Below are 57,671 nucleotides of genomic sequence, written 5' to 3' on the forward strand. Positions count from 1 at the left end.
TTCTGTTTCTATTGTAACGCTAAAAGCAGTGAAATGGAACCGATGTCAATTGATACCGTTTACAGGGGCTTAAACGGGGTTTATAATACTCCATAATTTGTATACAAGTATGCAAAATTATTTGCAAGATAGGAGTATTCTATGAAATATCCAACAACCTGGTTACAGGGCGCATCGCTTGGAGAGAGGATTGCTTGTGAACTCCGACTTCAGATTATACGCGGTATGCAGACACCCGGCACTGTTCTATCTGAGAATCAGATTGCTACCGATTTTGGTACCAGTCGTTCTCCTGTGCGTGAAGCCATGAAAGTGCTCTCAGGCGAAGGACTTATCCGTTTGGAGCGCATGGGGGCGGTTGTGATCGGCATGACACCCAGTGATATGGAGGAGCTATTCGACGTACGAATGCTGATTGAGCATTTTGTTGTTCAAAGGTATGTACATAAGGATAATAGCATATTGGTAACCACTTTAAATCAGATGATCGACAAAATGGAAGTCGCTCTCAAGCACAGGGATATCGCTGAGTTTTCTCTTCAGGATTTTAATTTTCATGAAGCTCTGGTTCTGGAAGCAGGCCATACCCGTATTCTCCATACCTGGAATGGTATGAGACAGTTGATCCTGACAGTTATGCTGGCTGCGACAGAACAACGATTTGCGTCTAACATCGAAGAATCTCAAGTCACAATTCGCAAGCACCGCACCTTTGCAAATGCTTTAAAACAAGCGAATGCTCAGGAGTTGTCACGACTTATCGAGGAACATTATCGAGACACCCGCAACGCGGTTAACGATAGCGTTTTGTCCTCCTATAGAAAGACATTATCCTAGTTGCAACATGCTTGGCAAAGAGCAAATGTACCGCGTCTTTATGCGTGCTCCAGCTGACGCGGCTCTTTTTTTAGACTCAATTGTCGACAAGTATACATTTATCTATACATATTGTTGCCTTCATTCTTTTGAATGTTATGGAACCATCCTCTCCCTGGTCGCTTTCGGTTTGATTATGCTGCTGAATGTGTTAATTTAACGATAATGAGCTAATAAGGTAAGTGAAGGGGAGAATGAATATGACTGAAACCCGATATATGATCGGCGTCGATATTGGCACAACCAGTACCAAGGCAGTGCTTTTCAAAGAAAACGGCAATATTGCCGCGCAGCATCATGTGGGCTATCCACTCCATACACCTGAGCCAGATGCGGCAGAACAGGACCCTGAAGATATTTTCAAAGCTGTCGTAACGACGGTGCAAGAGGTCATGACACAAAGCGGAGTACCCGCCGAACACGTGCTGTTCGTCTCCTTTAGTTCGGCTATGCACAGCGTACTGGCGGTAGACAAGAACGGTAAACCACTGACCGCCTCCATCACTTGGGCAGATAACCGTAGTGCCAAATGGGCTGAAGCGCTCAAACATAAATACAATGGACACGATATTTACTTACGCACTGGAACGCCCATTCACCCCATGTCACCGCTGACAAAATTGATGTGGATTACACGAGATTTACCGGATGTTGCGGCCCAGACGTACAAATTCATTTCAATAAAGGAATATGTCTTTGCCCGGTTATTCCACCAATATGTCGTGGATCACTCGATCGCCTCCGCTACCGGACTCATGAATTTGAAGCAGCTAGATTGGGACGAGGAAGCGCTCACTATTGCAGGTGTGACGGAGGAGCAGCTGTCCGAACTGGTGCCGACAACTCATGTGCTAAAAGGGCTTGACGCAGCCTATGCACATGACATGGGCCTGCTGGAGACGACTCCTTTTGTGATCGGAGCCAGTGACGGTGTCTTATCCAACCTCGGTGTGAATGCAATCAAACCCGGAGTTGTCGCTGTTACCATCGGCACCAGCGGAGCCATCCGTACTGTAGTTGATAAGCCTCTCACCGATGCCAAAGGGCGCTTTTTCTGTTACGCCTTGACCGAAAAGCTGTGGGTCATCGGCGGCCCGGTGAACAACGGCGGTATCGTTTTCCGCTGGATACGGGATGAATTTGCAGCCTCTGAGGTGGAAACTGCCAAACGCTTGGGAATTGATCCGTATCATGTACTGACCCAAATCGCGGAACAGGTGCGGCCCGGCTCGGACGGTCTGCTTTTCCTTCCGTATCTATCCGGCGAACGCGCTCCTCTGTGGGACCCAAATGCGCGCGGATCCTTCTTCGGCCTGTCCCTGCGGCACAAAAAAGAGCACATGATTCGCGCCGCACTGGAGGGCGTACTGTTCAATCTGTATACAGTCATGCTCGCTATGGAAGAAGTCATCGACAGACCGTCAGTCATTCATGCCACGGGTGGATTTGCACGCTCGGAGCTATGGAGACAGCTCATGGCGGATATTTTCGACCAGGAAGTCATTATTCCCGAAAGTCTGGAAAGCTCATGTCTAGGTGCAGCCATTCTAGGCTTGTACGCGTTAGGGCGAATTGATTCGCTAGATGCAGTATCCGGTATGATCGGCACCACTCATCAGCATAAACCTGCGGCAGAGCATGTAGATATCTATCGCGATTTACTGCCGATCTATATTCGCATTTCCCGTAAATTTGAAGAAGAGTTCAAGGATATCGCAGAATTTCAGGCCAAGTCCCTACAATTTTAAATTAGTGGAACCTGTTCTAACACTGTTGCGTATTATCGTTTTATAAGACCTGTCTATGTCAGTTGGATAGGATAAGAAGGAGGATTAGACGATGCTCAAAAACTTACTGCACCGCCTGCTACATTCCACCTCTCATTCCCATAAGCGGCGATACAGCAGCTCAGATCGTTATTACGACCGTAAACGCCATTCTTCATCAGACGGATACAAGAACAGCCATAACGGTCACCGATATTACAAGGATAAACGCCGTCATTACTCCAGTTCCTAGCCAAACCACACGAAGCAGGGGCGGAGTACAACTTAACACAGAAGCAAACCACAGGCTTCTTAAACTTATAAAGCGAAGCCCCTTATCATCAAGGGCCTTCGCTTTATTGTTGTGCGCCCTTCGTTTTGCAGAGCAACATCAGTGCACTTTACAGGAAATCGTCTATCACCGAAATTACATAAATTACAGAAACAGAGTTTTAGAGATAATCACCAGCAAAATAAACAGTACCAGAATCGCCCCTACAGAGGTCCAGGCACCTACACCGCAACCCATACCGCCTACTCCGCACATATGACTCATTTACAACACTCCCTTCGCTCATTTACAGGATCATTGTATGTAGACCTAGCCTAATGCGTAAGGGGGGCATTCCCCCATTTTTGCGGCGAATGCCTGTTTATTTTCAGCTACCGTTCTGGATTAACCTCTAGCAGCAACAATGCTTCCTCCAGCTCCTGCATAAACTGTCGACTGTTTTCATAACGTGGGCGAATTTGAAAAAGCCGCTCCAATATATGACGCACTGGTTGACTTAATACTAATTCTTCCTGCCAGCTTCCAGGCGGTTGATCCGGCTGAGGCTCATAACTGCTATACAGCATAAAGAGCATGAAATGCCCGATATCGTACAAATCGCTGTAAAAAGCGACATCTTGTCGCTCAGGTGCGCGCTTTTCCAGCATGGCTTCGGTGAATACATCCTCCTGTCGTTCTCCCACGGCCAGAGCAAGCCCAAAGTCGATTAGGCACGGCTTCCCTTCGCGGTGAATTACGTTAGGGATGCGGATATCACGATGGATATATCCCCGTTCATGCACATGCAAAACTCGCTCCATTAACTCTAAAATGTAGACGATACATTCTTGTTCCGTAAAGGAACGCTCCTGCTCAAAGATAAGCTCCTCCAAGGTCATACCGGAGACGTATTCCATGACCATATACATTTCGTCCGAATGTATGTCATTCTCAAGCAGCTTCGGAATATAAGGATGCTCCATCTGTCGCATAATGTGAGCCTCGCGCTGCAATAGCTGAACTGCCTGCGCTCGTTTGCTCGGTCTGGGCAGTTTGACCGCCACCTCCTGCCCGCTGTGCCGATCCAGACAGAGGTAGGTTAAACCATAGCTACCCATGCCTAAAAGCGAACGAACACAATAACGTCCGCTGAGCAAATCACCAGGCTGTTTGGGATAATCCATCCATGATTCATAAATATTCCGCAACCAAGCAAACATACTTAGATCCTTTCTTATACATGCCGCACCACGTTTCCTATGCGACTTGTCCTCGTATTCTTGTATTCCGTTATTATATCATCCACGCCAAAAGACCATCAGAACCGATTAGGTCTGATGGTCTTATTAGGCAAGATAATGTTCGTTATGCCTCTCTACGGCTACGCGGTGTCAGACCGAGCCAGGACAACAGCGAACTGCGCGTTTTGCGTTGCCGGCCCTGGTAGGTACGTAAATTAGTGATTAACTGCCGATCCCGTTCTTCCTCGACCCTTTCTTTCATCCAACGTTTATGATCCTCCAGTTGGTTAGATAAGCTAACATTCTTCTCCACCAAACGGCTATGCTCTGCTTCCAGTTCCTCCAAACGGCTCCGCATTTCCGACAAAGCGGTTTGCACCATATCCTGCATCTGCGCCAGCTCTTGCGGCTCTACAGACTCCTGTGTTTGTACGGATACAGGTGCTTGCTCCAATCTATATTCAATGGCTGATGTCAAAGTCTGAAGTTGCTCCTGCGGTTGCATGGGTTCCTTCGACAATTCCTGAACGCTCATTTCATCCTCTAACTCTGTCAGCTCAACCGTAGCAGCAGCTTGCTCCTGCACGACTGTCTCTTCTCTGTTCTCAGCCGCCGCCATTATTTCTTGCCAGGTTGCGGTCAGTGACTCAGCATCCGAGATAGGTGGCAAGCGGAATTCTTCATCCTCCAGTTGGAAGGGAGCGGTTATTCGCTCAAGTACCACCTGAACGGATTGCTCCATCGTCATATGCTGCTCACGCAACGCCCTCCGCATCACCTTCAAACAATCAACATCCCCAGCACTGAACATTCTCGACTGATTAGCGGAACGCTGAAACACGTATCCCTGTTCTTCCAGCGCCGCTGCATATTTACGAAGGGTACTCGCCCCAATTCCCAGTTGCTTTGCTGCTTCCGTCGTCGACTTGCTTTCTTCCATTTAATCATTACCTCCCCGGATGGTATGGAAAGAAATAAGCTTGTATATGTAGAATTCGCGGAAACCATTGGAAATCCTTTGGCAAAAATGTTCTAATAATGCAGACTACTAAGAACCTTTGTCATAAACGAATACATTATAAAAATACAAGAAGCGACATCGCTGAGAATGCCCCTTCACTATATACTCTTAAGGTTCTTTATGAAGCGTCACATAAATATCACACTTCCAATAATGTTATGGCAACATTTCTTCCATGAATATGGTCCATGTTATGATTTATACGAAAACCATTTATAAATAAATGGATATATTCTATCCTGCCCTCCCCTAAAAGAATATTGATAATCCTCGCTTATTCTTTAATTATTCCTAAATAGCTCTCCCTACTCACCTTTCGTTTTTAATTTATCGGAATGAGGGCAAAAAAATGGATATTTTCAAAAGATCAGCAATATGTTATGTTATGTAACGTAAAATGGATTTCAGGCATAATTTGTAGCATATTAACGTTCGCTGGAACGAGGAGGAAACATAAATGAAGGGGAAGGCAAGGAAAGTAGCGATTGTCGGCGCGGGAATGGTCGGTTCGAGCTGTGCCTACTCAATGGTCAATCAGTCCATTTGTGATGAAATCATGATGATTGACCGCACGTATGACCGAGCTTTAGCCCATGCACTGGATCTGTCCCATTGTATGGATTTTACGTCTACACGCACCAAGGTCCGTGCAGGCACATATGCAGACTGCACGGATATGGATGTTGTGATTATAACAGCTGGATCCAATCCTAAACCCGGCCAAGACCGCTTGTCTGTATTGGACGATGCCGTGCATATCACTAGAGAGATTGTGACAGCTATTATGGAGGGCGGTTTCGACGGTATTTTCGTTATTGCCGCTAATCCTGTCGACATTGTCACTTATCTGGTGCAGAGTATATCCGGTCTGCCGCGCAATAAGGTGATCGGCACAGGCACCTCTATTGACTCATCCCGACTCAAGACGTTGCTTTCTGAGGTATTTTCCATAGATCCACGCAGTGTGCAGGGGTATGCCTTGGGCGAGCATGGCGAATCCCAATTCGTGGCCTGGTCGCACGTCACGATTGGCGGCAAGCCGCTCTTGCACATTTTGCGTCAGCATAAGGAACGATTCAGACACGTTGATCTGGATGACATCGCCCGTAAAACAAGGGATGCCGGTTGGGAGATTTTCACCCGCAAAGGTGCCACTTATTTTGGTATTGCCAATGCGCTGGCTTACATTACCCGTTCCATCTTAAATGACGACGGTAAAATTATAGCGATCTCTGCCGTATTGGACGGCGAGTATGGACACACTGATGTCTGCACGGGCGTTCCAGCAATCATTGGCAGTAAAGGAATTCAGGAGATCATTGAACTTGAGCTGAGCCCAGAAGAGCAAGCCAAGTTCGACGCCTCTTGCCACCTGATCAGCGACAATATTCGTGCCATTTCAGGCTTAGTGTAAGCCCATAGAGTAAGTACCTTATTCAGAACACGAACCTGCCGCACAGCAAAAAAAGCTCCTTACCCTCATTTAGGGTAAGGAGCTTTTACAGTTCCCACATTTCGTCTTATATCTCTTTATAACGAAATATCGTCAGACCGGCAAACGCAAACAGGACAAAGCTACCCAGTACCACCATCAAGAGTGTATCCGTTGGCACCATGAACGCCCCGAAGTCGTCTCCCCCACTCGGCATCATCGCCAATAAAGGTTGTACCCACGGATAATACGGAGCATAGGTCTGAGAGTTGGCGATCAGCATATTGGGCACGGTGAAGACGAAATTCAAAGCAAGCGGTGCAGCAAAGCTGGACCACAGAAAGGACACCATCAATTGCAGGGCGGCCAGCGGCAGACAAGCAACCCAGCCCGCAAGCAGGCTTTGGGCAATCACGGCCCAAGGGATCGGCCCGTTCATCCCCTGCACAGCTCCAACACCCAGCAACGATCCTCCAAACAGCAGCTGAGTCAGTCCGACCATAGCCATAATGATGGTCAGCTTGGCTGCGTACAGACCCGTGCGGGACAACGGTAGTGACATCAGCTGCTTCCAGCCGCCGCCCCCATGCTCAAAACGGCAGACTAGAGACCCAAACACGGCCGTCAGCATCGGCAGGAACAGCATTGCATGTATTGTAAGCATGGCAGCCAACAGCAACAGCCAGTTTCCTCCCGGATTCGCCAGTAAACCAACTAGGACGGCAATCGCCGGGCTGACGAGCGCAAGCAGCCAGACGGGCGATTTCGCCATTTTCAGGCGTTCGACAGAAAGTAACCGTACGTATCCTCCGAACATTTACGCCACATCCTTTCGGCTAAAATGAGCTGCGGTCAGCAGGCTGAGAATTATACCTGTTGCGCATCCGATAGACGCGAATATCCACGCTTGTGGCGCAACCCAGGCGAATTGCGGCCAAGCCAGCGGAAACCATTCGGACAGTTGGGAAGCGAATAAGCTGCCAATGCCTAACGTAATGCCCAATGTTACAGGCAGAGCTTGATTATGGAACGTGACCGTTAGCCACAACAACAATACGAGTATAGGCAGCGTGCCGCCTAAGGGCCAAAACCCGAGCCGCAGTAGCTCCCCTATCGGTGCTGGCTCTCCCCCAAAGCCAAGAAGCATCCCCAAGGTCCAAGTCCCTACCGTCAAGAGTAGGCAGGACACGCACAGCATTCCAATGGCCAGTGTTAGCTTTGCCATATAAACACTAAATTTGGAAATAGGCAAAGCCAACAGCTGCTTCCAGGAGTTAGAGGTATGCTCCACATTCGCCAACATGGAAGCGACCATCGTGGCTCCTAACACAAGTGCAAGGGGAACAAACAGTGCGATGTTATCCATCAAGCTTTCCCATAAACGGCCCTTATATCGCGGAATCAGATAGTCATAGCGGAGCCCAAAGTTCAGTCCCTGCATGGCCACCAGCCCAAGAGGGCCGAGGAATACCAGAAACCAGATTCCCTTTCTGCGTGCTTTGAGCAGATCCGCTGTCAGCGCTCGCAGCATCATAGGGAGCCCCCTCCTTTGCCCACCACCTGCATGAACATATCCTCCAACGATTTGCGGCGTTCCTCCACACGATATACGGCATGTGTGTTTTCAACTAATCTTCTAACTAGCAGCGCAACAGCCGCATCATTCATGTTGTCAAAATCCAGCGCTGACCCGTCCTTCACTGAATGGTAGCCCTGTTCCCGTGCAATCAATTGGGCTGCTTCCGGCTCCGATACTACGATCCGAATCCCCCCTGCGGACTCCTGACGGAGATTGTGAATTGTATTTTGGAAGACCAGTTGTCCTTCACGGATAATGCCGACGGTATTAGCCATATGCTCTACCTCACTCAGCAAATGGCTGGATACCAGTACAGTGATCCCCCGCTGCTTGGGCATCGCCTGTATCAATTCGCGCATTTCCTGAATGCCCTCGGGGTCCAACCCATTCGTTGGCTCGTCCAGAATAAGCACTTCGGGATTGCCGAGCAGGGCTGCTGCGATACCAAGTCTCTGCTTCATGCCCAGCGAGTAACCTTTAACCGGACGTTTAGCGTGCTTGGTCAGCCGAACGACCTCCAATACTTCAGTAATGTTCTCTTTCGGCACATTCAAAATACGACGAATAGCCTCCAGATTTTCGACGGCGTTCAAATGACCATAATACGAAGGATACTCTACCAACGAACCGACTTTACGCAAAATATCCAGTCTATGTCTGCGAATATCTTTGCCGAATATACGGATCGTTCCTCGAGTAGGGCGAATAAGCCCAAGTAGCATGCGGATCGTTGTCGTTTTCCCTGCTCCATTGGGTCCGAGAAATCCGTAAATATCTCCCCGCGCTATTTTCAGGTCCAGCTGATTAACCGCGGCGCGGCCTTTGTATATTTTGCTGAGACTGTTCGTTTCAATGATTGATTCGTTCAAGTTCCTCACCTCGACACCTATCGTAACGCGCCAAGTTTAAAGCCAAGGGAACACTGAGTTTAAGTTTTGTTTAAAAAACAGATTTGTGTCCCGGCTGATGAACTGCAAATCTCCCTCTCCAAATTCATTTCGCGCGCCAATAGTTCTGTGATCGCCAGGCCAATTCCAGCTCCTTTTTCACTGGATTGTCGTTCCATTCCCGGGCCTTTATCTGCAATGACCAATGCCTCTCTCCCGTTATCCTTCTGAACTTGAATACCAATATACCGGCCTGAGGCAGCATGACGAACTACATTTTGAAAAAGATTATCCAGCAGACGGCGGAAGCCCTGCTCGTCGACATTCCACACCATACTATGCTCGGGCAGGTCGATATCCACTTCAAAGCCTTCCTTTTCCCACACCGGATACCAGCTGGCCGCACACTCGCGCACCAGCCGCAAAATATCACGCGGTTCGTTATTCATGGTGTATTTTCCACTAGATAGGAGATTATAGGTCAGCAAGTTGTCGATCAGACTTCCAAGGTCCTTTAACTTATTTTCCATTAGTGTAATCGACTGCTTCCCTCTGCTGCTAAGATTTTCCGTATCCAGTGTATACAGATGACTGCGCACAACCGTAAGCGGCGTTCGAATATCGTGTGACAGATCGGCGACCAGCCTCTTCCGTAGCTCCTCCTCCTGACGCTCACGTCCTCGGCTCTCTGCCAACTGTTCGACCATCCGATTAAAAGCTTCCTCCAGTTTGCCGATTTCATCCGGGCGACCGGTGGCAACGAGGATGGGTAACCCATCCTCTCCTCGCTGCGACATGGCGGCCTGAAGCTGCAACAACCTCCGCCGAATGCCTCCAAAAAACAGAAGAGATACGAATATAAAAGCTCCCAGAACCAATAGAATAAAAAGGAGATAGTACATCAACATGCCATTATCAGTAGACGACTGTTCAAAAAACGAACGGGGCACCTTTAATACCATATAGCCCTGATTCACATCATCCTTGCCCCCGCCGATAAAGGCCACGACTGTAAACGGACCCTCAGAGCTGGCTTGCTTCATAAAAGCTATAGCCTGTGCCGCGCTCCATTGTTTTGGAATGTTAGGTTGGGTTGGCAGCTCTAATCTGGTTAACCCTGCGGTATCGACCCAAAATATTTGTGAATCCGGGAACATATCCTGCTGTATTTTGCGCAGATGGGCTGAGATTTGCTCTGGATTAGCCCCCTTCAAAGCTATAGCTTCTCGATGCCAGCTATTTTCAGTATGGGTCGTAGAGGGATAGTAAGGATTCGTAGGCTTGATATCCGTCTGCAAATTCAACAGTATGCTATATATTAAGGTTGTAACAGGCAATACAATGGGCAACAGCACCATAGCAAACACAATAATGACCAGATAGCGGAACAACAATGAATTACGAAACCGCCCTCCCTGACCTGGACGGAAGTTGCGATGTAATCCTGTCCACCTTTTACGCATACCGTTCATTATGCCTTCACCCGATAACCTACACCACGGATCGTCTCAATGATACGGGGTGTGGCAGGATCAATCTCCAGCTTTTCCCGCAAGTGCCGGATGTGGACCATCAAGGTTTTGTCTCCGTCGATATACGGATCTCCCCACACCGCCTCATACATTTGTTCCTTCGTCATAATCTGGCCCAAATGCCGCAGCAAATAAGCAAAAATATGATATTGCTTGCCTGTCAGCGTAATTTCCTCCCCGGTATCACAATTTACAATACGATTATCTGGAGGAAACACAGACAGATGCCCCAGTTGTAGAGATTCTTCGGATACGCTTCCTGATCGCCGCAGCAAAATTTCCATACGTGCTATGAGTTCATCGGGGTGAAAGGGCTTTGTCACATAATCATCAGCAAAATCCAATCCTTGCAGCTTATCGTCAATGGATGTACGGGCAGACAACATGAGAATGGGAAGCTCCGGGTACTCTTTCTTGAGCCGCTTCCCAATGGTGAACCCATCCAGACCAGGTAACATCACATCCAGAATCACGAGCTGGCACGTACGAGCTGCTTCCACAGCCCCATCTCCGCTGCGAAGCCAGGTTATAGCGTAATTTCGCTCTTCCAAATACTGATGCGTCCAAGCACCAATATCTTGGTCATCTTCGATGTATAGCACATTTGTTTTCATAATAGACACCTACTTATCGTTTTTCTTTTATGTAATGGGCATTATAGCATTTATGGTACATAACCCACTTAAAAAGGTTAATAACTACCTTATACGACATACGCTTCACAATTTCAAATTTGAATGCAGGTGAACAAGGAGGCCTATCAGATGCTGCTGGAAGCGATATACCACCACCCGAAACGTAATTGGGCTTTTGGTTATGATGATGAAACGATAATTTTACGGCTTCGTGCAAAGAAAAATGACCTGACTTCTGTTCATGTTCTTACCGTAGATAAGTACGACTGGGATCGTACTCGGCAGCTTATTCCGATGTCCAAATTTGCCACCGATGGCAGGTTCGATTACTACGAATGTACTGTAAAGCCTACTCACCGTCGGCTGAAATATGGATTTTTGCTGGAAGATGGCGAGGAACGAATTTGGATGGACGAGGACGATTTCACCACCGAGGAACCTCAAAATGCAGACAGTCTGTTCCAATATCCGTTTTTAAATCCGATTGATATTTTGAAGCCACCCGCATGGGTGAAGGATGCTGTATTTTATCAGATTTTCCCAGAACGCTTTGCCAATGGTGACCCCTCCATTAGCCCGGAAGATGCTGAGGACTGGGGTGGCACACCGCAAAGAGACAATTTTTTCGGTGGCGATTTACAAGGGATTCTCGATCATCTGGATCATCTGAGCGAGTTGGGGATCAACGCCATATATATGACTCCTGTCTTCAAGGCGACGACCAATCATAAATATGATACTGAGGATTATATGGAGGTAGACCCGCACTTCGGGGACAAAAAGATATTAAAAAAGCTGGTGGAGGCCTGCCACGATCGGGGAATCCGGGTACTACTCGATGCGGTGTTCAACCATTCAGGACGTACCTTTAAACCGTTCGTGGATGTACTGGAAAAAGGCGAAGCCTCACCTTACAAGGACTGGTTCCATGTTCATAGCTTTCCGCTGGAAGTGGTCGATGGCACCCCGACCTACGATACATTCGGGCTTGAACCGATGATGCCCAAGCTGAACACGGAACATCCTGAGGTGAAAAGGTACCTGCTGAATGTGGCAAAGCATTGGATTGAAGAGGTCGGTATCGACGGCTGGCGACTGGATGTGGCAGATGAGGTAGACCACGCCTTTTGGCGTGAATTCCGCACTACAGTCAAACAGGCTAATCCGGATGCATATATTTTGGGTGAGATGTGGAATGAATCGTCTGAATGGCTTCAGGGCGATCAATTCGATGCGACGATGAATTATCCATTCACCTATGCGGTGAATGATTTTTTCGTCAAAAAAGTGACCGATGCCCAGAGCTTCGCCTTCGCCATTGGACGCCAGCTTGCCCGCTATCCGCAGCAGGCATCCGAGGTTGCCTTTAATCTGCTGGATAGCCATGATACACCACGCCTACTGACGCTGTGCGGGGGCGACAAACGACTGATGCGGCTGGCTGCTTTGTTCCAGTTCACGTATATGGGCGCACCCTGCATTTTTTACGGCGATGAGATCGGCCTGGATGGAGATGCCGATCCAGGCTGCCGCCAGTGCATGGAGTGGGATACCGACAAGCAGGACCACGAGCTGTTCAACTTTTATCGTGAGCTGATCGCTCTTCGCAAGGCGCACCCTGTCCTTCGTGATCAAGGAAGCATCACTTTCCTGGAGGCACAACCGGAGGGCGCCTCACTCGCCTACGAGCGGCGCAGCGACGAAGAAGTGTTGCTTGTGCTGCTCAACCGTTCCGATGAGGATCACACTTTTGAATTGTCCATTCCAGAGCAGGAATGGCAGTTAGTCTTTGGCGAAGGCCGGTGGTCCGTGGGAGCAAAGGGGCTGCATGCCGAGCTTTTGCCTTACGGATATGCTGTGCTGAAGGCAACGCCTGTGCGATCAGTCAACTCTGCAAAAGAAGTTGACGACAAGATGCAAAGCAAGGCATAGGCTATGTAGACGCGGATGCTGATGAAAATACCTGCCGACTGTAAAAAAAGCAAGATCGCCGGGAACAAGTTATCCAACTTATTCCCGGCGATTTTTTTACGTTGAGGATATAGCTTTTTGTACAAGCTGATTATTTATTTTGGACATCTGTTCTTACTACCCCAACGTCCGACGCATTGATAGAAATGGGGTTACCGCCTTGTCCTGTTTGAGCTGAAGAAGATTGTCTAACGTCCACCCTAATTCTTTTGCCCTTAAAGCCAGTTCGTCTCCTTTTTCCCAATGCCATGGCCTTCTTAAGTCTTCGTGGCTTCATAAACCTCTCAATATGACCTAACTGTGAAGAGATATGCTATATGCATATGCCACTGAAGAAAACAGGTCTCGGCGAATATCAGATCATAGAGAAAAGAGGCTGTTAGTACCCGATCTGGCAAGCTCATCCAAAAAATTACAACAAACATACTAACAGCAAAAGAGCGGAACCTGCTTTTACAGGCTCAATGTGGCTTTAAAACCATCATTGAGCCTGTAGTGATTAATGATAGAGAATCATTGCTTATGTCAGTTTTCAACAAGCCAGTAGCCTTTCATGACTATCGTTGAGCGCTTGCAGATTCGCTTGTAGATGATTGAACATTTTAATCAGTAAAATTTAAAGCGTTTACAAGTTAAGCGGCAGGTTGCCGGTCAGCGACGATTGCTTGACCGGATCACTTTACAAATTGGCTTAAGCCAATACACCAAGAGCGTATCCAATAATTCCTATTGCGAATAAAGCAAAAATCAGAGCTATAGCATTCACTTTCTTTTTGAGCAGTCTCATGCATAAAAAAGTCAGCAAAAGAGGTAACAGTCCAGGTATCAATTGATCCAGAATCATCTGTATCGTCGTAACAACCTCTACTCCATCCGAACGGGTATATCGGGATACTTCGAGTGGTATATTCAGAGTAGTCCATTTAGATACGAGTGCGCCCATAACAAATAGTCCCAGGATGGAGGCCGATTCCGTAAGCTTTTGCAGCCGGTTTCCGGACATGTCGGACACAATCTCCGTCCCTTTTTGGTAGCCGTATTTCAGTCCGTACCACTTGGTAGCCAGGCGAATAACATTAAAGAGCAAGAAAAATAGGACAGGCCCGATAACGCTTCCGGACAACGCAATGGAAGCTCCTAATGCAGCCAGAACGGGGCGTAATGTTCCCCAGAAAATAGGGTCCCCTACTCCAGCCAAAGGTCCCATTAAGCCAACTTTCACGCCACTTATGGTAGCATTATCAATCGGCTGTCCATTGGCTTTCTGCTCCTCCATAGCGGCCGTTACCCCCATAATCGGTGCAGAGATAAACGGTTGAGTATTAAAAAACTCCAAATGCCGCTTTAGTGCTTCTTTTTGGTCTTCCTTCTTGCTGTATAGCCGCTTGATTGCCGGAATCAAGGTGACACAAAAACCAATCGACTGCATACGCTCAAAATTAAACGAGCCCAGCAGGAACCATGAACGGAAAAACATTTTGTTTAAATCGTTTTTGGTCAACTTTTTTTCTTCCATAGTACCCCACTCTTTCATTAAGAATTTCTTTAGAGCTCTTCAATTTCACCCACTTGATCTTTGCGCTGGCTATATTTGGGATTGAGCTGGATATACAGCAGAGCCAGAACCGCTCCCATGATTCCAAAGCCAACCAGATTGATGCTTGTAAATGCCGCGATGACAAAGCCCAAGAAAAAGAAAGGCATCAGATATTTGGCTGCCATCATGTTAATAACCATGGCATATCCTACAACGACGATGAATCCTCCTGCAATTTGCAGCCCTTTTGTAATGACCTCCGGGATGGCATCCAGCAAAGTCGTAACTAGACCGGTTTCGGCTGCAATAGCCACCAATACGGCAGGCAAAGCGACACGTAATCCCTGAAGAAGGAGGGCTATGAAGTGACATAATTCAATTCCTTTGAAATTTGAAGATTCGGCATATTTATCTGCCAGATGCTGAAAGAACACGGTAATCGTTCTAACAAAGATAGTTAACACTTGTCCGCCAGCCGCAATCGGAATCGCAACGGCAATTCCCGCACCGATCGATTGGTGCCCGACAATAACCAATATGGTTGAGACTACACTGGCCAAAGCCGCATCCGGAGCCATGGACGCTCCGACATTCATCCAGCCCAAAGCCAACAATTCCAGCGTACCGCCTAGAATAATACCGGTTTTGAGATCTCCCAGGACCAGACCGATCAGTGTACACGCAACTATAGGACGATGAGTCTGTCCTTCATCCAAAACACTGCCCATTCCGCAAATGGCTGCAACCAGCGTGACCATTACGATTTCAAAAACACTCATGTTTGACCCCCTCTCTTATGCGTACGTGTTGTTAAAACTGGACATTTTGGAGCTTGTTAATCAAATTAATTTTAGGATCACTGGCCACTTTTCTAATCTCCAGTTCTATCCCCTTTTCGTGCAATTTATAAAATGCCTCTACATCCTGCTTGTCTACGGACACTGCTCCGGTAATTTGTGTTTTGCCTTCTTTGAAGCACATTCCACCTACATTTACCGATGTAAACGGTACCCCACCTTCTACAACCCGCAGTACATCCGTGGGATTGGTAAACAGGAACAAGGTCTTGAAATCGTTATATTTAGGATTGTTATAAGCTTCAATCGCTTTCGCAATCGTGACAACATAAGCTTTAATCCCCGGCGGCGCCACTTGTAACAATAAGGTTTTGCGCAGCGTATCCGCAGCGACCTCATTGCTGACGGCGATAATTTTGTTACACTTCGTTTCCTTCACCCACACAGTAGCCACCTGACCATGAATTAGACGGTCATCAATACGAACAAATGATATTTCCATACCTATAATTCCTCCTCTGTTTGTATGTCCCGGATGACACGAAAAGACTTCATTGAATCCTGACCCGCACGGATGGCCAGATCACTCAGATTCTCCACGTTCTCCAGCCCTCTATTGGTCAGCAGGTCTACGATCATTGGCAGGTTTACCCCTGTTACAATGTCCATTTTTTCATACCTGGCCACAATCCTACTGGCCGCATTATAGGGACTGCCACCAAACAAATCGACGAGAAAAATCAATCCGTCCGTCCAATCAATTGTTTCCAAGGCCGCTTTGTACTTCTCAACAAGTCCGTTAACACTTTCACCTGGTTCAAACGTTACACCCACCACATTTTCCAGATGGCCGAAAATCATTTCCGTGGATCTTAGGATCTCTTCGGAAAATTTTCCATGAGTGCCAACAATAACACCTATCATTTGTTTCACCCCCTCCTTGCATCCTTCGCCTATACTTATATGCAAGTCTCATGCCAAGATTCTGTATGATGCGATTAACTATCAAAAAAAAGACCAAACCCTCGGCTGCTCCGGGAATTTGGCCTTTTCTCACCAACTACTTATTATCCTTATCCGCATGATTAATACACATCCAGCATCGTTTTATACACTTGCGCCACTACTTGGGGATACAGTTATATACTTCGCTTAGGATTTCGCAAATATAATATTTTTCATCATTAGTCAGCTTAATGTTAATACTGGAGGCAAATATATTGCAGGAACGGTTCACCACATCGATTAATCGTTGGTCAAGTAAGGATACATCCTCCTGATACACTAGCCCTTCTCCAATGACCATTCGTTCCAGCGCATGAGCCGTATGAACAGCAAGCTGAACCTTCTTTGCATAATGGAAATCAGCCTCCAGTTCCTGTTCCAGCTGCTCGATAAATTTCATCAAAATCCCCAAAATTTTGTGAGGATTCAAATAAGTCATAAACTCCTTTAGCGTATCCTCACATAGATCTCTTACAACCACGCTTCCGTGTTCATGCATAACAGGCAACTGATTGTTGAGCAACAATTCTCTTAATGCCTGTTCACCGCTTGCCTCGATCAGTTTTTCCAAAGGGATAAACGGTACATTGAGCTCGCTTGGCCGCTTAACCCCAATCACCGCAAGAAGCGTATGCTTGGCCCGTAAATCCTTCACCACTTTATCCAATTCCCTGACCTTTGCCGGTACAACAACTATTTTCTCTTCGGTTAAGTCATAAACAACCTTCTCTACAAACTCCTTTAGCTTGGCGGCGGCACCTTTGCCGGAGGAACAGACCGTCACGATTACCTTATTACTGGTCTTTTCCGCTTTCACTCCAGCATTTCCAGTGTTATATCCACGAAAATCCTTCAAAGATTGATAAATTTCCTCTATATTCATATCAAAAATACTGGCCTTTCGCACAGCCTCCAACACAAGCGGGGTTGAAACCATATCGATAGTCTTCACCTTAATCCCGACACGTTCCATAATGGTTGCTTCAAGATTGAGCAAGGAGCCCATATCAACCAGCAGCAATACGCCTCTGCCATTGTCAATGTCCTTCACTTTATCCACAATAACTTCCAGGATTTCTCTAGGACTAACATCCAAAGGCATGTCTACTGCGCAAATATTTGAGCTTCCCAGCAGGCTGTCGACAACGCTAACGACACTGCTTGCCGTACTGTTGCCATGTGCAGCTACAATGATTCCCACATTTCCCTGGTGCTCCTCTTCTACCGATTTCAGAAGAATCGCCACATAGGTAGTCTCGGCATTGGGTACGTTGACTTCAAACTTGGACTCGATCAAATCCTTGATAATAAGTGCCAGTCTGTATTCTTCATCCTGATCATTCATCGGATCATAGATTTGTTTACTGACATATTTTTTCTCCCGGATTCGCTTTAAGAAGGCACTTAAATGAAGACTGAAGGCATAAACAAACCTGTCGCTGTAATTTCTATTCAATTCTTTTTGAGCCATCTCTTGCACCTGTTCAGCGAACTCCAGAATATTTCTGCCTACGATCTTAAGAATCCGTTCCCGTCCCCCTTTGATGTTATAAAATCGGTTATAGAAACTTTTGATGTGAATATTGACATCTGTAGTTATAAACTTATTGATAAAACTGTCATCGAGTCCTTCTTCTTTGAGCATCCCTATCTTGTCTTCAATCAATTTGTACAGGTTGAACGGCAGTTCAGAAGCGTCTGCTTCATCCATTCCTTTGCTGCCTTCAGGAGTAATATACAGCGAGGAGTTGACCATCTCCATTTCGGCAATCTCCTTGCGGTTCTTCCCCATATTAAATAGACCTTCCTTGATATTTCCGGGCAAAATTTTAAAATCAAGTTCAATCTCTTCCTTATTTTCATGTATGCTGTTCAAAAATCCTTTGGCACACACAAGCTGAATGTTCGATTTCAACTGACCGATATTGCCATAGGTTACGCTGCCAATCAGTGCTTTTACAGTTTCCAATTCAACTCTAATGGGCTTGTTCACACGATGGGCTTCGTTTGCAAAGAGATGCTTCAGGATCAAAAACCGCTCCTCAACGGTCCGCTCTTGCAAGGAAGGAATGTTGATCGTAATCGGTATCCGTCTGATAAAGGTTTTCAACATAGAAGAACCGGGATCTTCGGTCGTAGCGCCGATGAGTAGCACATTCGCTTCCCGCTTGCGCTCCGACTCGCCCAATTTGTTGTAACTGTTCGTGTCCATGAAATAAAATATCATTTCTTGGCCTTCTGGGGGCAGCCGATGAATCTCATCCAAAAACAGGATACCCCCATCCGCTTTCTCAACCAGCCCCTCTTTCTCCCTATCAGCCCCGGTAAATGCTCCTTTTACATGACCAAAAATGTGGGAGAGTAGCAGTTGAGGGTTATTGTAATAATCGGCGCAGTTAAATACGATAAACGGTGCTTGCTCTGAAAAGCGCTTCATATATTTACCATAATTATACATCAACCTAGCGAACATTGTTTTCCCAACGCCAGTCTGCCCCACAATCAGCGTATGTAAGCCCTTCGGCGGGTATAATATTGCCGCTTTTCCCTGCTCAACCTGGTTTCTCATACTCCCCATGAAACCGATTAAGGCGTGAAACGGATCCACTTGCTCTCCAGGCAGCAATATTTCATGAATGCTGTTGACTTGGATTTGTTTCTCTTTAAGCTGAACCCGAAAGGTCTCCTCGATCACCTGCTTGTGCAAAAACTTGACGGGTCTCCCCTTGATTTTAATAATCAAGTCGGCGCGAAGTAGACTATTAAGCTCCTTGCTTACATTATTTCTTAACATATTCTGTTGATCGGCTATTTCCGCAGCCGTAATTCCACCGCCGTCCTGCAAGGCCTCTACCGACAGTTTCTTTGTACCATTGGCAATATACTCTAAGATCTCATCAATTCGTTTCACGGTATTCCCCCATGCTGACTAGTTCTTATTTAATTAGTATATAAAAAAAGAAATAATCCTCTACAAGAAAATAAACTGACAAGTTAATCATTAATCTGATACCCTTTTTATTGAATCTATCCAAAACTCAAATTCAGCCCATTCCATTCACTTCTTTTCCAAGATCAAAGGTTGGCAGTATAATTGCATAAGCTTCACGAATAAGCTGCATAAAAAGTTATTTTTGTTTCCCAGTAAGGAGCTGAGATAAAATAATGCGCTACGGATTACAGCAAGAGCAAACTTTCAGGCTGGCTATGACTCCAGAATTACGACAAGCCATCACGATTCTTCAATATTCTTCGGTCGATCTGATGTCATATCTTCATGAGCAAGCAAATGAAAATCCGATCATTGATTTGGCAGAGATCGACATGTCCATCGAAAGAATCAATACAGAAGAAGAAGAAGAAGAAGATTCGCCACGAAAAAATGATAATCCGGTAGACCTTCTGGATTTTGTCTCTAATCCCGCAGATAATTTATATAGACATCTTAAAGCGCAGCTTGGGATGGTCAGCGGGCTATCCAGGCTACAACAGATGATTGGCATGTTTCTGATTGGGAATTTAAATGAAAAAGGCTACCTTGAGCTGGATGTAAATACAGTTGCCGGAATACTTGACGTCCCCACCGATGAGGTTGAAAATATACTTGCCCTGATTCAAGGCTTTGAACCGGCAGGAATCGCTGCCCGCAGTCTGGAGGAATGCCTTCTTTTGCAGCTGCGATATGCCGGGAATGATGATGTTTATCTGGAAGAAATCGTGCGACACCACATGGTCAATCTTTCATGTAACCGCATACAAAAAATCGCGGATGCTCTGGGGATCGACATTCACATGGTACAACAAATTACCGATCAGATACGCAAGCTGAATCCTTGTCCGGGAGCAGCATTTGCTCCATATGACCGCCAGCATCATATAGCAGATATCTCAGTGGAGAAATTTAAAAACGACTACATTGTGACAGTTAATGATATCACAGTCCCACGCGTCGGGATTAATCCTTTTTACCAAAGTATGCTTCGAAAGCCGGCTATGGAGGAAGAAAAACGATTTCTTCGTGAGAAGATGAATACGGCATTATGGCTTATTCATAGCCTTGAGCAGCGCCGCCTGACCCTGATGCGTGTGGCCCAGGCTATTGTTGATAGGCAGCGGGATTTTTTTGAGCATGGCGTTTATCATCTGAAATCGATGACCCAAAAGGAGATTGCTGAAATAACCGGCCTGCATGAATCCACGATCAGCCGGGCGGTCAGTAATAAATACATGCAGACGCCTCGTGGATTGTTTGAACTCAAATATTTCTTCACCTCCGCCCTAGGATCGAAAGACGGAGATGCTACTTCATCAGAGAGCGCAAAAATGCGGATAAAGCAGATCATCGACGGTGAAGAGAAGCAAAAACCATTTTCAGATCAGGCAATCACAGAACTGATGGCAAAGGAAGGACTAGAGCTGTCACGCAGAACGGTAGCCAAATACCGAGAAGAATTGGGGTATTTATCCTCCGCCAGGAGAAAAGTGTATTAAAACTTCAGCAAGCGATTGTGAAAACCAAGAAGCAGCGCTATCACATTCTACCGGCTGCCTCCCTCGTAGAATCTCCAATAGAGAATAGGCCAACCAGTAACCTCTGGTTGGCCTATTCATATGACCTGAGCGAGTACAGCAGTCTACGCAGGTAGCGTCTGTGTTTTCAATTGCACGTACAACTGGTGTGTAACCTGATGTGGCTCAATACCCAACTCATCTTCCAATAAGCTGACGAAGCTTTCATAATGCTTTTGAGCAGCTGTATACTCGCCCAACTGGGCATAGGCTGTCAGCAGCAGACCACAGATATCATCTGAGTAAGGCTCCCTCTGTTGTAGGCTGAGCAAGCGCTGGATAGACTGCCGGGCACGACCTGAACGAAGCTCTTCCTTAGCCAGTTCTGAAGCACATGCCAGATACATATTGCGTAGTTTTTCTCTTTTTGCATACGCCCATGGGTAATCGTGCTCCTCCAGATAATTGCCACGGTACAGAGCCAACAGGCTCTCGATGCGCGGTGCACCGCCGTTGCCAGATGCCGCCCATTCGGAAATGCCCCGCTCGAATAGCTCCACATCTGTAACCCAGCCATTACGGTTCAAACGATAGCGATCCAGATTGTATTCCAGCTTCGTATCTTGCATCCGTTCTTTCAACGCCTTGCGGATTTGGTAAATGGACGTGTGTAGATGAACAACGGCCTTGTCCAAATGATATTCGGGCCACAGCGCATCCAGCAATTGCTCCTTGCTAACCCATTCTCCTTCATGATGTAGTAAAAAGGAGAATAGCTCCTGCGACTTTAGTGTACGCCATTTGAATGGCTTTGCTCCCACGGCTCCTTGTCCATCCTCCGGAATTTCAAGCTTTTGAAAACAACGCACTTTGGGTAATTGCTCTGCTGCGACGACCGAGCTGGAAGGACGGGAATCTGCCAGCGTGGCTACAATCCGATCTAACGTTTTATTAAGCCGCCGGGCATGAACAGGTTTTAACAAGTAATCCAGTGCCTGCAGTTCGAATGCTTCAATAGCGTATTCCGAATACGCAGTCACAAAGACGATATGAATATGCGAGTCCAGCTGTTGAATCCACTCGGCGGCCTCCAGTCCGTTCATCTCCGGCATTCCGATATCTATAAAAACAATATCCACGCGTTCTGCCGCCAGATGATCCAACCCAGCTTGTGCAGACGTATATTTGCCCATGACCGTTAATCGTCCGTCCGCCTCCAGCAACCGTTCTAGGTAGGTTAATGCCGACCTCTCATCATCAATCAATATCGCCTTCATCTGTGTCCGCGCCCCCTTCTTGCTGCAACCATCCATCACAATGCTCTATGACCAGGCTATCTGCTTTATCATCCGATTTTTAATTTCTTATATTTTATATATCGTATAAACTCAGGCGCGATATTAGCTTTTTCCGGCAGATGCACTGTAATTTTTTATTCATTCAGTAGGGGGAGATAAGATCGTTTCCGGCACACGGAAGCTTACCGTCGTCCCTTGCATAGGATTGCTTTCAATCCGCAATCCTTCTCCATACATATGGATCAGACGGCGATGGATATTACGTAGACCCACACTGGACGATACATGCTCCTCCGACAGTAGCTGTTGCAGTCGCTCTGGTGGAATCCCAACGCCATCATCGGTCACGCTGACCACAAAATCGGCTCCATCCTCTTGTACAACCACTCGCACCGTTCCACCTGTGGCCCGCTGCATCACACCGTGTCGTATCGCATTTTCCACGATGGGCTGAATGCTTAATGGCGGGATCAGCGACCGGATGTTCCTCCCTACCTCTATAGTTACCTGCAACCGTTCTTCAAAACGGGCTTTTTCCAATGCCACATACGATTCTACCAATTCCAGCTCCTTGCATAGCGGAACTGTATTCTCCCTGTTTTGAAAATCAAAGCTTCCCCGCAAGTACTGACTCAGCTCCATGAGCAGCTCCGCTGCTTTGTCCGGGTCTACTGCTACGGTCGAAACAATGACATTTAATGCATTGTACAGAAAGTGCGGCTTGATTTGCGCCTGTAAAAAGGCCATTTCCGAACGCACCGCTTCCTCTGCCGAATTACGCATGTTCAACAGGGTGCGTACACGCGCCTTTAATTCCTCCGCATCAACAGGCTTACGCAGAAAGTCATTTGCTCCGGCCATAAAGCCTGCATGGATATCGCCGGGCAGATCGCGCGCTGTCAGCAGCAACACAGGTAGCTCGGAGAGAGAATACCGTTCGCGAATCCGTCGGCACAGCTCAATACCGGACATTTCTGGCATCATCCAGTCCGTAATAACTAGATCAAATCGGGCACGGCCATTCAGCAGATGAAGCGCCTCCTCAGCATGGTCCACAGCCACTACGCTACAACCTGTGGCGTATAACAGCTCTTCCAATACCCGAAGGTTAACCCCATCATCATCTACAGCCAGCACTCTGTAAGGAACATTCCTCACTTGCTCTAATCCATCCTCTTCAAGCGGATTCACACCCTGATTCGAGGTCACACCAGACTGCAATATAATCTCAGACAAGACATCTTTTTGAACTTCATGTTTCGACGTACCAGTCTCTGCTAAGGGCAGTGTAAAATAAAAGGTCGAACCCTTACCCAATCTGGATTCTACTCGGATATAACCTCCATGCAGCTCCACCAGACGACGGGTTATGCCTAACCCAAGTCCAGTTCCACTATATCCTTCATCCTCAGCATTCGCTCCTCGATTAAAAGGTTCAAATATGTGCGAAAGATGATCTGGGGCAATACCTGGTCCGGTATCCTTCACACTGATCTCCACTTCACGGTTCCTCACCTTGGCAGAGATTACGATTTCGCCTTCCTCCGTAAATTTCATCGCATTACCCAATAAATTATATAAGATCTGATTCAACCGGTCCTCATCTGCATCCACCTTGGGCAACGAATTGGGCCATTCTTTGACGAATTGGAGCTTTTTCTTACCTACGTTATGACCCAATACCTCTAGCACAGAATTCACGGCAGTCTGTACATTTACAGGCCGGCGGTTTAAGGCTAATCTTCCATTTTTCAAATTAGAAAAATCCAAAATATCGTTAATCAAATAAGACAGTCTGCGCCCTACATTCACAATCAAGGCCAAGTTGTGCTTTTGCGGCTCATTGAATTGTGCCCCGTAGCGGTCTAGCATGGATTGAGCGATATTAATAATTCCATGTAGAGGAGTACGCAGCTCATGTGACGTGTTCGCCAGAAATTCGTCCTTTAACCCATCCAGTGTTAGCAACCGTCGTGATAGGTTCTCAACCTCCATGAACGAATGCACAAAACGTTTGGCCAGCAACAGTGTTTGAGCCAATACGAATATGAGCATTTCATAGGCTGTCACCCCACGTACATCTCCCCAGCCCAGAACATACACAAAACTAGTCACCACAATCATAAGAATGCTCATAATACTAATGACTAGCAGCGCAGCGTCATCCGTCCGTTGAAGAAGTCCACGAATCAGAATCAGTAATACATACCCCACACTGACTACACCAAAAAGAAGAATAAAAGTCTCAAAGGATGAAAGGACCAGTGTAGGCAACAATAGCCCCATACCCAGCATCAGTGCGGTTACAATATTATATAGAAGCAGCACGATTCGATTCATAACAATCTGTGTCGTCAGATGAACATACCGAATCAGAAAATAGTAGAACAGCGTCGAAGAGAACGATTGAATTTTCAATATCCATTCATAAGGCAAATCCGGCATCCCCCAGACTAGCAGCTTCTCTCCATGTGTCAGAATGTAAAATAGTGCCGCGATGCAAAAGCATGCTAAGTAAAGCAGGGCCTTCTCTTTTCTACGTAAAAAGTACAGCATGATAAAAAATACGGTAGGGATAAAAAATCCTGCAACTAGTACGGTGTCCTCTGCCATCGCTACTTCACGGCTATGCGTAATACTGGCATAATCCCCAAATAGCAGCGGATAAATGATCCCCCCAGAGGAATAGCTATAATTAGCCACATGCACGGTAATATCAGCCGAATGTCCATCTACTGCAGCAAACCCAACAAAGGGGGCGTTGCCCTGCTTGCCCTTGTCGGCCGAAACAGAGGGAATACCACTTGCCCCCACCTCTGCTCCGTTAATCCATACTCGGCTGGAGTTGCGAATATTTTGCATATGGATGCCGTACAGATTTTCCACTTTTTCAGGTAACAGTACACGAACATGATAGGTTCCATATCCAGTTGCCTGTCCCCCAGGCATCCACTGATTCCATCTACCAGGCACATTCACAATTTTGGCAGAAGATCTGGTGCCTAATCCCAATTTGGAGGAGTTTTGACGATTTGCCCAATCCTGATATCGCGTTTCCTGAAAAGATGAAGGCTGCAAAAGCTGATTAGGATAAAACTCCCACTCTCCTCCCAACTGTACAGCACCTTCCTTGTCGGGGTCCCAATTACGCAAATCAATAACACCGTTGTGAGCTTTCCAATGACTGTTTCCGGATAATACACCCGACACTAACGGATATACCGGCAACGCAACCGCAAGCAGAAGTATAATAAAAAATAAAACACCCTGTTTTTTCATAAATCCCCCGCTCTTTTCAATAACGTCTATCTTTTTGTATCGGTTATTCTATCCAGCTACATTAGAAGCGTTGTCCATACAAAAAAGGACGTCCGCCGCAGATAAAATCTGTGCGGAATCGTCCCCTTCTATACATCCTTGTAGTTTCTAATTTTTCTTATTAAGGAATCATACTGTCATCATTACCGCCGCCAGGAATTGATCCTGAATCGTCACCACTGCTTTCGCCAGTTCCTGTTCCGTCGCTATCGCTTGGCGGTGTTGCTCCACCACTGCTGTCGCTACTTCCTGTTCCGCTGCTATCGCTTGGCGGTGTTGCTCCACCACTGCTGTCGCCAGTTCCTGTTCCGTCGCTATCACTTGGCGATGTTGCTCCACCACTGCTGTCGCCGCTTCCTGTTCCGTCGCTATCGCTTAGCGGTGTTGTTCCACCACTGCTGTCGCCGCTGCCTGTTCCGTTGCTTTGTTGCTGGCTGTCTATAAAATCTTTATACTCCTGAATCGCATCCTCCAGATTCATGTAATTTCTCTTAACTTCCGGCATAGGATAATACGGGTCCAGACGATTGAATGCATCCACTACTCTGTGAAAGTAGACCGTCGTAGGATCTGTACCATTTACTGTAAGCAGATTGTTCGCAATGTTCTTAAGCTCATTGATATCAAGATCAGTTACGATCCATTTGAATTGGTAGTTCGCAAACGCTGTAATCAGATCCGTATTAGCTTGGTCTACCTGTACCTGTGTGCTATCCGGATTATTAAGCACAAGGTTTGCCAGGTTAATTTGCCCTTGAAGTTCTTCGTTATCTTGTTCGGTATAATGACGGCCGAACGTCTGAACTTCATTATTAGCTATACTTATGTTGAAATTTAACAACATGGTATCCACTGCTATTGGTGCAGCATACTGGCTCTGTACTTGTTGCAGCTCCTCATATACAGGAACAACGTCTTGTAATTCAAAGCTGGACAAGCCTAAGAAAGTAGAGGCATGCTCTGAAGCAGAAGACAAGGCTTGCTGAGCCTCAGCGCTTAATGCGCCTGAATTTTGCAGCAAAATTCCATTGATCGAAGTCTGCATTTCAATGACTTTGTCTCTCAATTGTAGTCTTTTCTCGTTATATTTTTCAAGATAGGTCCCTTTAGCCTGACTTAATTGATTATAAGAGATGACCAATTGCTCCTCAGGAGTAAATGGCATAATGAGTGCAAAGTTGGCTTGTCCTGTTTGTTGCTCTAAAGACAGCATTTCCGTATTCAAGTAATTACGAGCCACAGGGTTAGACAGCAGTTTTAGTTGAATATCTTGAACCAGCTGCTGCAGTTTTTCCCGAGTTGTAGCAGGCAATGGCACAGTGAACTCCGTAAGCCTTTGACTCAGCTCCATGTTCAAGTTCAATACGTCCTGCTGGGTCATAGCAGTGTGCATCTTCTCTGTATATTCCTGAATCAGGTTGTCTAGTTCAGCATTTTGAGAACCATTCTGATCGTAGATAACCTGCGCTTCTTGTAAAGTATTTTTAAGCACCGAAAAGTCGGCTGCTTGCAGTGCCAAGAATGATTCTGTGGCACCTTCTATTTTTTGTGTCCATTCGTCCAACTGCTCCGTTGTAGATAATGGATTCAGATATACTTTTGATCCTTCCCTCACAATGGACTTGTAACGCGCTTTGTCAGTTTTCAAATTCTCCACACGATCCGTTACATCGAGAAAATGCAGATATGCATCTCTGAGTTTTACTGATGCTTTGTATACCTTTATTACTCGACCCAAGCTTTCTACTTCCCGATCCACAATATTCTGAGGCGCATTCCCTTCCAACACATTGTTGCCAAATCGAATAGCTTGACTTAGTGAGTCATCCCAAAGAGACGGAAATTCGTCACCAATCATTCGGTTTTGTTCAAGGGTAGTCGAAGCTAACTGAATCAGTCTAGTTAATTCCTGTGTTCCAATCACCGGTTCTGTGGCTGAGGCCGTGTACACAGAAACATCCTGTTTCAATGTGCTGAGCGCTTGATCTACTTCTGTCTGTGTAGCTGCCGTATTGTTCAGTACCAGCATAGCTTGATTGATTGCTATAGACAGGCTTTCCTTCGCTGCGGCTGGGTAAAGCGCCTGATCCGTTCCACCCTCATCTGCACGCTCCAGCAGTTCTTTGGCTGCATGGACTTCCGTCTCCAACTGACTGCGGTCTACGCTGATAATGTCACTGTCGTGTTTTTTCTTATCTTTGCTGTCTGTATCCGTGATAACCGATCCAGCAGAGGATGAGTTCTTTGTACCATTCACGAGACCAATAGCTTCTTTCACCGCATCATAGTTAATGATAACATCCCGCGGCTGTTTTTGTTCCGGCAGGTTAAGCTGGCTGATTGCCGCTCCCTTAGCCAACGTAATAAAAGGAACGCCCACATATTGAGATGCATCCAGCAAACCAATACTACCGTTAACCAACAGCTTGCCGAGTCCCTGTTGTAATGAAACACGGCTAATCGCAGCATTCCCTTCGCTCACGATCGATGCATCATTTTTCAGCGTCAAGTTGTCAATCTTTGTCGTTCCGGTTGCTGTCAGCTTGGCATCCTTAGAGCCCAACTCCACACCAGACCATGTCGTATTTTCCAAAATGGCCGATACAGACTGATTTCCTGAACCTTTGATTTCCAATACGCCTGTGGAGGACATGTTTTTCAAGGTTACCGAACCATTGACGATCAGGCGTCCATCAAAAGACACACCCTTACCGTCAAATACGCCACCGTCTGCGTTAATTTCCAGCTGTTTTACACCTGTGAGTGTACGCAAATTACGGTTAAGATCGATTTTTGCCCCTTTTAATACAGCTTTGTTATTTTCACCGAACAAGCCTTGCAAAGATCCTTCCAGCTGGTAGGGGATATTTCCGATTCGAACAGTATTGCCCTCTGATTTCACTTCTCCTACTGGATGATCCAACAGGCTAACGAATACTTCCGCACTACTCTCCCGGTTCAATGGATTTTTCAAATCCGTTGCAGAAGCATCCTCTGATAACAAACCATAATTGCGAGCTACCTGAACTGCATTTTGCTGTGCGTCCGTAGTACCTGCATCCTGCAAGTCCATTGCGCGTACTAGCGATACGATCAGTTCTTCCTTGGTAATGGCATCTCCCGGACGGAACAGTTCTCCGTTGCCTGTCATATACCCGGCTGCACGTACAGCCTCAATATAGGGAGCACCCCATGCATCCGAGGATACATCCATAAAAGATGTTTGCGGCTGATTGTTAACTTCCAACTGGAACAGACTGCACAAAATTTTAGCCGCTTCTGCGCGGGTCAAATTCTTTTGTGCCATAAAATCGCCCTGATTACCACCTGTCATCAAACCCAAAGTGCGAGCTTGTGTTACAAATCCAGTTTCACTTTGCGTATCTGCTGTCGCTGCATAAGCAGTCTGGGCACCGCCCATCCAAGGCAGAGATACGATGGAGCCTGAAGCAATCCCCAGTACCATTGCAGATGCAATCCATTTATTTCGATTTACAAGTTTCAACATTTTCACTCCTAGACGCTATTTATTGGCAGATATCCTGTTATATCAAAGGCTTTAGTCATGTTTAGTTCTAAGATTTATGCAACCAAGGAACTACACTAAGAGAAGTATACGAAACCCTACTGAACCGATTCTGAACAATTAGACCTATACGAATCATTCCGCAGCAAAAGTGCTTGGCTTGGAGTTAACTCCATATGGCATAATATCCGATGTAAGCAGGTGGAATAGACTAGATTTGAAGAAAACCATATCTAGGAAGCGAGGTATAATCAAATGGACTATGTTAAGCTTGGAAATACCGGCTTGGATGTATCCCGGCTTTGTCTTGGCTGTATGGGCTTCGGGGTCGCTGAACGATGGATTCATCCATGGATACTAGATGAAGAGCGCAGTCGTCCAGTTATAAAAAAAGCTCTGGAGCTAGGCATTAATTTTTTTGATACCGCAAATGTATATTCAGATGGAACTAGCGAGGAAATTGTCGGACGGGCTTTAAAGGATTATGCGAATCGAGATGAAATTGTCCTAGCAACAAAGGTTCATTTCCGTATGCATCAAGGCCCCAATGGTGCTGGACTTTCCCGAAAGGCCATCATGAGCGAAATTGATAAGAGCCTTAAGCGACTGGGGACAGATTATGTGGATCTATACCAAATCCATCGCTGGGATTACAATACCCCTATTGAAGAGACGATGGAAGCATTACATGATGTTGTGAAGGCCGGAAAGGCAAGATATATTGGTGCTTCTGCCATGTATGCATGGCAGTTTCTGAAGGCATTGCATGTCGCTGAGAATAATGGATGGACACGGTTTGTATCAATGCAAAATCATTTAAACCTCTTATACCGTGAAGAAGAGAGAGAAATGCTGCCGCTTTGTAAGGAGGAAAAGATCGGTGTAATTCCATACAGCCCGCTTGCAGGAGGTAGATTGACGCGGGATACGCAGGAAACAACACATCGGTCTGAAACCGATCAAGTGGCAAAATCTAAATACGATGCGACTGCAGATTCCGATCGATTGATTGTGGAGCAGGTTGCGACAATCGCAGAAAAACGTGGAGTTCCCCGCGTTCAAATTGCTCTTGCCTGGTTGCTGCAGAAAGCACCGGTGACAGCTCCTATTATCGGTGCTACAAAGACATCTCATCTCGAAGATGCGGTAGCTGCCCTATCAATTACGTTAACACCTGAGGAAATTGCGTCGCTGGAAGAACTGTATGTTCCTCATCCAGTAATTGGCGCTCTATAATAGTAATGTAATAGTAGTATTCATATAAGAAACAGCAAAAACGCCCTATCCAGTTACATAGGGCGTTTCTTGATCAGTAATAACGCTAAAACCTAACATACCAACTATATATTTTTATATCCGTTTTGTTCATTAACCCCTGCGTGCTTTGCGGGAGAGCAGATTGCCCAAGGACTGAACACCTTGTACAAACACGACTAGAATGATAACAGTGATCAGCATTACCAGCGTATCAAAACGTTGATAGCCATACGCTATCGCCAGGTCGCCAATCCCACCGCCACCGACCGCACCAGCCATAGCCGTTGCACCAATCAATCCAATGGCGGCTGTAGTTAACGATAAAATCAAAGAACTGAATGCCTCGGGTAGCAAAAAATATCGAATGACCTGAAACGGAGTCGCTCCCATCGCATCTGCTGCCTCCAATATCCCCGGGTTGACCTCCAACAGCGAATTTTCCACCAACCTGCCGATATAGGGTGCTATATATATAATCAAGGGGACAATGGCCGCACTGGTCCCAATAGATGTATGCACAATCAGACGAGTTAACGGAATGATCGCTATCAGCAAAATAATAAACGGTAAGGAACGGACAATGTTAATAATCGGATTTAAAATACCGTACAGCCATTTGTTCTCCAAAATTCCGCCTGAACGGGTAACAACAAGTAAAATACCGATAGGAATCCCAATCAGAGCGCCAATTAATAATGATATGCTGACCATGAGCACGGATTCATACAAAGCTTCCCACAGTTGATCCCAAGTTATCGTGGTTCCTGTAATCATCATAGACTCTCCACCTCCTGAATATGGACTCCTTTGCTCTTGATAAAATCAACAGCCTGCTGAACGGCCTGCTGCTCACCGCGCAGTTGAAGTGTCATATAGCCAATCGTCGTTTCTTGTATCTCCGTCATGTTGGCAAACAAAATGTTCACATGGATATCATGCTTCCGAATCAATTCATGAACCACTGGGTCGGAAGCTGCCTGTCCGATAAATTCCAGCTTGTATATGCGTTGCGACTCTTGTTGCTCGAACGTTTGCAGTACACTATCCGGTACTTCATCGTGAATAACTGTGCGTACAAAGCTTTGCGTCGTTGGATGCTTCGGCTGCCCGAATACCTCCAGTACATCGCCCTGCTCAATGATTTCCCCCTTCTCCATTACAGCTACCTTGTTGCAAATCCGTTGAATGACCGACATCTCATGGGTGATGATCAATATGGTGATCTTGTATTCCTTGTTAATTTTGCGAAGCAAATCAAGAATAGACTGCGTGGTCTGCGGATCGAGTGCCGAGGTTGCCTCATCACAGAGCAAAATGGACGGGTTGCTCGCAAGCGCCCGCGCAATCCCGACACGCTGCTTTTGTCCGCCGGAAAGCTCGCTGGGATAACTATTTGCCTTATCCGATAATCCTGTGAATGCCAGCAACTCTGTTACACGCCTCTCAATTTCCCGCTTGTTGCGCTTGAGCAGCACCAACGGAATGGCAATGTTTTCGAATACTGTTTTCGATTCCAGCAGATTAAAATGCTGAAAAATCATGCCGATCTTCTTCCTTACTTTTCGCAGCCCCGAGGTCGAGTAGGCATTTAAGCTCTCCCCTTCGACAAGAACCTCACCGGTCGTTACTTTCTCCAGACGATTGACCAAACGGATAAGCGTACTTTTTCCCGCACCACTGAATCCGATAAAACCAAAGATATCTCCTTTATCCACTGTGATATTTATATTTTTTAACGCTTGAATGCTTAAGCCTTTTCTTACATAGGTTTTGGATACATTCCTAAGTTCAATCATAGCTCCTAACTCCTCCCGCTCCATCAAGTATGTAAAATCTCTCTGAGTTGATTTCTTTCCTATGGCACGAACATCGAATCAAATTTAAATCCGAGTATTTTAGTAAGTTTTATAGAGTATACTACTTCGATTTTATTGATGTCAATATGTGTTTTAAGTTTGGTGCAAGCATTTCTTTCTTTGCATAAATGAACATGATATTGCAGATGGTATGGAATAAGCCGAAGTATACACATCTTACCCGAATCAGGGCGGAAGCGGAGGAAGATAGATGAAGCAAATATTTACCTTGTGGCTATGCATTGCATTGATGGGGATGTCCACAGTTATGGGAGAATCAGCATCAGCTACCCAAGCTGTGGACGGACAGCCGTATCATTTTGGATTTAAAAAAAGTAAGGGAGGCGAGCTGCCTTCCATCGCACAAGAAGGATTTATGCACCTGATTGAAAGACAAGGCGGCATCTTTTTGGGGGATACGACTAAGAAAGAATTGTTTCTTACTTTCGACAACGGTTACGAAAATGGATATACTCCCAAGGTGCTGGATGTATTGAAAGCCAAAAAGGTTCCAGCCGCCTTCTTTGTAACCGGGCATTTTGTAAAAGACCAACCGGATTTGATGCGCCGCATGGCCAGCGAAGGCCATATTATCGGAAACCATTCATGGAGCCATCCTGATATGAGCACCATTTCTTCGGCAGAGATTCGGTCTGAGCTGGATCGGGTACGAACTGCGTCTGCAGAGCTGACTGGGCAAAAGGAAATGAAATATGTCCGGCCACCGCGCGGCATTTTTAATGAAAAAGCATTGGTATCCTGTCGAGAAGCTGGATACACGAGTGTGTTCTGGTCGGTGGCCTACAAGGACTGGGACACGAATATTCAGCGAGGAACAGACTATGCCTATCGCCAAGTTATGCAGCAGCTCCACCCTGGAGCGGTCATTTTGCTCCATTCTGTATCCAAGGATAATGCCGAGGCACTTGGCTCGATCATTGACGAGGCTCGCAAGCAAGGATATGAGTTCAAAAGCCTGGATGACCTTAAAGTTAAGCACTATCATTAAAAATAGCATCTAGCTTAATGACTCAATACCGTCATCAGCCCGATCCACATCTGCCCTAGCAGACTGTGTGAATCGGGCTGATTAGTTTACGAATAAGGAAGGTCATGGATATCCGTCATGATTCATCACCATGCTGAACTGGCTGCCTACGCGACTGAATCTATCCCCAATGAGGGGGAAAATCAAGAAGAGCGGATTATCGCCAAAATACGTGAATTGGCTGAAACAGTAACTATTTAGTCCAATGCTAAGGAAGGGGAGGTCCCTCTATGGGCCTTTCCTTCCTTTTACCATCCAAAGGATAACAACGCCTATTTCAAGGTCAGCTTATACACTCTGGCTTCATAAGGCCGCAACTTCAAGGCGTGTAAATTTTCTCCTTTTACTGGTTCGTAGTTGGAGAGAAGCAGCTCCGCCTTGGCGGCAGGAAACTCCTCACCGTCGGGCCAGTGGAACACGGGATCACGGTCAAAGAAATTCAAAATGACTAGCAAACACTCTTGTCCCAACATGCGTGAAAATACATATAGCTCTGTATCAAGTGGCAACAACAGCTTGTATTCGCCATAGACTATGACCTCATGTTGTTTGCGCAGAGCAATCAACTTACGATAATAGTGGAAAATTGAGTTCGGGTCATTTCTTTCTGCTTCTGCATTAATGTGCGTGTAGTTATCATTAATTTTCATCCACGGCTCTCCATCGGTAAATCCGGCTGCAGGTCCGGCATTCCACTGCATGGGAGTACGCGCATTATCCCGACTTTTTCGCCAGATCGCGGCCATAATCTGCTCCTCCGGCTCACCGAGCTTCCGTTGCTGCTCATAGTAGTTTAACGTTTCCACATCCCGATAATCATCAATCGACGGGAAGGCAATATTCGTCATCCCAATTTCCTCACCCTGATAAATATAAGGTGTACCCTCAAGCATATGTGTGAAGGTTGCCAGCATTTTGGCGGATTCCACACGATATTGTCCATCATTCGCAAAACGGGAGAGAGCTCGTGGTTGATCGTGATTGTTGAGATAATTGGCATTCCATCCTTCCTGATGAAGCACCGTCTGCCAACTACTCATTATTTTTTTCAGTTCCACCAGCGTCCACGACTTGTACTTCCATTTTTCCGTTCCTAACCCTTGTGCATCAATAAACATGTGCTCAAACTGGAACACCATATTCAGCTCATGCCGCTGATCTCCCACATAATCCAGTGCCTGTTCCGGTCCTAAACCGGACGTTTCGCCAACCGTCATTAAGGGATAACGCTCCAGTACTTTTTCATTTAGCATCCGTAGAAGTACATGAACCTGTTCCAGATTGGAAAAGAGTTGATAGGCACGCACCAAGGGTTGTTTGTCCGGATTATGGGCATCTGGTAGCCCTTCTGCTTTGACAATATGGGCAATGGCGTCAAAGCGGAAGCCATCGACTCCCTTTTTTAACCACCATTCCACCATACGATAGAGTTCACTCACCATCTCTTCATTTTCCCAGTTCAGATCCGGCTGATGCTCGGAATACAGATGCATGTAATATTCGTCTGTAAGCTTGTCATATTTCCACACAGAACCGGAGAAATATGATTCCCAGTTGTTCGGATATCCGCCATTTTTGCCTGTTCGCCATATGTAGTAGTCTCGCTTCGGATTATCCTTGGATGAGCGTGACTCCGTGAACCACGGATGCTCATCCGACGTATGGTTTAATACCAAATCCATCATAATTTTGATGCCTCGTTCATGTGCCTGATGAAGGAGTTCATCAAAATCCTCCATCGTTCCAAACTCATCCATAATGGCATAATAATCGCTAATGTCATATCCGTTATCGTGATTGGGCGACTTATATATCGGGCAAATCCAGATCACATCAATCCCTAGCTCAGACAGATAATCCAGCCGAGACAAAATGCCGCGCAGGTCCCCTTTTCCGTCTCCGTCAGAATCCTGAAAACTGATCGGGTATATCTGATAAACAACAGCTTCCTTCCACCATATTTTTTTAGGCATGTTTCCCTCCTGTATCTTCTCTGTACATCCAATAGCTTATGCTCTTAACATACACGCAATACCTGTATGCGAATCGTTGGTGCAGGGAAATAAGGGACTTGTAAGCTTGCTCGGGCGCATAAGCAGAGCTACTATAGCCTACGATATATTTTTTAATTTAATTTTTGAAAAACAGGTTGTATAAATGGACTTGGCGTTACCTATATTTATGAACTGCCCATATACTTGAACCAAAAGCGGTGCCATTCTTGAATTTAGGGAGGAATGTATATGAACCTTCGACCCAAGGAGCCAAAGGATCTGATTGTGGAATCAGCTGTAATCCCACCCAACATCCATGTGGATGTGGAGTCAGCCACTGAGGGGGGAACACGCCGTCTGATGCTTAGCGATAACCCGGAGACGCTTACCCATGTGACGGTACCTACCGAGCAAGCCACTTTGTGGCATGATGTGGTTCGCACCACAACCCGGACAGTCAAGCATCGGATTTTCGGCTGGCATTATAACAAAATAGGCAGCCCTGTTAAACTGGGCATCACCATAGAGAATAAAAGCACGGCTCGCCTAGAAGTACGTCATATTGAACGTGCCCTTGAGATTGCACCCGAGGACGGCAACTGGATTATTGATGTTGGGCAGTCTATTGCCAAAAGCTGTTTGGCGGGTACGATGAAACGTCTCAAGCCAGTAGACCGTCACAAATTCGGCAGAGGCACCGCCTTGCTGGAGGAATTTGAGCTGCCCGAAGGATCACTGGCGGGATTCATCTATGACCTCACGGTAGAATATGCCGAAGGCCACGGTACGCTGGACTATGTGATTCGCACCGTAGTCAGCAAAGATACGCAGACGGATCTGCGCGAGATTCACAAGGATGCACTCCCTCCTGTCCCCCCGCCGCAGGCGCACCCACGAGGAGTATGGTCCTTTTCTGAAACAAATGCGCGCATGCCGGAGTATGTAGTAGGGCAAAGCGCCAACTACCGAGCATGTGCCACTAAGAAGCTGAACGGCGAAACTCCTGCAGATCTGCTGTTTACCGGAGCACGCAGCGAGCTGGGGCCTGCGCTTGATAATCGCGGACAATTCGGAACGATATATAACGCAACCATTCCTATCGTTAATCACAGTAGTGAGGTACGTACTGTGCGAATTTATGCCAATCCACGTGGGGGGGCGTTCGCCGGGTCTGTACGCGTAGATGGTCATGTATATGGTATCCCCTTGCTACAAGATAATGCCAAGGTATGCCGACTGACTGACATCCGCGTCCCTCCTGGCCAGTCGAGCTATTCTCTTAGCTTCATGGTCGCCGGCAGTGCAACTACACCGCTAGGCCTGTACGTCATTACACTATAGCTGTGCTGACGATGACTGGATGAGCGAACGTGGGGCTAAAATTTTCACAGAATATGATCTGCTCTATAGTAAATGGAGCTGTCCCGAAGCTGGTTTTAAACTTTATGGGACAGTCTAGCTTCGCCATTAGTATAAAAAAGCGCGAGTGCAAGGGTTATTTCCCCTGTAGCTCGCGCTTTTTGGTTCATGCTCACCCATCTGAGCAGGTTATGGTCAAGCGAAGGCACGTAGTCCTCTCCGCCGCCATACCCGACATCGGCAATGACCATACCCGGTTTGTGTCAGAATAAATACCGCTCTATTTGAACCGCTGGACCTGCCTCGAAGGCATAATGGTCAACTCTGGAATATTGACATGCTCCGGCTGCTCTAGTGCATAAAGGGCAGCTTCTGCAACATCATCGGGATGCAGCGGCAAAACGCTCGAAGCAAACGCCCGAATTTCCTGCTCGGGATATCCGGCCACCTGCGAAAATTCCGTCGCCACCGCCCCGGGATGAATTGCAGTTACACGAATTCCTTGCGTACTGGTCTCCAAACGCAATGCAGAGGCCATGGCGCTAACGCCGTACTTGGTAGCGCTGTATAGTCCTCCTCCGGCAACCACTTCCTTCGCTGCAATAGAGGAGACAATGACAACATCCCCCTTGGCCTGTTCCCTCATTGGCTGAAGTCCGTACTTCAGTGTCAGGACAAGACCGTGCACATTCGTCTTGTAAAGCTCCTCCCACCTTTCCAGTTCCACTTCTGCCAGTGGGCTTCGATACCCGAAGCCGGCATTGGCAACGATAATGTCAAGCCGTCCCCAGCGTTCAAGAATGGCGTGGACCGCCTGCTGTACGTCTTCAGCTTTTTGGATATCAGCAGGTATTGCCATGACCTCGTACAATTCCTCTTGATGCAAGTCGCGAACCAATTCATCCAATCGCTCCTGACGGCGTGCCAATACAGCTACATACGCGCCTCGCTTTGCCAGTTTTTTTGCAATCGATGCCCCAATGCCGCTGCTTGCGCCTGTAACCAAAGCTACTTTCTCGGCCAGGCTTTCCTTCGCTTTCCAGGATAATCTCAACTCATCCAATATCATGTTATACTCTCCCCAGGCTTATTTGGTTAAAATCACACGATGAACACCCTGGCTGCCTCCAGGAGCTGTACCTATATATAAATATCCGTCATGATTTACAGCTGTGGTTACCCCATAAAGCGAGCCTTCAGGATCATGCCAGCTTCCGATGAGTTTACCCTGCGGATTAAGCTCCACAGCAAGCCCATGCTTCACAGGTGCGCTTGCACCGCTGAGCAGCGATTGAGGCAATTTGGCCATCATTCCAGCCAGCCACGGGCTTCCATGCATCTGATCTACAAAGGGAATACGTGTCGTGAAGAGACCGACCCAGAAATGGCCTTGATCATCACGCGTAATGTTATCCGGAAAACCGGCAAGATTATCCACAAAAATATCCGAAGTCCCCTTCTTAGGCCCTTTGAGCCAGTATCGGGTCAATTGGTAGTGATACGACTCTGCCACAAGCACAAAATCTTCGTCCGCAGACAAGGCAACCCCGTTCGCAAAATAAAGGCCTTCCAACAGAACTGTCGTCTGCTTGGTCGCCGGATCATATTTCAGCAAACGTCCATGTGGCTTGTTCTCGGCGATTTCTTTGAAGACTACACTGCCATAATTGGAGGTGTCAGAAAAATAAATAGTACCATCTTTGGCAATATCCAGCTCGTTGGCCAAATAGATCGGTGTGCCGTCGACTTGATTGGCCAACACCGTCACGTTTCCGGAAGGATCTACCGACAGTAGCCCCTTCTTAACATCCGTAACGATCAGATTTCCACTTACGTCAAATATAAGTCCATTGGGCGTTCCTTTGGTATCTGCATATAGCTGGGCCTTTTGCGGATTGCCCTTAGTATCAAAGGCAACCTTATAAATTTCCCCGTCGGAGTCTCCCGTATATAAATTTCCTTCCTTGTCAAAGGTGATAAATTCCGGAAACTTAGGGGCATCTGTAACAAGCTCTGCGGAGCTGAGTTTGTTGTTTTGTTGCCATGGACCCGCTTGTTCAAAAGAGGGAGCCGAAGGTGCAAGCCATTTTGCAGGCTGCACAGGGGGAGGGATGAGCATAAAAATAACCACTCCCAGAAGGATTACCGCCAGCAGCGATAATCCGCTTCTGCGTACCCATTTACGCGGTTTCTTATTCTTTCTTCCTTGAGAATCTTTGACAGATAAATCAGGTTTACTGGGCATTAGAGTGCCTCCTATGTGATGTGAATAATATTTATAATTGAACGACGATTTTACCGAAATACTGTTTTCCTTCAGCCAAAAGTGCGAAGGCTTCGCCGATTCGGCTGAGCGGGAATACTCGGTCAATGACAGGATGTAAACGATGGCGGGAAATGGCACGATTCATGTTTTCGAAATGTTCCCGGTTACCAACTTGGCTGCCACGAATCGTCGCAGCCTTCTGCAAAATGCTGGTGACATCGAACTCAGGAATAGTCAAGCCCGATAAGAATCCGACCATGCTCACAGTCCCTCCGGTACGAAGTGCATTGATGGATTGCGCCATTGTTGCCGCTCCCCCTACATCCAGGACATGGTCAACTCCGCCGCCTGTCAGTTCCAGAGCCACCTTATCCCACTCGGGAACTTCCGAATAGTTGATTGTCTGCCATGCGCCGAGATCCTTTGCTCGTTCGAGCTTGTCATTGCTGCTCGATGTGATAATTACCCTTGCTCCCGCCATCAGAGAGAATTGAAGCCCAAAGATGGAAACACCGCCTGTTCCTTGCAAGAGCACCGTATCCCCCGCTCGCAGCCCGCCGGATTCCATCAGCATGCTCCATGCGGTTAATGCCGCAATCGGCAAGGTGGAAGCCTCCTCCCAAGAAAGGTGATCCGGAATGGCGACGACCCCTTCTTCATGCAGAACGATATATTCAGCCGCCACTCCACTGAGCGGGCCTCCCAGACTGTCCTTTAAGACCTCCGCTCTCGTGCTCCCACCAATGAATTTCTGTTGTAAATTTGCCGCTACCCTTTGTCCAACCTGAAATTTTGTCACCCCTTCGCCCACAGCTACAATTTCACCCGCTCCATCGGATAATGGAATGAAGGGAAATTGAATGCCGATCGGCATTACTCCGTTGATAACTACCAAATCCCGGTAATTAAGAGACGCTGCCCTTATGCGGATCAGAACTTCCAGCCGTCCTGGCACCGGTATGTCAAGTTCCGTCAAGGTTAACTCTTCAAAGCCAAAACCATTTTTCAGTTGCACTGCTTTCATTTTGGTTGTCCTCCCTGTAATGCTAACTTTTTACCTAGTATGAATACAGTGTATTGTATAGGAAACAGTGTTTCCTATACAATACACTGTATTCAATTATCTTCAAGACGTCAATCTTTACTTTAAAAATAAAAACGGCAAGCATGACCAAAAAACGCGAGTTGCAGGGGTGAAATAACCTCTGCAACTCGCGTTTTTTTACATTAATGGTGATATAAGCACTGTCCAATAGAATTGGAATTTGCTTATGCCACAGTCTTATTTAAGCTCAAATTTTCATAAAATACGTCTTCTTTAATTTGTTCCTGACTTATATTACGCTACTAAGCATAAAGTTGGAGGGCGGACCGGGCTCCGGCTTGCCAAACAAATAACCCTGGGCCAGTGACACACCTGCATCGCGACAAAATTCAAAATCCTCCATTTGCTCTACACCTTCAGCCAACACCTGACCTCCAAAACGAAAAGCGGATTCCACTATCCCAGTAATTTGCCGTTTCTGATCATTGTTATGATGACAGCCATCAATTATACTGCGGTCAATTTTAACATAATCGGGCTGGAGGCAGTTCATAAGCTCTGTCGTAGAATAGCCGGCTCCTACATCATCGAGTGCCACTGAAACTCCCCGTGTACGATACTGTTCAAAAATTTGATGCAAAAAATTCAGGTCGTCTATTTCTTCTGTCTCTACGACCTCAAACACAAAATCCTCCGTATTCATAGATAACCGTTCAATCGTCTCAAAGGTATGATTCAAGCAATAAGCCGGATTATAAATGGTTGAAGGGAGAAAGTTAATAAATCGTTTAATCCCCGCCGGAAGGCAGGTCGCACTTTTTTCAATAGCGGAAATACGAGCCGAGCGATCCAAATGAGCATGCAATCCAGCTTCACGGGCGACTTCAAACAGTCGGAAAGGCTGAAAAGACTTATCTGGCTGTGATGGACGCAGCAAAAACTCAAAGCCGATGATATTCAGCTTGTAGTCAACAATAGGCTGCATATGGCTGGTAAAGTTTTGATTATTAATAATACTCACCAGATCCGGATGTTGCAGTCGAGCTTGCAATTGACCAAATAAAAGCCATTCCTCAAATCCCTCAACATGTTGCAAGCCAGTCACCACAACTTGCATTCGGCTCAAGCACTCCTGCGGCAGACGAGCCAGTCCGTTAACCAGCTGTTCCAACTGTGAACGGCTGTCATAGCGAAACACGATGTTACCCTCACACCAATGTTCTTGTTTCATTTGTTCCGATAGCATGCCAAAGCCCTCTAATGCTGGAGTAAGTGACACCCTAGAATGCCTAATTTTCAGCAATCCTTGATCCTTAATAGGTAATATGATGCTGCAATTGCTGCAAGTCATAATGGTCCTCCTCGGAACAATTTCCCGGTTTTTTCACCATTATATCACAAATAATTAGAACAAAAGTACTATATAATTACGTGTTTTTACAAAAAATAAGCTTATTCTCAACAACAACTTAGGACTTAAGTATATATTCGACAAAAACAAAACCTTTTTTACACTCATGATAAACGCAGGTACTGTTGTATTTGGCATCAAAAAAAGCAGCAAGTCTCTTGTTTAAAGAGACTTACTGCTTCATTCTGATATGGAGTGGAAACTAAAACTCCAAGTTACTTGGATGCCTTTGGTTTCGTTGTTTTAGCTGGTTTTGCAGCTGCAGGTTTAGTCGTTTTAACAGCTGGCTTCGCGGTTGCTTTCGCAGGTGCCGCAGCTTCCTTCACAGACGTCGTTGCTGCACTAGGCTTAGCGCCAGCTTTCAAGCTGTATTTGGCAAACCCGTCTGCCGCGCTGCTCAAGTATGAAATTTGTTGATTTCCGGCCAGCACATCTTTGGCATCAGGAGAGGACTCAAAGGTAACCTTGGCCTGACCAAAAGGAGCAATAGACCAGTTGCCGTCCGCTGACGGGTTAATCGTTCCGTTCGTACGGATATAATCAACAACGACTTGGCGACTTTCATCTGGTGCTGCCATCACAATACGTTTGCCATCTGGGTTGGCCAGTTTGGAGGAGGAAGCACGATAGTTATTGGTCGCAACGATAAATTTCTGTGCAGGATCAATAGCCTTCCCATTGTATTGCAGATCCTTGATACGATGGGCTGAAGAATCAATAATAGTTCCCTTGGCATCATATCGTGCAGGCTGAGTTACATCAATCTGGTAATTCACACCGTCAATCACATCAAAATTGTAGGTTGGAAAATCTTTGTTGATCAGCGATTGTTCCTCTGTTTTGCTAGGATCAATGCGGTTGAACTGACCCGCAGACCATTCCAGCCACTCCTGAATTTCAGCACCAGTAACTTCTACGGCATGAACCGTGTTCGGGTACACGTACAGATCGGACACGTTTTTAATCGCTATTGTACCTTCAGGAATGTTGGTATAATACTCGGCACCGTTGCGACCACCGGCTTTGAATGGAGCGCCTGCCGATAATACTGGGAGATTTTCGTATTCTGTTCCTTTAAGATGGTTTTGAACATACCATTTCTGTGCATTTGTCACAATTTGAATGGACGGATCATCCTGCACTAATGCAAAATAGCTGGTAATCGGTGCAGACGTTGTACCGACAGGTTGACGAACATAATCCAGCGTTCCTTGATGCTCTTCTTTAATCGCGTCTTTCAGTTTAGTGTCAGGAGTAAACTGCAAAGCATGGTTTGTGGTGCTCACAATTGGCCGCACTTGAGACTGAGAATTGATTACATTCCACTCACGGTTTTTCTTTTCCAGGCTCAGATCAATAATGCCCAGATCCTTGCCCCACGAAGAAGCTTCTACAGCTGGTACACCATTAATAGTTCCTTTATCCAAATCTACGCCCTTCATATCTTTAAAATCAGGGCCAGGGAAAGATTTATGAGCATGCCCAAACAGAATCGCGTTAATTCCGTCCACCTGGCTCAAATACTTAACGGCATTCTCCATCATTGGCGTTTGCGGCACATCCTCATAACCTGTATGTGCAAGCACGACAATAATGTCAGCACCTTCTGTTTTCATTTGTGGAACAAACTTTTTGGCTGTTTCCACGATATCCTTTGTAACGACCTTATCCTTCAAATTAGCTTCATCCCACTGCATAATTTGAGGTGTTACTAGACCGATGACACCCACTCTGAGTGTATGCTCTTCGCCCTTCTCATCCGTTACTGTTTTGTCAAGAATCTGATAAGGGGTAAAATAATTTTTAGTAGCTTGACCCTCATTATCAACATAGACGTTCGCATTTACGTAAGGAAAATCAGCACCCTTGAGCGATTTATCCAAAAAGTCGAGGCCAAAGTTAAATTCGTGGTTGCCCACAGTAGCCGCATCATAGCCCATCAAGTTCATCATCTTGTAAACCGGATGGACACCGCCTTCTTTCTCGAAGACTCTGTTTTTAGCCATATAATCGCCTAAAGGATTGCCCTGCAGCAAATCACCGTTATCGAACAGCATGCTGTTTCTTGTTTCACTACGAGCCTGTTGGATCAAGCCTGCTGTACTAATCAAGCCATATTCGTTGGTTTCTTTGTCCGAATAGTAATCATAATTCATCAGCGCCCCATGAATATCCGTTGTCTCCATGATCCGCAAATTCACCGTAGCGCTATCGCGAGAGTCGCTAGCTGCCCAGGATGGAGCGGCTGAAAACACCAGTAGGCTACAAGCTACAACTGCTGCTGTAAACCCTTTAAACCAATTTTTACGAAATAACAAAATATACCCCTCCTCATTAAGGTGTATGCCTCATATACATACTTTTGCACATATATGTAAGCTTTGAACCCACCATTCCTATTTTAATCCAACGTAGGACAAAAGAGTAGTCATTTGCTTAAAATATTTATGGAAAAATAATTATTTTTCGCACAAAAAAGCCAGTAAATCTCCTAAAAAAGTTGGAAATTTACTGGCTTGTCCGTTTATATTGTTTCTATTTCGTCCACACCTGGCGCTCCGTTTGTTGACCAACATACTCAATACGAGTCGGATTGACGTCTAAAATGACATAATCGGGATCATCAGGTCCGGAAAACCACTTTTTCAGAGAATCATTCCACACTTGTTTGCGTAACCCCTCATCAGCTGTAACCTGGACGGTAGCCTCCACTTCCAAGACTTCCTTCGTACCACCCACTTCATAACCCAGCAGCAGATAAGCATTCGGATTGTTCTTTAGCTCTTCCACTTTATGTGTTTTGCGATCCGTCGCCAGATGAATGTTCATTCCATCGTTAAAAAGGGCCATATAGCGTACTTTCGGTTTTCCGCCCTCTACCGTACCTAACGAGCAAAATTTGTTGTTATCCAAAGCCTTCACAATGGCTTGTTCCAGCTGACTGCGATCCAATGTCTCCGTTTTACCCATAGTACAACAACTCCTTTTTACGAATTAGAATTCTATAGAGTCTATGCCACTTGGCACCAGCTCTCCTAAACATACAGTGTAGCTGTTCTGAAAATAACATGACCAGAACAGATCTGAATGATTCATGTTCATTTTCAGATCAAAGCTCACAGTAAAAGTGTACCCTGTCATTCGGCATATGAACCGTGAGCGCTTCCTTAAAGCTGGACAGACCCGCCTTCAAGGCATATAATCGTCGTAGTAAACCCGAATAAACGAACCCATTAAACCATACAATGCCAGGGGTGCTGGAATCGGCCGGCTGAGAGTGTGTCCCAAGACACTGACCCTTACAACCTGATCTGGGTAATGCCAGCGTAGGAATGCTTAAGCAAGATGTGCCTTTTATTAAAACAGGACATCCCTTACTTTGGTATATACAAGCGCAAGCGTCCCGGAATCCCGGGACGCTTTTTTTGTTGAAGATGAAGTTGTTGGAAAGATTGCATTCCGGCAGATGTTATTTTTGTGAAAATGGGGAACATAAGCTGTCTGATTGGACGGATAACGGGTAATTAAAAAGGAGAGAACACAACGATGAAGCGCATGAAAATATTAAGCCTGGGTCTAATCAGTCTGTGGCTCATGGCTCTGACCGCTTGCGGCGGCAATCCCCCTACATCTCAAAAGGAGGCTCCTGCTGCCGACACTTCAACGTCTACCTCGGCAAAGAGTCTCAAAGATGTTAAAGTCGTGCTCGACTGGACACCCAATACGAATCACACGGGACTCTATGTCGCCAAGGACAAAGGATTTTACGAAAAAGCAGGCTTGAATGTCCAAATTGTTCAACCAGGCTCAGGCGGAGCCGACCAAATGGTTGCTTCGAATGCTGCACCTTTTGGTATCAGCTATCAAGAAGGCGTCACTCAGGCTCGCATCCAAGGCGTGCCGCTCGTATCCATCGCTGTGGTGATTCAGCATAACACCTCTGGCTTCGCAGCCCCGGTAGACCGCGGAATTAAAAGCCCGAAAGATTTCGAGGGTAAAAGCTACGGCGGCTGGGGTTCTCCTGTAGAAGAAGCGGTCATGAAATCCATCATGGATTCAGACCAAGGTGATGTGAGCAAAGTGAAGATCGTCAATATGGGCAATGCAGACTATTTTACAGCCGTGAAGCGGGATATTGACTTTGCCTGGATTTTCTACGCATGGACCGGGATTGAGGCCAAGCTTCGAGGTGAGCCATTGGATATGCTATATGTAAAAGATTATTCCAAAAACCTCGATTACTATACACCTGTAATTGTGAGCAATGAACAGACGATAAAAAATGATCCTGAGCTGGTTAAGGCGTTCATGGACGCTACTGCGCAAGGCTATGAATACACTATCGCCCATCCAGAAGAAGCGGCAGATATCTTAAGTAAAGCTGTGCCGGAGCTGGACAAAAAACTGGTACTCGCTAGTCAAAAATGGCTAAGTCCGCGTTATCAGGACGATGCCGCGCAATGGGGCGTACAAAAAGCGGAGGTATGGAAAAACTACTCGGACTGGATGTATGAACGCAAGCTGCTCAGCAAACCTTTGGAAGTCGATAAGGCCTTCACAAACGACTTCTTGCCCAAGCGTTGATCTTGTAAATAGAGCTTGAAGTAGCCTTTGTGCCACTACGCGGACGGATGATGCTTTCCATCGCCACCGCCCCCGGATTTCCGGATTAAAGCATCAGCAGGGTAGAAATCCGGGGGCAAAAGCGACCGCTTCGCTTGTACAGCACCATTCCGTCCGCTTCGTTCTCGCTCCACTTGGTTTATTCTTTAGTCTCATAGTATCTAAGCGCAAAAGCAGGTGCGCTTGTGTGTAAAAATGCCACACAACCTATCAAAAAACTAAAGTGCTTTTAAGGCGGTTGGCAGCGGAGCGATTCATTTGAATCTGGAGAAGCGAGGTGTTCGCCTGAAAGCTTTCTTTAGGAAAGCTAGCTTCGGAAGCATATGCTCAGGGGGATTCTTACCTTTTAAATTTTATTCAAAGAGTCCCACGGCAACAGCGATCGTAAGATCAAATGAACCGTGAAGCGATCTCCCCGCCTTAATCCAATTTATTTTCCTAATAACTTAAACAATAAAGGACAGGTGAAACTCGCATGGCTAACACATTGCTCAGCATTCAAGTCATCCCTAAAACTCCTAATAACGAAGACTCTTATCCATATGTAGACAAGGCGATTGAGGTCATCCAGCGTTCCGGCGTCAAGCATCAAGTGAATCCATTGGACACTACAATGGAGGGCGAATTGGACGAATTGCTGAAAGTCGTCAAAGACATGCATGAGGCCTTGACGGAAGCTGGAAGTCCCAGCGTCATTTCACAGATCAAAATCGCACATAACCCACAGGGCATCAGCATGAACAAGCTGACCGAGAAGTATCGCCCATGAATCCGAAAGGCAAGAACGCATCCTGGTGGAAAAGCGTATGGCCGCCCCTTGTGGCGGTCCTCTTCTTTTTAGCGGCTTGGCAGGGAGCGGTTAACTATTTACATATTGAATCCTGGCTCCTGCCAGCTCCATCCCTAATCGTACAAGAGGGCATGGCGCAATCGGCGTTGCTTGGCACCCACACATGGGCTACGGTTCGCTTGACGCTTGCGGGATTTGCTATAGGGACAGCAACTGGACTGCTAATCGCCATCGTTCTTCATACGATTCCTTTTCTCAAATCTGCTCTATACCCGCTCTTGATCCTTAGCCAAAACATTCCGATTATCGCCCTCGGTCCGTTGCTCATGGTATGGTTCGGTTTTGGGGTGCTGCCCAAGCTTATGGTCATTACATTAGTATGCTTTTTTCCCGTGGCTGTAGCGGCCATGGACGGGCTGACACGGACAGACCGTATGATGATGAATTACATGCGAATGTCAGGTGCAAGCCGCAGGGCTATTTTTCTAAAGCTAGAGCTACCACACTCCCTGCCACAAGTCTTCTCTGGCGTTAAAATCGCTGCTACCTATAGTGTGATGGGCGCGATCATTGCCGAATGGATTGGGGCCAGTGAAGGAATTGGATATTATATGTTGCTGCAAAAGTCTGCCTATCGTACGGATCTCATTTTTGCCGCTATCGGTATTATTGTTGCACTCAGCTTGCTGATGTTTGTCGTTATTTTACTACTGGAGAAATGGTTGGTTCGCTGGAAACCTGACCAAGAGTAGATTCCACATATTGCATTAAAGCATCAATGAAAGGACGTGGCATATATGAGTCTGCATCCGACTGACTTGACATCACCACCCGTCGCTGATGAACAGCAACAAGCCGGAGAACTGCAGGTAATGACGCCTGCCCCTCCTGCTTTGGAATTGGACGGGATCAGCCTCGTCTTCCGGGAAAGGCGAAGCTCACTCCCTGTACTGCAGGATGTATCCCTTACCGTTAAGCCGGGCGAATTTGTCTCCCTCATCGGTCCGTCAGGCAGTGGCAAAAGCACACTGTTTCACATTATCGGAGGGCTGCTCAAGCCGCAGCAGGGACGTATCCGTATGCATGGACGGGACATGACTGGTGAACGCGGGCATATCAGCTATATGCCGCAGCAGCCCGCCCTTTTCCCGTGGCGCACCACGCTGGACAACATACTGCTCGGGCAGGAAAATGCACCACGAAAGGATGCAGCAGCGGGCTCCCGATACGGCAGCGAACGTGAACTTCGAAAAGAAGCCTTGCAATGGCTCGAACAGGTTGGACTGGGCAAGTTCGCGAAGGCGTATCCGCATACGCTATCTGGTGGCATGCAGCAGCGCGCGGCCTTTCTTCGCGCCCTGCTCAGTCCACAGGAATTAATGCTGCTGGATGAGCCGTTCAGCGCACTCGATGCACTGACACGTGCAGACATGCAGCAATGGTTATTGCGGATGTGGGAGAAGAACCGCCGCTCTGTGTTGTTCATTACCCACAGCATTGAAGAAGCGCTGCTGCTCTCCGACCGCATTTATGTGCTGTCGGCGCGACCTGCTTCAGTGATGCATGTCGTAGATGTTCCGTTTCCTCGCCCACGTAGGGAAGAAATCACCCTGGATCCACGCTTTATGGAATGGAAACGGACCATGACTGGCTGGATGCGCGAGGAAAAGCACAAACTGGACGGCGACATGGACGCCGCTGAAAGCATCCGCAAAAACACCTCGGACGACAGGGTAAACCATTATGAATGATTGGAACATGCACTCTGCATTGAGATCGAACGCGGCAGCAACTGTTCCCTTAATCGACGCGCACATTCATGTAGACAGCTACCCGCCTGAACAACAGGAGCTATTGCTCGCTTCGCTTGCCGACAACCATGTAGAAGCCATCATAGCTGTGTCCATGCATCTCGCCTCCAGTCAAGCCAACTTGCGCCTGGCTGAGCGTTGGCCCAGGCTAGTACGTCCCGCCTTCGGCTTTCATCCAGAACAGGCTCTGCCATCACATACCGAGCTTGACCTGTTATTTGACTGGATGGACGAACATGTACAGCAGATGGTCGCGGTGGGTGAAGTCGGCTTGCCCTATTACAATCGGCTGGAAGCTTCACGCAGTGGAGAGCCCTTTGAGCTCGCTCCTTACATAGCACTGCTGGAGCGTTTTATCCAGTTTGCAAGCAAACATAGCAAACCCATTGTGTTGCACGCTGTTTATGAAGATGCAGACATTGCCTGCGACCTTTTGGAACGTCATGACGTCACACAGGCGCATTTTCACTGGTTTAAGGGCTCTGCCGCCACGACCAAACGTATGGCCCGGAACGGCTATTATGTCTCCTTCACACCGGATCTCCTGTACGAAGAAGAAATCCGCAGTTTGGCAAGACAGTATCCGTCTGATCAGGTCATGGCAGAGACAGACGGTCCATGGCCGTTCGAGGGTCCTTTTACCGGACAGCAGACGCATCCACGGATGACTACCGAGGTCATTCGCGCATATAGCAAGCTGACCCATCAAGATGAAGCTGCTGTCCGTCAATTATTTTATGATAATACAAGACGCTTCTACTCACTGTCTGATTCGTAAAGGCATATCTGCTATTTACTAAAAAAGATTACAACCACAACTTATAGTCAAAGCAAAGAACCTCCTTATGTACGCGAAACTTCAACATGCGTAATTAAGGAGGTTCTTATAGCTTTAAATAACACATATTTCTCAAATGCCACTTGTAAATTGCAGCATTCTTTATCGTTGCTCCATTTTTATTGCTTCAAGAAACCCTTCTGTTCCAAAAATGGCTTCAATTGCAAGCGCGCTGGTTCGGTCAGTCTCGTGGCCATTTGCTCAGACCAAGGTGTGGAGCGTTGACCGCCCGTACGTTCCTTCAAATATTCGGCTGATGTGTGGTCGTATACCTCTACAGCTTTCATCGTTTGGTTTTTGTCATAACCGTTCATATGCAACACACCCGACAGTGGAAGACGTGGACGCAAGCCCGTTTCCTGATCCGGTACACCAATGCACATACCGAACACTGGATATACCAGCTCTGGCAAGCCTAATAACTCGGATACCTCTGCTATTTTAGTACGAATGCCCCCGATGTAAACGATGCCCAAGCCGAGTGATTCAGCGGCCACCGCTGCATTTTGTGCAGCTAACGCAGCATCAATGGTTGCAACCGTATAATTTTCGACGGACCCTTCATAGGAAGGCTGGCCTGGCTGATGATGAATCGTCACCTGCTTCAAACGATACAGGTCTGCGCACCATACCAGAAATGTCGGGCACTGCTCGACGTAAGCCTGCCCTCCTGCCAGCTCGGCCAGTTTTGTTTTTAATGAAGGCTCGGTAACGGCAATAACGGTATATGCCTGCACATTGCTGGACGAGGATGCCATTTGGCCAGCTGCCACAATAGCTGCGAGCTGCTCGTCGGTAATGGGGTCTGACTTGAATTTTCGCACAGACCGATGGTTCATCAACAAGGAAATCGTATCATTCATGACTGCTTCACTCCTAATCCATAATATAAGCTCTTTATCTGCTTCAAGCTGTGAGTACACGAAAAGGTTCTTGCATGCTTGCATGGCACTCTTACAAATATTATGAAACTTTCGCGAATGATAAGCAACCTGACGCGATGAAGAATGACTGCATGAATTAAATAAATAAAAAAACACAACAAAAAAGCAAGTACACACAAAGCCAAAATTGTGCGTACTTGCTCTAATTACAAAAATGATATCGCTGCAAATATCCAACAGCATGCATCTGCCGAATACATCAATACGTTTACAGCTTCACCCGCTGGAGACGCAGCGCATTCAGTACAACCGAAACAGAGCTGAATGCCATGGCCGCTCCCGCCAACCATGGAGCCAAAAAGCCCAAAGCAGCAATCGGAATGCCGATCACGTTATAACCGAGCGCCCAAAACAGATTTTGCCGTATGTTTGTCATGGTCCGGCGGCTCATTTCGATCGCGTCCGGAATGCTATTCAGGTTACCACGCATGAGAGTAATATCGGCAGCCTCCATGGCCACATCTGTACCTGTGCCCATTGCCATCCCTATATGGGCTGTAGCCAGCGCTGGCGCATCGTTAATACCGTCCCCGACCATGGCTACGATCTTGCCCTGTTCCTGAAGTCGCTTCACTTCCTCGGCCTTTCCTTCAGGCAGCACTTCCGCCAGCACCCGTTCAATTCCCGCCTCGGCGGCAACGGCCTGTGCCGTCCTTTCATTGTCACCTGTAATCATAATGACTTCAATGTTCATCGCCCGTAGACGGGCAATAGCTTCCCGTGATGTTTCTTTAATTGTATCCGCCACGGCCACTAATCCGGCATAGGAACCATCCACAGCGACAAGCATTGCCGTTTTCCCTGCGCCTTCCAGTTCATTCATTTGCTGCTCGGTTGAGTCATCCATCGTGATGCCTTCCCTGCTCATTAATCGGCGTGTGCCCACCAATACCTGCTTGCCCTCCACAGAGGCCTTCACACCATAGCCTGGAATATTTTCAAAATCCGTCGGGCCCACTAGCTCAATACCTCGATCAGCAATCCCTTTTACAATGGCTTCCGCCAGCGGATGCTCCGAGCTTTTTTCTGCCGCACCGAGCAATCGCAGCAAATCCGTTTCAGCCAGGCTGCTCGCTCTAACTATAACATCTGTCAGCTCTGGTTTGCCGTTCGTAACCGTACCTGTCTTATCCAAAATCACTGCGTTGACGGAACGGGTCATTTCCAAATGCTCGCCGCCCTTGAACAAAATACCGTATTCAGCAGCACGTCCCGATCCTGCCATAATGGACGTTGGGGTGGCCAATCCAAGCGCACAAGGACAAGCAATGACGAGAACTGCAATCATTTTCTCCAGTGATCCTGCAAAATCCGACGGTGTCACAAGGAAAAACCAGACGAGAAATGTTATCACGGCAACAGCAACTACGATGGGGACAAAGATACCCGAGATTTGATCAGCAATCCGCTGAATCGGGGCCTTAGAGTTTTGCGCATCTTCCACGACCTTAATAATACGGGCCAACGCCGTATCACCACCCACACGCTCAGCCTGAATACGAAGTACTCCGTTTTTATTGAGCGTGGCTCCTGTGACTGGGGAACCCTCTCCTTTTTCAACCGGAAGACTCTCTCCACTTAACATGGATTCATCCACTGCCGAACGTCCATCCACGACCACACCATCGACGGGAATTTTCTCCCCTGGGCGCACAATAAAGATGTCCTTCACACGCACTTGTTCAATCGGCAAATCTAGCTCTTGTCCATCACGTACCACACGTGCCGTTGTCGCCTGTAGGTTCATCAGGCTCTTGATCGCCTCAGACGAGCGCCCTTTGGCTACCGCCTCGAACCATTTACCGACTAGTATAAGCGTAATGAGTACCGCACTTGTCTCGTAATACAGCTCTGGCATGGTCGTGACAGGCATTCCCGCCATTCCCTCCATGGCGTCAGACGGACGCAGAGTAAGGTACAAGCTGTAAAAATAAGCCGCAGACGTACCTAGCGCAACTAATACATCCATATTCGAACTTCTATTACGAAGCGCTTTATATGCTCCCACATAAAACTGCCATCCTATGATGAACTGAATTGGCGTTGTCAGTACAAGTTGAAACCATGGATTCAAGAACAGTTCCGGCACATAAATCCATGAGGTAAAGGAAAAATGAGCCACCATCGCCCACAATAACGGTAGCGACAGCACTGCCGATATCATCCACTTCCATTTTTTACGTTGGATATCCTTACTGCGGACATCCGCAATATTGTCCTCAGCGCTCTGCGGGATCGCTCCATAGCCCAGCTGTTCAATCTTGCTTACCAAATCACTAACCGTAGTACTCCCAGCAGCATATTCCACATGGGCTGTTTCCATCGCCAAATTTACCGTGGCACCTGTTACGCCTGGTATTCGGTTTAATCCTTTTTCAATTCGAGCTGCACAAGCCGCGCAAGTCATGCCCGTCACATTCAAATTGGCTTCTTCACTCACAGTTCCAAAACCAAGAGAAGCAATTTTATCGCGGAATTCTGGGATTTCCACCTGCTTGGGATCATAGGATATGGACGCCTGCTCCAATGCCAAATTCACATTAGCTTGTGCCACGCCGTCTATTCGATTTAAACCTTTTTCAATACGGCTTGCGCAGGCTGCGCAGGACATCCCCGTAATATGAAGCGTTGTATGCTTATCACCGTCGGTCGCACGGTTTTCCATGGTAGTCCTCCTTCTACATACCCCAGTGGGGTATATTATGTTCAAAAAGAAAAAGCTCCTAATATGGAAGCTTCTCCTTCGAACAAATCTGTTCACGCATCATACAGCATCTTAATCTTAAACAACATCATAGCCTTGGTCTTCAATGGCTGTTTTCAGAGCTTCAACGCTCAGTTTGGATTCATCATATTCTACATTTACTTGTTTCGTCTCGAGGCTGACCTTGCCGGTAGCGCCTACTTTCTCCAAGGCTCCTTCTACTGCTTTCACACAATGATTGCAGCTCATGCCTTCTACGTTCAATGTAACTTGTGCCATTTTCGTTTCCTCCTCAAGGGTACGTCCATACCCATAATGTGTATACCTGCTACTTTTAACGGATTAGCTTCTTAACCGTCACCAGCAGCTCATCAATCACTTCTTGCTCTCCTGCCTGCATGCGCTCAATGACACAGCTTTTCATATGCCCTTCCAGCAGCAGCTTGCCGACACCATTAAGGGCCGACTGAACAGCCGCAATCTGATTCAGCACATCGTCACAGTAGGTGTCCTTCTCAATCAATCCCTTAATCCCGCGAACCTGACCTTCAATACGGTTTAACCGGGATACAAGGCTGTTCTTGAATTCTGCCGAATGATGACTTTTTCTAACTGTCTTCTCTCCATCTGTTCCACAATGAGCCCCGTGGACTTCAGTGTGGGAAACAGGTTGCTCCTCAGCCATACATCAGCCTCCTGTGTGGTGTATATGCACTCATGCATTTAATATATCCCATCATAATATACCCCCACGGGGTATGTCAACCTTCCAGAAAAGTGTCACCTTTTCGCCTTAATTTTCGTCACCGTTTCTTCTCAAGCGAATTAAACTGATCAAAATAAGGCTGAAGCAACCTCAAATGCTCCTCGTAATCTTCTCTTTCTCTTTCAGGCAAACGATCCGGATACAATACCCCATTTTCGCCCGTTATACGGGGAACATACTTGTAAAACTCCGTGAACAGAACACGGAACTTAACAAATTCATCCTTACTTAAAGCTTTTTTCGCATAGTCTAACTCGTCCTGTAAATCTATACTCTTATGGGTTTGGAATTCCTCCTGATTCAATTTATCAAAGTACGGTTCCAGCTCGGCGGTTATTCGATTATACTCACGCTGTTCATCGACGCTTAAACGCTCCTTATGGAGCATCCCGTTTTTGTCCGTTATTTTAAGATTATAGGCTCCTAGTTCCTTTAGTAATTCCATAAAAACACTAAACTCTTCCTTCGACAAACGTCCCTGTGCTTGTTGGAGCTTCGATTCTACTCTTGTATATTCCGCTGCCGTCCCTCCCATTTCAATTAGCTTTTCCTGCGAGCCATACAGCGTATCAGTCAAGTAAGAGTATGCAGCAAAGGTACCTGTCGGGATCAATAATGCCGCTACAAGAATCGTTGTCACGATATACTTTTTCATAGGTTTAGATCCTTTCCCTTTAATTCGCTCAATTTGTATCATGATATTTTCCTTTAACTCAATGGGAGGAGATAAGTGGTTATCCTCATGCTGCATCACCTTACGTAGTTCTTGCTCAAGCTTCATGGATTTTCTCCACCTTTCCGATCAGAAAATGTCCCTGCCGCTCTTTCGAACGGAGCTTTTGCAAAGCCGCGTGAATTCGTGACTTCACCGTACCTAACGGTATGTCTAAAATGTTTGCGATTTCCTCTTGGGAATACTCATGCAAATAGTGCAATACAATCACCTGTTTTAGCTTGAACGATAGCTGCTGAACTGCTTGGAGCAATACATGATTTGCAACCTTGTCCACTATTTCCTCAGAAAAATCAAACGCTGCATGATGCTCCAGACTCTCAGCCTTACTTGTGATTCGCATCCTCATCCATCTTTTTCTCCGATACGCCCGAATTTGACGCATAACAATCCCCATCAGCCAAGGTTGAAAAGATCTATTTGTATCAAATGTCTCCAGTGATTTATACACCTGTATATAAATTTCCTGAACCACATCATCAACGTCTGCCTTTTCCTCCAACAGAAAATGCACTGATTTATAGACCGTATGAATCGTGTAATCATAGAGCTCCTTATAAGCTTCGCGGCTGCCAGCCAGTGTCTCTGCAACAAGCATTGTCATCTGATCATCCTGTGCCAATCTGACCACCTCCTTGCACTGTTCGATCCTAATCTCCTCCTCTCTTTCGGCTCATACTCTATATTGGAAGGAACGGGGAATATCGTTCGATTTTTTTTGTCTCAATAACAGGGAAACAGGGTATGGTCGGTTTTGTATTAGGTAAATTATTCTTTTGTTTAATTCCGACCATACTGATCCTGCTGTTTATTTGATTTGCATTCTAATTCACAAACCTTCTCGTATGTACTTAAAACAGATCCCCCTCCCCGCGAGGGAAGCCGAAGATATCTCGATTGTAAAACGATAAAAAAACACCCATGGTCTGAAGTGGTTCATGCATCAGTCCATGGGAGTTTTCAGTTCAAATTGCCTATTTTAAGCCTTCGCGCGTGCTTCCTTGGCAAGTACAATAAAGCTTAACAGCGCACCAAGCTCTGCTATAGCAATCACAACCGCCATCGGTACGGGGGTTGTTCCACTACCCAAGCCCACCAACGGTGAAGCGATGGAGCCAAGCAATAGAGGCAGCAAGCCAAGCATGGCGGACGCACTGCCTGCGGAACGCTGCTGACTCTGCATGGCCAGTGAAGTCGTCGTTGTACTCACAATACCTACGCAGGATACGACAAAAAACATCGGAATCAATACGGCTAACAGTTGGCCTCCGGTAAAAGCTACGGTAAGCAAGCTGATCCCGGCTACAGCCGCAATCACCAGACCTGACAAGAGCAACTGTCGCTCGCTAAATCGACCCACGAGTCTACCCGTCAACTGGGAAAACAGTACAATTCCTAAACCATTCACCGCAAAAATGATGCTATACGTCTGGGGGGAAACCCCGAAAATATCCTGAAGCACGAAAGGCGAGCCAGCGATGTACGCAAACATCGCCCCTGTAATCAGCGCCTGTGAGAGGGCATAACCCATAAAGCGTCGATCTGCAAACAGATGACCGAGTGTTCCTAGCGTCTGCTTCAAGCCACCGGATGAACGGCGGTTCGTTGGCAACGTTTCTGGAAGACCCAATACGACGGCAATCAGCATGGCCACACCAACTACACACAGCACCATGAATACACCGCGCCAGGAAACAAAATTCAAAATGACACCGCCCAGCACAGGTGCAGCAATGGGAGCCACACCATTCACTAGCATGAGCAGTGAGAAAAAGCGTGTCAGTTCTTTGCCCGAGTACAGATCACGAGCCACAGCTCTGGAAATCACGATCCCCGCCGATCCCGTAAGCCCTTGAATAAAGCGAAGCGCAATGAGCACACCGATATTCGGCGCAAACACACATAACAGCGATGCCGCGGCGTACAGAATAAGCGAGATCACCAGCGGTCCTCTGCGACCCCTCACATCGCTAAGCGGACCAGCAACGATCTGACCAACGGCCAGTCCCAGCAGACAGGCTGTCAAGCTAAGCTGTGCCAGCGAAGTAGTCGTATGCAAATTGTCGGCTAATGTGGGCAGTGACGGCAAATACATATCTATGGACAAGGGTCCGAAGGCACTTAATGCACCCAGAACAAAGGCAATCCATAATATTCGTGATTTGGTCATATCTGCGGCAACCATTACCGTATTGGATAACCGGTTCATGATAATAATCATCCTTTTCACTAAAATATAAATAATGACTTCAATTTATTATGATATCATTCATTTCGTCTGGCTTCGAATAATTACACGCTAATCCGCAATTTTTTTTTCAAAACTGCTATAAATCAGGCAGGAATTTACCAATTTCAGGTCGAATTACACGGTAACCAAAACAAAAAAATTGTAGAATCTGGAGAATGATAATGGTCTATGATGGAGTGCTGCTGGGTCTCATTGTAGGTCTGTTTAGAGGAGGCTGGCGGCAAGGGCTGATCCGTTTCAGTCACATTCGCCTTATAGCCGGCTGGATGTTCCCCCTGCTGCTGCTGGTGCAATTCATTATTTTTTATGCTCAGGAAAAATGGGCTTGGCTGGCAGCTATGAACGGGTATCTATTTATGGGAGTCTACGTAGTCGGATTGATATTTCTCTGGTTGAACAGACATCATAAGGGATTCAAGCTTATTTTAATCGGCGTATTATTGAATTTTATCGTGATGGCGGTAAATGGCGGCAGAATGCCGGTCTCGTTGAGCGCTTCAGAGGTGCTGGGCCCCTATTATACAGATATGCTTAAATCCGGAAGTGTCATCTCGAAACATTACATGATGGATGCGAGCACGCGTTTATCATTGCTTGGTGACATCATCCCCCTTTCTAAGCCCTATCCCCGCACGCAGGTGATTAGTATTGGAGATGTCGTCATGAACTTCGGGATGTTCCTGTTTATCCAAAATGTGATGGTCGTGAAAAGAAATAAGGATAATCAGCAAGAAACCAATCCCCGCCACGCCTAGTTCAGACCTTATTCCAAGG

The 57,671-nt window shown here is 46.7% G+C and carries 48 protein-coding genes and 1 riboswitch; of the genes, 16 read left to right on the forward strand and 32 right to left on the reverse strand.

Going from position 1 to position 57,671, the window contains the following annotated elements:
- Positions 1–141: 141 nt before the first annotated feature.
- From BN1546_RS09020 to BN1546_RS09030, 3 genes are all read left to right on the forward strand, one after another.
- Positions 142–837, forward strand: a complete 696-nt coding sequence (locus tag BN1546_RS09020) for a GntR family transcriptional regulator (protein ID WP_025678719.1) — start codon at positions 142–144, stop codon at positions 835–837.
- Between the two features lie 239 nt (positions 838–1,076).
- The gene (gene gntK / locus BN1546_RS09025) at positions 1,077–2,624 is read left to right on the forward strand and encodes a gluconokinase (protein ID WP_090737178.1); all 1,548 of its coding nucleotides are present in this window, start codon (positions 1,077–1,079) and stop codon (positions 2,622–2,624) included.
- Between the two features lie 91 nt (positions 2,625–2,715).
- Entirely contained in the window at positions 2,716–2,895 is a 180-nt protein-coding gene (locus BN1546_RS09030; protein WP_080567850.1) for a hypothetical protein, read from the forward strand.
- A gap of 183 nt (positions 2,896–3,078) precedes the next feature.
- On the opposite strand, the gene BN1546_RS27595 is transcribed toward BN1546_RS09030, so the two are convergent.
- From BN1546_RS27595 to BN1546_RS09040, 3 genes are all read right to left on the reverse strand, one after another.
- Positions 3,079–3,198: a hypothetical protein gene (locus BN1546_RS27595; protein WP_013369112.1), complete on the reverse strand. Its 120-nt coding sequence runs from the start codon at positions 3,196–3,198 to the stop codon at positions 3,079–3,081.
- 107 nt (positions 3,199–3,305) lie between these two features.
- Positions 3,306–4,133 carry a serine/threonine protein kinase gene (locus BN1546_RS09035; protein ID WP_090737180.1) on the reverse strand — a complete coding sequence of 276 codons (828 nt, stop codon included), beginning with the start codon at positions 4,131–4,133 and terminating at the stop codon, positions 3,306–3,308.
- Positions 4,134–4,278: 145 nt separating this feature from the next.
- Positions 4,279–5,094, reverse strand: a complete 816-nt coding sequence (locus BN1546_RS09040; RefSeq protein WP_090737182.1) for a hypothetical protein — start codon at positions 5,092–5,094, stop codon at positions 4,279–4,281.
- A gap of 538 nt (positions 5,095–5,632) precedes the next feature.
- Between BN1546_RS09040 and BN1546_RS09045 the strand changes: the two genes are divergently transcribed.
- Positions 5,633–6,589: an L-lactate dehydrogenase gene (locus BN1546_RS09045; RefSeq protein WP_058710441.1), complete on the forward strand. Its 957-nt coding sequence runs from the start codon at positions 5,633–5,635 to the stop codon at positions 6,587–6,589.
- Positions 6,590–6,695: 106 nt separating this feature from the next.
- On the opposite strand, the gene BN1546_RS09050 is transcribed toward BN1546_RS09045, so the two are convergent.
- The 5 genes from BN1546_RS09050 to BN1546_RS09070 are packed head-to-tail and all read right to left on the reverse strand — an operon-like array spanning position 6,696 to position 11,219.
- The gene (locus BN1546_RS09050) at positions 6,696–7,424 is read right to left on the reverse strand and encodes an ABC transporter permease (protein WP_090737185.1); all 729 of its coding nucleotides are present in this window, start codon (positions 7,422–7,424) and stop codon (positions 6,696–6,698) included.
- Entirely contained in the window at positions 7,425–8,141 is a 717-nt protein-coding gene (locus BN1546_RS09055) for an ABC transporter permease (protein ID WP_058710439.1), read from the reverse strand.
- The gene (locus BN1546_RS09060) at positions 8,138–9,055 is read right to left on the reverse strand and encodes an ABC transporter ATP-binding protein (protein ID WP_025678706.1); all 918 of its coding nucleotides are present in this window, start codon (positions 9,053–9,055) and stop codon (positions 8,138–8,140) included. Before BN1546_RS09060 ends, BN1546_RS09055 begins: the two co-directional genes overlap by 4 nt.
- Before the next feature lie 59 nt (positions 9,056–9,114).
- The gene (locus tag BN1546_RS09065; protein WP_090737187.1) at positions 9,115–10,545 is read right to left on the reverse strand and encodes a HAMP domain-containing sensor histidine kinase; all 1,431 of its coding nucleotides are present in this window, start codon (positions 10,543–10,545) and stop codon (positions 9,115–9,117) included.
- Positions 10,545–11,219 carry a response regulator transcription factor gene (locus BN1546_RS09070; protein ID WP_090737189.1) on the reverse strand — a complete coding sequence of 225 codons (675 nt, stop codon included), beginning with the start codon at positions 11,217–11,219 and terminating at the stop codon, positions 10,545–10,547. Before BN1546_RS09070 ends, BN1546_RS09065 begins: the two co-directional genes overlap by 1 nt.
- 150 nt (positions 11,220–11,369) lie before the next feature.
- Here BN1546_RS09070 and BN1546_RS09075 point away from each other — a divergent pair, with 150 nt between their 5' ends.
- Positions 11,370–13,172: an alpha-glycosidase gene (locus BN1546_RS09075; protein WP_090737191.1), complete on the forward strand. Its 1,803-nt coding sequence runs from the start codon at positions 11,370–11,372 to the stop codon at positions 13,170–13,172.
- Between the two features lie 730 nt (positions 13,173–13,902).
- Here BN1546_RS09075 and manZ read toward each other — a convergent pair.
- The 5 genes from manZ to BN1546_RS09105 form a co-directional block, all read right to left on the reverse strand.
- On the reverse strand, positions 13,903–14,745 hold the full coding sequence (gene manZ / locus BN1546_RS09085; RefSeq protein WP_304364152.1) for a PTS mannose transporter subunit IID: 843 nt from the start codon (positions 14,743–14,745) through the stop codon (positions 13,903–13,905).
- Positions 14,746–14,756: 11 nt separating this feature from the next.
- Complete coding sequence (locus BN1546_RS09090) at positions 14,757–15,527, reverse strand: PTS mannose/fructose/sorbose transporter subunit IIC (protein ID WP_013369101.1); 771 nt, start codon at positions 15,525–15,527, stop codon at positions 14,757–14,759.
- 31 nt (positions 15,528–15,558) lie between these two features.
- A complete protein-coding gene (locus BN1546_RS09095) occupies positions 15,559–16,047 on the reverse strand; it encodes a mannose/fructose/sorbose PTS transporter subunit IIB (RefSeq protein WP_013369100.1) in 489 nt (162 codons plus the stop codon).
- Positions 16,048–16,049: 2 nt separating this feature from the next.
- Entirely contained in the window at positions 16,050–16,469 is a 420-nt protein-coding gene (locus BN1546_RS09100) for a PTS sugar transporter subunit IIA (protein ID WP_013369099.1), read from the reverse strand.
- Between the two features lie 199 nt (positions 16,470–16,668).
- On the reverse strand, positions 16,669–19,461 hold the full coding sequence (locus tag BN1546_RS09105; RefSeq protein WP_090737197.1) for a sigma-54-dependent transcriptional regulator: 2,793 nt from the start codon (positions 19,459–19,461) through the stop codon (positions 16,669–16,671).
- Positions 19,462–19,715: 254 nt separating this feature from the next.
- Between BN1546_RS09105 and rpoN the strand changes: the two genes are divergently transcribed.
- On the forward strand, positions 19,716–21,041 hold the full coding sequence (rpoN, locus tag BN1546_RS09110; protein WP_090737199.1) for an RNA polymerase factor sigma-54: 1,326 nt from the start codon (positions 19,716–19,718) through the stop codon (positions 21,039–21,041).
- Between the two features lie 143 nt (positions 21,042–21,184).
- Here rpoN and BN1546_RS09115 read toward each other — a convergent pair whose 3' ends face one another.
- The 3 genes from BN1546_RS09115 to BN1546_RS09125 all read right to left on the reverse strand — a co-directional run bounded on the left by BN1546_RS09115 (position 21,185) and on the right by BN1546_RS09125 (position 29,183).
- Entirely contained in the window at positions 21,185–22,336 is a 1,152-nt protein-coding gene (locus BN1546_RS09115; RefSeq protein WP_090737201.1) for a response regulator, read from the reverse strand.
- A gap of 159 nt (positions 22,337–22,495) precedes the next feature.
- The gene (locus tag BN1546_RS09120) at positions 22,496–25,636 is read right to left on the reverse strand and encodes an ATP-binding protein (RefSeq protein ID WP_090737203.1); all 3,141 of its coding nucleotides are present in this window, start codon (positions 25,634–25,636) and stop codon (positions 22,496–22,498) included.
- A 160-nt stretch (positions 25,637–25,796) separates the two neighbouring features.
- Complete coding sequence (locus BN1546_RS09125; RefSeq protein WP_090737205.1) at positions 25,797–29,183, reverse strand: S-layer homology domain-containing protein; 3,387 nt, start codon at positions 29,181–29,183, stop codon at positions 25,797–25,799.
- Between the two features lie 273 nt (positions 29,184–29,456).
- On the opposite strand from BN1546_RS09125, the gene BN1546_RS09130 reads away from it, so the two are divergent.
- The gene (locus tag BN1546_RS09130) at positions 29,457–30,437 is read left to right on the forward strand and encodes an aldo/keto reductase (protein ID WP_025678690.1); all 981 of its coding nucleotides are present in this window, start codon (positions 29,457–29,459) and stop codon (positions 30,435–30,437) included.
- A 132-nt stretch (positions 30,438–30,569) separates the two neighbouring features.
- Here the strand turns inward: BN1546_RS09130 and BN1546_RS09135 are convergent, their stop codons facing one another.
- Positions 30,570–31,235 carry a methionine ABC transporter permease gene (locus tag BN1546_RS09135; RefSeq protein WP_090737207.1) on the reverse strand — a complete coding sequence of 222 codons (666 nt, stop codon included), beginning with the start codon at positions 31,233–31,235 and terminating at the stop codon, positions 30,570–30,572.
- Positions 31,232–32,254 (reverse strand): methionine ABC transporter ATP-binding protein, encoded by a 1,023-nt coding sequence (locus BN1546_RS09140; RefSeq protein WP_013369091.1) that lies wholly within the window; start codon positions 32,252–32,254, stop codon positions 31,232–31,234. The genes BN1546_RS09135 and BN1546_RS09140 overlap by 4 nt, the downstream gene beginning before the upstream one ends.
- 271 nt (positions 32,255–32,525) lie before the next feature.
- On the opposite strand from BN1546_RS09140, the gene pdaA reads away from it, so the two are divergent.
- Both pdaA and BN1546_RS09150 read left to right on the forward strand, forming a co-directional pair.
- Positions 32,526–33,323 carry a delta-lactam-biosynthetic de-N-acetylase gene (gene pdaA, locus BN1546_RS09145; protein ID WP_090737209.1) on the forward strand — a complete coding sequence of 266 codons (798 nt, stop codon included), beginning with the start codon at positions 32,526–32,528 and terminating at the stop codon, positions 33,321–33,323.
- Between the two features lie 117 nt (positions 33,324–33,440).
- Positions 33,441–33,563: a hypothetical protein gene (locus tag BN1546_RS09150; RefSeq protein WP_255305282.1), complete on the forward strand. Its 123-nt coding sequence runs from the start codon at positions 33,441–33,443 to the stop codon at positions 33,561–33,563.
- A 71-nt stretch (positions 33,564–33,634) separates the two neighbouring features.
- Here the strand turns inward: BN1546_RS09150 and BN1546_RS09155 are convergent, their stop codons facing one another.
- A complete protein-coding gene (locus BN1546_RS09155) occupies positions 33,635–35,335 on the reverse strand; it encodes a glycoside hydrolase family 13 protein (RefSeq protein WP_040102295.1) in 1,701 nt (566 codons plus the stop codon).
- Between the two features lie 270 nt (positions 35,336–35,605).
- Between BN1546_RS09155 and BN1546_RS09160 the strand changes: the two genes are divergently transcribed.
- Positions 35,606–36,697 (forward strand): hypothetical protein, encoded by a 1,092-nt coding sequence (locus tag BN1546_RS09160; RefSeq protein ID WP_090737210.1) that lies wholly within the window; start codon positions 35,606–35,608, stop codon positions 36,695–36,697.
- A 298-nt stretch (positions 36,698–36,995) separates the two neighbouring features.
- On the opposite strand, the gene BN1546_RS09165 is transcribed toward BN1546_RS09160, so the two are convergent.
- The 6 genes from BN1546_RS09165 to BN1546_RS09190 form a co-directional block, all read right to left on the reverse strand.
- Positions 36,996–37,784 (reverse strand): SDR family oxidoreductase, encoded by a 789-nt coding sequence (locus BN1546_RS09165; RefSeq protein WP_090737212.1) that lies wholly within the window; start codon positions 37,782–37,784, stop codon positions 36,996–36,998.
- A gap of 18 nt (positions 37,785–37,802) precedes the next feature.
- Positions 37,803–38,960 carry an SMP-30/gluconolactonase/LRE family protein gene (locus tag BN1546_RS09170; RefSeq protein ID WP_090737214.1) on the reverse strand — a complete coding sequence of 386 codons (1,158 nt, stop codon included), beginning with the start codon at positions 38,958–38,960 and terminating at the stop codon, positions 37,803–37,805.
- A gap of 31 nt (positions 38,961–38,991) precedes the next feature.
- Positions 38,992–40,005, reverse strand: a complete 1,014-nt coding sequence (locus BN1546_RS09175; RefSeq protein WP_090737216.1) for a zinc-dependent alcohol dehydrogenase family protein — start codon at positions 40,003–40,005, stop codon at positions 38,992–38,994.
- A 310-nt stretch (positions 40,006–40,315) separates the two neighbouring features.
- The gene (locus tag BN1546_RS09180) at positions 40,316–41,377 is read right to left on the reverse strand and encodes an EAL domain-containing protein (protein WP_090737218.1); all 1,062 of its coding nucleotides are present in this window, start codon (positions 41,375–41,377) and stop codon (positions 40,316–40,318) included.
- A 275-nt stretch (positions 41,378–41,652) separates the two neighbouring features.
- Complete coding sequence (locus BN1546_RS09185; protein WP_090737220.1) at positions 41,653–43,755, reverse strand: bifunctional 2',3'-cyclic-nucleotide 2'-phosphodiesterase/3'-nucleotidase; 2,103 nt, start codon at positions 43,753–43,755, stop codon at positions 41,653–41,655.
- Between the two features lie 217 nt (positions 43,756–43,972).
- Entirely contained in the window at positions 43,973–44,407 is a 435-nt protein-coding gene (locus BN1546_RS09190; protein WP_058831378.1) for a pyridoxamine 5'-phosphate oxidase family protein, read from the reverse strand.
- A 270-nt stretch (positions 44,408–44,677) separates the two neighbouring features.
- Positions 44,678–44,787: riboswitch (TPP riboswitch) on the forward strand.
- A 196-nt stretch (positions 44,788–44,983) separates the two neighbouring features.
- Between BN1546_RS09190 and BN1546_RS09195 the strand changes: the two genes are divergently transcribed.
- From BN1546_RS09195 to BN1546_RS09215, 5 genes are all read left to right on the forward strand, one after another.
- A complete protein-coding gene (locus tag BN1546_RS09195; RefSeq protein WP_058831377.1) occupies positions 44,984–46,021 on the forward strand; it encodes an ABC transporter substrate-binding protein in 1,038 nt (345 codons plus the stop codon).
- A 514-nt stretch (positions 46,022–46,535) separates the two neighbouring features.
- Positions 46,536–46,829, forward strand: a complete 294-nt coding sequence (locus tag BN1546_RS09200) for an MTH1187 family thiamine-binding protein (protein ID WP_013369080.1) — start codon at positions 46,536–46,538, stop codon at positions 46,827–46,829.
- Complete coding sequence (locus BN1546_RS09205; protein ID WP_025678674.1) at positions 46,826–47,602, forward strand: ABC transporter permease; 777 nt, start codon at positions 46,826–46,828, stop codon at positions 47,600–47,602. The genes BN1546_RS09200 and BN1546_RS09205 overlap by 4 nt, the downstream gene beginning before the upstream one ends.
- A gap of 45 nt (positions 47,603–47,647) precedes the next feature.
- On the forward strand, positions 47,648–48,601 hold the full coding sequence (locus tag BN1546_RS09210) for an ABC transporter ATP-binding protein (RefSeq protein ID WP_090737222.1): 954 nt from the start codon (positions 47,648–47,650) through the stop codon (positions 48,599–48,601).
- The gene (locus tag BN1546_RS09215; RefSeq protein ID WP_058831375.1) at positions 48,594–49,439 is read left to right on the forward strand and encodes a TatD family hydrolase; all 846 of its coding nucleotides are present in this window, start codon (positions 48,594–48,596) and stop codon (positions 49,437–49,439) included. Before BN1546_RS09210 ends, BN1546_RS09215 begins: the two co-directional genes overlap by 8 nt.
- Before the next feature lie 179 nt (positions 49,440–49,618).
- On the opposite strand, the gene nfsA is transcribed toward BN1546_RS09215, so the two are convergent.
- The 7 genes from nfsA to BN1546_RS09250 form a co-directional block, all read right to left on the reverse strand.
- Entirely contained in the window at positions 49,619–50,362 is a 744-nt protein-coding gene (gene nfsA / locus BN1546_RS09220; protein ID WP_013369076.1) for an oxygen-insensitive NADPH nitroreductase, read from the reverse strand.
- A gap of 289 nt (positions 50,363–50,651) precedes the next feature.
- On the reverse strand, positions 50,652–53,108 hold the full coding sequence (locus BN1546_RS09225) for a heavy metal translocating P-type ATPase (protein ID WP_058831374.1): 2,457 nt from the start codon (positions 53,106–53,108) through the stop codon (positions 50,652–50,654).
- Between the two features lie 117 nt (positions 53,109–53,225).
- Positions 53,226–53,426 (reverse strand): copper ion binding protein, encoded by a 201-nt coding sequence (locus tag BN1546_RS09230; RefSeq protein WP_013369074.1) that lies wholly within the window; start codon positions 53,424–53,426, stop codon positions 53,226–53,228.
- Positions 53,427–53,481: 55 nt separating this feature from the next.
- Positions 53,482–53,832 carry a metal-sensitive transcriptional regulator gene (locus BN1546_RS09235; protein WP_013369073.1) on the reverse strand — a complete coding sequence of 117 codons (351 nt, stop codon included), beginning with the start codon at positions 53,830–53,832 and terminating at the stop codon, positions 53,482–53,484.
- Between the two features lie 118 nt (positions 53,833–53,950).
- Complete coding sequence (locus BN1546_RS09240; protein ID WP_090737224.1) at positions 53,951–54,694, reverse strand: DUF3600 domain-containing protein; 744 nt, start codon at positions 54,692–54,694, stop codon at positions 53,951–53,953.
- Positions 54,684–55,268 (reverse strand): sigma-70 family RNA polymerase sigma factor, encoded by a 585-nt coding sequence (locus tag BN1546_RS09245; protein ID WP_013369071.1) that lies wholly within the window; start codon positions 55,266–55,268, stop codon positions 54,684–54,686. The genes BN1546_RS09240 and BN1546_RS09245 overlap by 11 nt, the downstream gene beginning before the upstream one ends.
- 357 nt (positions 55,269–55,625) lie before the next feature.
- The gene (locus BN1546_RS09250) at positions 55,626–56,855 is read right to left on the reverse strand and encodes a multidrug effflux MFS transporter (RefSeq protein ID WP_013369070.1); all 1,230 of its coding nucleotides are present in this window, start codon (positions 56,853–56,855) and stop codon (positions 55,626–55,628) included.
- Between the two features lie 203 nt (positions 56,856–57,058).
- On the opposite strand from BN1546_RS09250, the gene BN1546_RS09255 reads away from it, so the two are divergent.
- Positions 57,059–57,652 carry a DUF5317 domain-containing protein gene (locus tag BN1546_RS09255; protein WP_013369069.1) on the forward strand — a complete coding sequence of 198 codons (594 nt, stop codon included), beginning with the start codon at positions 57,059–57,061 and terminating at the stop codon, positions 57,650–57,652.
- The last annotated feature ends 19 nt before the right edge of the window (positions 57,653–57,671 follow it).

The sequence above is a fragment of the Paenibacillus sp. Mc5Re-14 genome, from assembly GCF_001049835.1.
GTDB lineage: Bacteria > Bacillota > Bacilli > Paenibacillales > Paenibacillaceae > Paenibacillus > Paenibacillus polymyxa_C.

Coding starts and splice junctions, on each gene's coding strand:
- BN1546_RS09020 (WP_025678719.1), top strand. CDS start 142: ATGAAATATCCAACAACCTGGTTACAGGGCGCATCGCTTGGAGAGAGG.
- BN1546_RS09160 (WP_090737210.1), top strand. CDS start 35,606: ATGAACCTTCGACCCAAGGAGCCAAAGGATCTGATTGTGGAATCAGCT.
- BN1546_RS09180 (WP_090737218.1), bottom strand. CDS start 41,377: ATGACTTGCAGCAATTGCAGCATCATATTACCTATTAAGGATCAAGGA.
- manZ (WP_304364152.1), bottom strand. CDS start 14,745: ATGAAAGAGTGGGGTACTATGGAAGAAAAAAAGTTGACCAAAAACGAT.
- BN1546_RS09135 (WP_090737207.1), bottom strand. CDS start 31,235: ATGATGATTACAGGAACCACGATAACTTGGGATCAACTGTGGGAAGCT.
- BN1546_RS09065 (WP_090737187.1), bottom strand. CDS start 10,545: ATGAACGGTATGCGTAAAAGGTGGACAGGATTACATCGCAACTTCCGT.
- BN1546_RS09040 (WP_090737182.1), bottom strand. CDS start 5,094: ATGGAAGAAAGCAAGTCGACGACGGAAGCAGCAAAGCAACTGGGAATT.
- BN1546_RS09140 (WP_013369091.1), bottom strand. CDS start 32,254: ATGATTGAACTTAGGAATGTATCCAAAACCTATGTAAGAAAAGGCTTA.
- BN1546_RS27595 (WP_013369112.1), bottom strand. CDS start 3,198: ATGAGTCATATGTGCGGAGTAGGCGGTATGGGTTGCGGTGTAGGTGCC.
- BN1546_RS09095 (WP_013369100.1), bottom strand. CDS start 16,047: ATGGAAATATCATTTGTTCGTATTGATGACCGTCTAATTCATGGTCAG.
- BN1546_RS09255 (WP_013369069.1), top strand. CDS start 57,059: ATGGTCTATGATGGAGTGCTGCTGGGTCTCATTGTAGGTCTGTTTAGA.
- BN1546_RS09120 (WP_090737203.1), bottom strand. CDS start 25,636: ATGAAAAAACAGGGTGTTTTATTTTTTATTATACTTCTGCTTGCGGTT.
- BN1546_RS09170 (WP_090737214.1), bottom strand. CDS start 38,960: ATGCCCAGTAAACCTGATTTATCTGTCAAAGATTCTCAAGGAAGAAAG.
- BN1546_RS09090 (WP_013369101.1), bottom strand. CDS start 15,527: ATGAGTGTTTTTGAAATCGTAATGGTCACGCTGGTTGCAGCCATTTGC.
- BN1546_RS09115 (WP_090737201.1), bottom strand. CDS start 22,336: ATGAAGGCGATATTGATTGATGATGAGAGGTCGGCATTAACCTACCTA.
- BN1546_RS09250 (WP_013369070.1), bottom strand. CDS start 56,855: ATGAACCGGTTATCCAATACGGTAATGGTTGCCGCAGATATGACCAAA.
- BN1546_RS09125 (WP_090737205.1), bottom strand. CDS start 29,183: ATGTTGAAACTTGTAAATCGAAATAAATGGATTGCATCTGCAATGGTA.
- BN1546_RS09225 (WP_058831374.1), bottom strand. CDS start 53,108: ATGGAAAACCGTGCGACCGACGGTGATAAGCATACAACGCTTCATATT.
- BN1546_RS09045 (WP_058710441.1), top strand. CDS start 5,633: ATGAAGGGGAAGGCAAGGAAAGTAGCGATTGTCGGCGCGGGAATGGTC.
- BN1546_RS09155 (WP_040102295.1), bottom strand. CDS start 35,335: ATGCCTAAAAAAATATGGTGGAAGGAAGCTGTTGTTTATCAGATATAC.
- BN1546_RS09055 (WP_058710439.1), bottom strand. CDS start 8,141: ATGATGCTGCGAGCGCTGACAGCGGATCTGCTCAAAGCACGCAGAAAG.
- rpoN (WP_090737199.1), top strand. CDS start 19,716: ATGCGCTACGGATTACAGCAAGAGCAAACTTTCAGGCTGGCTATGACT.
- BN1546_RS09205 (WP_025678674.1), top strand. CDS start 46,826: ATGAATCCGAAAGGCAAGAACGCATCCTGGTGGAAAAGCGTATGGCCG.
- BN1546_RS09070 (WP_090737189.1), bottom strand. CDS start 11,219: ATGAAAACAAATGTGCTATACATCGAAGATGACCAAGATATTGGTGCT.
- BN1546_RS09190 (WP_058831378.1), bottom strand. CDS start 44,407: ATGGGTAAAACGGAGACATTGGATCGCAGTCAGCTGGAACAAGCCATT.
- BN1546_RS09210 (WP_090737222.1), top strand. CDS start 47,648: ATGAGTCTGCATCCGACTGACTTGACATCACCACCCGTCGCTGATGAA.
- BN1546_RS09215 (WP_058831375.1), top strand. CDS start 48,594: ATGAATGATTGGAACATGCACTCTGCATTGAGATCGAACGCGGCAGCA.
- BN1546_RS09035 (WP_090737180.1), bottom strand. CDS start 4,133: ATGTTTGCTTGGTTGCGGAATATTTATGAATCATGGATGGATTATCCC.
- BN1546_RS09240 (WP_090737224.1), bottom strand. CDS start 54,694: ATGAAGCTTGAGCAAGAACTACGTAAGGTGATGCAGCATGAGGATAAC.
- BN1546_RS09175 (WP_090737216.1), bottom strand. CDS start 40,005: ATGAAAGCAGTGCAACTGAAAAATGGTTTTGGCTTTGAAGAGTTAACC.
- BN1546_RS09130 (WP_025678690.1), top strand. CDS start 29,457: ATGGACTATGTTAAGCTTGGAAATACCGGCTTGGATGTATCCCGGCTT.
- BN1546_RS09150 (WP_255305282.1), top strand. CDS start 33,441: ATGATTCATCACCATGCTGAACTGGCTGCCTACGCGACTGAATCTATC.
- BN1546_RS09165 (WP_090737212.1), bottom strand. CDS start 37,784: ATGATATTGGATGAGTTGAGATTATCCTGGAAAGCGAAGGAAAGCCTG.
- pdaA (WP_090737209.1), top strand. CDS start 32,526: ATGAAGCAAATATTTACCTTGTGGCTATGCATTGCATTGATGGGGATG.
- BN1546_RS09200 (WP_013369080.1), top strand. CDS start 46,536: ATGGCTAACACATTGCTCAGCATTCAAGTCATCCCTAAAACTCCTAAT.
- gntK (WP_090737178.1), top strand. CDS start 1,077: ATGACTGAAACCCGATATATGATCGGCGTCGATATTGGCACAACCAGT.
- BN1546_RS09100 (WP_013369099.1), bottom strand. CDS start 16,469: ATGATAGGTGTTATTGTTGGCACTCATGGAAAATTTTCCGAAGAGATC.
- BN1546_RS09230 (WP_013369074.1), bottom strand. CDS start 53,426: ATGGCACAAGTTACATTGAACGTAGAAGGCATGAGCTGCAATCATTGT.
- nfsA (WP_013369076.1), bottom strand. CDS start 50,362: ATGAATGATACGATTTCCTTGTTGATGAACCATCGGTCTGTGCGAAAA.
- BN1546_RS09030 (WP_080567850.1), top strand. CDS start 2,716: ATGCTCAAAAACTTACTGCACCGCCTGCTACATTCCACCTCTCATTCC.
- BN1546_RS09050 (WP_090737185.1), bottom strand. CDS start 7,424: ATGTTCGGAGGATACGTACGGTTACTTTCTGTCGAACGCCTGAAAATG.
- BN1546_RS09075 (WP_090737191.1), top strand. CDS start 11,370: ATGCTGCTGGAAGCGATATACCACCACCCGAAACGTAATTGGGCTTTT.
- BN1546_RS09195 (WP_058831377.1), top strand. CDS start 44,984: ATGAAGCGCATGAAAATATTAAGCCTGGGTCTAATCAGTCTGTGGCTC.
- BN1546_RS09235 (WP_013369073.1), bottom strand. CDS start 53,832: ATGGCTGAGGAGCAACCTGTTTCCCACACTGAAGTCCACGGGGCTCAT.